53 protein-coding genes and 1 pseudogene (1 of these 54 running past the window's edge) are annotated in these 57,671 nt (G+C 68.9%); 13 read left to right on the forward strand and 41 right to left on the reverse strand.

The features are described from left to right. Positions 1-23: 23 nt before the first annotated feature. Positions 24-829 (reverse strand): IS5 family transposase gene (locus tag I4J89_RS34780; protein WP_196418545.1). Its coding sequence is split into 2 segments (ribosomal slippage): positions 24-499 and positions 499-829, totalling 807 coding nucleotides; the frame shifts between segments, so codons are not numbered across the junction. A 343-nt stretch (positions 830-1,172) separates the two neighbouring features. On the opposite strand from I4J89_RS34780, the gene I4J89_RS34785 reads away from it, so the two are divergent. Beyond that, complete coding sequence (locus tag I4J89_RS34785; RefSeq protein ID WP_196418406.1) at positions 1,173-1,322, forward strand: hypothetical protein; 150 nt, start codon at positions 1,173-1,175, stop codon at positions 1,320-1,322. 242 nt (positions 1,323-1,564) lie between these two features. On the opposite strand, the gene I4J89_RS34790 is transcribed toward I4J89_RS34785, so the two are convergent. From I4J89_RS34790 to I4J89_RS34810, 5 genes are all read right to left on the reverse strand, one after another. Further along, the gene (locus I4J89_RS34790) at positions 1,565-2,425 is read right to left on the reverse strand and encodes an RNA polymerase sigma-70 factor (protein WP_196418407.1); all 861 of its coding nucleotides are present in this window, start codon (positions 2,423-2,425) and stop codon (positions 1,565-1,567) included. Positions 2,426-2,434: 9 nt separating this feature from the next. Continuing rightward, the gene (locus I4J89_RS34795; RefSeq protein WP_196418408.1) at positions 2,435-3,349 is read right to left on the reverse strand and encodes an NAD-dependent epimerase/dehydratase family protein; all 915 of its coding nucleotides are present in this window, start codon (positions 3,347-3,349) and stop codon (positions 2,435-2,437) included. A gap of 326 nt (positions 3,350-3,675) precedes the next feature. Continuing rightward, entirely contained in the window at positions 3,676-4,281 is a 606-nt protein-coding gene (locus I4J89_RS34800; protein ID WP_196418409.1) for a hypothetical protein, read from the reverse strand. Beyond that, complete coding sequence (locus I4J89_RS34805) at positions 4,281-4,799, reverse strand: SigE family RNA polymerase sigma factor (protein ID WP_196418410.1); 519 nt, start codon at positions 4,797-4,799, stop codon at positions 4,281-4,283. Before I4J89_RS34805 ends, I4J89_RS34800 begins: the two co-directional genes overlap by 1 nt. A gap of 110 nt (positions 4,800-4,909) precedes the next feature. Further along, complete coding sequence (locus tag I4J89_RS34810) at positions 4,910-5,131, reverse strand: hypothetical protein (protein ID WP_196418411.1); 222 nt, start codon at positions 5,129-5,131, stop codon at positions 4,910-4,912. A gap of 618 nt (positions 5,132-5,749) precedes the next feature. Here I4J89_RS34810 and I4J89_RS34815 point away from each other — a divergent pair. Beyond that, positions 5,750-6,271, forward strand: coding sequence for a hypothetical protein (locus I4J89_RS34815; RefSeq protein ID WP_196418412.1), 522 nt, complete (start codon positions 5,750-5,752; stop codon positions 6,269-6,271). A 59-nt stretch (positions 6,272-6,330) separates the two neighbouring features. Then, a complete protein-coding gene (locus tag I4J89_RS34820) occupies positions 6,331-7,071 on the forward strand; it encodes a hypothetical protein (protein ID WP_196418413.1) in 741 nt (246 codons plus the stop codon). 44 nt (positions 7,072-7,115) lie between these two features. Here the strand turns inward: I4J89_RS34820 and I4J89_RS34825 are convergent, their stop codons facing one another. Further along, positions 7,116-8,231 carry an aminotransferase class V-fold PLP-dependent enzyme gene (locus I4J89_RS34825; RefSeq protein ID WP_309238593.1) on the reverse strand — a complete coding sequence of 372 codons (1,116 nt, stop codon included), beginning with the start codon at positions 8,229-8,231 and terminating at the stop codon, positions 7,116-7,118. 64 nt (positions 8,232-8,295) lie between these two features. Further along, positions 8,296-8,940: a TetR/AcrR family transcriptional regulator gene (locus I4J89_RS34830; RefSeq protein WP_196418414.1), complete on the reverse strand. Its 645-nt coding sequence runs from the start codon at positions 8,938-8,940 to the stop codon at positions 8,296-8,298. A gap of 100 nt (positions 8,941-9,040) precedes the next feature. On the opposite strand from I4J89_RS34830, the gene I4J89_RS34835 reads away from it, so the two are divergent. The 4 genes from I4J89_RS34835 (at position 9,041) to I4J89_RS34850 (ending at position 13,302) form a co-directional block, all read left to right on the forward strand. Further along, positions 9,041-11,308 (forward strand): MMPL family transporter, encoded by a 2,268-nt coding sequence (locus I4J89_RS34835; protein ID WP_196418415.1) that lies wholly within the window; start codon positions 9,041-9,043, stop codon positions 11,306-11,308. Beyond that, positions 11,305-12,276: a COX15/CtaA family protein gene (locus tag I4J89_RS34840; protein WP_196418416.1), complete on the forward strand. Its 972-nt coding sequence runs from the start codon at positions 11,305-11,307 to the stop codon at positions 12,274-12,276. The genes I4J89_RS34835 and I4J89_RS34840 overlap by 4 nt, the downstream gene beginning before the upstream one ends. Continuing rightward, positions 12,273-12,749 carry a DUF1772 domain-containing protein gene (locus tag I4J89_RS34845; RefSeq protein ID WP_196418417.1) on the forward strand — a complete coding sequence of 159 codons (477 nt, stop codon included), beginning with the start codon at positions 12,273-12,275 and terminating at the stop codon, positions 12,747-12,749. The genes I4J89_RS34840 and I4J89_RS34845 overlap by 4 nt, the downstream gene beginning before the upstream one ends. Before the next feature lie 91 nt (positions 12,750-12,840). Beyond that, positions 12,841-13,302 (forward strand): GNAT family N-acetyltransferase, encoded by a 462-nt coding sequence (locus tag I4J89_RS34850; protein WP_230860118.1) that lies wholly within the window; start codon positions 12,841-12,843, stop codon positions 13,300-13,302. Between the two features lie 112 nt (positions 13,303-13,414). On the opposite strand, the gene I4J89_RS34855 is transcribed toward I4J89_RS34850, so the two are convergent. From I4J89_RS34855 to I4J89_RS34930, 16 genes are all read right to left on the reverse strand, one after another. Continuing rightward, complete coding sequence (locus I4J89_RS34855; protein WP_196418548.1) at positions 13,415-15,520, reverse strand: MMPL family transporter; 2,106 nt, start codon at positions 15,518-15,520, stop codon at positions 13,415-13,417. A gap of 19 nt (positions 15,521-15,539) precedes the next feature. Next, complete coding sequence (gene sigJ, locus I4J89_RS34860; protein ID WP_309238594.1) at positions 15,540-16,427, reverse strand: RNA polymerase sigma factor SigJ; 888 nt, start codon at positions 16,425-16,427, stop codon at positions 15,540-15,542. A gap of 317 nt (positions 16,428-16,744) precedes the next feature. Next, entirely contained in the window at positions 16,745-17,344 is a 600-nt protein-coding gene (locus I4J89_RS34865; protein WP_196418418.1) for a GNAT family N-acetyltransferase, read from the reverse strand. A 182-nt stretch (positions 17,345-17,526) separates the two neighbouring features. Beyond that, on the reverse strand, positions 17,527-17,706 hold the full coding sequence (locus I4J89_RS34870) for a hypothetical protein (protein ID WP_196418419.1): 180 nt from the start codon (positions 17,704-17,706) through the stop codon (positions 17,527-17,529). 148 nt (positions 17,707-17,854) lie between these two features. Continuing rightward, entirely contained in the window at positions 17,855-20,230 is a 2,376-nt protein-coding gene (locus I4J89_RS34875; protein ID WP_196418420.1) for an ABC transporter ATP-binding protein/permease, read from the reverse strand. Further along, positions 20,227-21,171 carry an ABC transporter permease gene (locus tag I4J89_RS34880; protein WP_196418421.1) on the reverse strand — a complete coding sequence of 315 codons (945 nt, stop codon included), beginning with the start codon at positions 21,169-21,171 and terminating at the stop codon, positions 20,227-20,229. The genes I4J89_RS34875 and I4J89_RS34880 overlap by 4 nt, the downstream gene beginning before the upstream one ends. Further along, complete coding sequence (locus I4J89_RS34885; RefSeq protein WP_230860102.1) at positions 21,168-22,730, reverse strand: ABC transporter substrate-binding protein; 1,563 nt, start codon at positions 22,728-22,730, stop codon at positions 21,168-21,170. The genes I4J89_RS34880 and I4J89_RS34885 overlap by 4 nt, the downstream gene beginning before the upstream one ends. 29 nt (positions 22,731-22,759) lie before the next feature. Further along, positions 22,760-23,563 (reverse strand): class I SAM-dependent methyltransferase, encoded by an 804-nt coding sequence (locus I4J89_RS34890; RefSeq protein WP_196418422.1) that lies wholly within the window; start codon positions 23,561-23,563, stop codon positions 22,760-22,762. After that, positions 23,560-24,798, reverse strand: a complete 1,239-nt coding sequence (locus I4J89_RS34895) for an MFS transporter (protein ID WP_196418423.1) — start codon at positions 24,796-24,798, stop codon at positions 23,560-23,562. Before I4J89_RS34895 ends, I4J89_RS34890 begins: the two co-directional genes overlap by 4 nt. Further along, positions 24,795-25,817, reverse strand: coding sequence for a dipeptide epimerase (locus tag I4J89_RS34900; RefSeq protein WP_196418424.1), 1,023 nt, complete (start codon positions 25,815-25,817; stop codon positions 24,795-24,797). Before I4J89_RS34900 ends, I4J89_RS34895 begins: the two co-directional genes overlap by 4 nt. Continuing rightward, positions 25,814-26,878 carry a PLP-dependent cysteine synthase family protein gene (locus I4J89_RS34905; RefSeq protein ID WP_309238595.1) on the reverse strand — a complete coding sequence of 355 codons (1,065 nt, stop codon included), beginning with the start codon at positions 26,876-26,878 and terminating at the stop codon, positions 25,814-25,816. The genes I4J89_RS34900 and I4J89_RS34905 overlap by 4 nt, the downstream gene beginning before the upstream one ends. Beyond that, entirely contained in the window at positions 26,872-27,714 is an 843-nt protein-coding gene (locus I4J89_RS34910; protein WP_196418426.1) for a Rossmann-like domain-containing protein, read from the reverse strand. Before I4J89_RS34910 ends, I4J89_RS34905 begins: the two co-directional genes overlap by 7 nt. Beyond that, positions 27,711-29,198, reverse strand: coding sequence for an ATP-grasp domain-containing protein (locus I4J89_RS34915; protein WP_309238596.1), 1,488 nt, complete (start codon positions 29,196-29,198; stop codon positions 27,711-27,713). The genes I4J89_RS34910 and I4J89_RS34915 overlap by 4 nt, the downstream gene beginning before the upstream one ends. Before the next feature lie 367 nt (positions 29,199-29,565). After that, entirely contained in the window at positions 29,566-29,790 is a 225-nt protein-coding gene (locus I4J89_RS34920; RefSeq protein WP_196418427.1) for a hypothetical protein, read from the reverse strand. Positions 29,791-30,111: 321 nt separating this feature from the next. Beyond that, positions 30,112-30,579, reverse strand: coding sequence for a DUF2269 domain-containing protein (locus I4J89_RS34925; RefSeq protein ID WP_196418428.1), 468 nt, complete (start codon positions 30,577-30,579; stop codon positions 30,112-30,114). Between the two features lie 23 nt (positions 30,580-30,602). Continuing rightward, positions 30,603-30,749 (reverse strand): hypothetical protein, encoded by a 147-nt coding sequence (locus tag I4J89_RS34930; protein WP_196418429.1) that lies wholly within the window; start codon positions 30,747-30,749, stop codon positions 30,603-30,605. A gap of 128 nt (positions 30,750-30,877) precedes the next feature. On the opposite strand from I4J89_RS34930, the gene I4J89_RS34935 reads away from it, so the two are divergent. Beyond that, entirely contained in the window at positions 30,878-31,483 is a 606-nt protein-coding gene (locus tag I4J89_RS34935) for a TetR/AcrR family transcriptional regulator (protein ID WP_196418430.1), read from the forward strand. Positions 31,484-31,589: 106 nt separating this feature from the next. Here the strand turns inward: I4J89_RS34935 and I4J89_RS34940 are convergent, their stop codons facing one another. Genes I4J89_RS34940 through I4J89_RS34965 form a run of 6 tightly spaced genes read right to left on the reverse strand, consistent with a single transcriptional unit; the run spans position 31,590 to position 37,538 of the window. After that, positions 31,590-32,267, reverse strand: a complete 678-nt coding sequence (locus I4J89_RS34940; protein WP_196418431.1) for an ATP-binding cassette domain-containing protein — start codon at positions 32,265-32,267, stop codon at positions 31,590-31,592. Continuing rightward, positions 32,264-33,340, reverse strand: coding sequence for an ABC transporter transmembrane domain-containing protein (locus tag I4J89_RS34945; RefSeq protein WP_196418432.1), 1,077 nt, complete (start codon positions 33,338-33,340; stop codon positions 32,264-32,266). The genes I4J89_RS34940 and I4J89_RS34945 overlap by 4 nt, the downstream gene beginning before the upstream one ends. Then, positions 33,337-35,175, reverse strand: coding sequence for an ABC transporter ATP-binding protein (locus tag I4J89_RS34950; RefSeq protein ID WP_309238597.1), 1,839 nt, complete (start codon positions 35,173-35,175; stop codon positions 33,337-33,339). Before I4J89_RS34950 ends, I4J89_RS34945 begins: the two co-directional genes overlap by 4 nt. A 10-nt stretch (positions 35,176-35,185) precedes the next feature. Beyond that, positions 35,186-36,586 carry a chromate efflux transporter gene (gene chrA / locus I4J89_RS34955; protein WP_196418433.1) on the reverse strand — a complete coding sequence of 467 codons (1,401 nt, stop codon included), beginning with the start codon at positions 36,584-36,586 and terminating at the stop codon, positions 35,186-35,188. Positions 36,587-36,603: 17 nt separating this feature from the next. Beyond that, positions 36,604-37,035, reverse strand: coding sequence for a chromate resistance protein ChrB domain-containing protein (locus I4J89_RS34960; RefSeq protein WP_196418434.1), 432 nt, complete (start codon positions 37,033-37,035; stop codon positions 36,604-36,606). After that, a complete protein-coding gene (locus tag I4J89_RS34965; protein ID WP_309238598.1) occupies positions 37,032-37,538 on the reverse strand; it encodes a Chromate resistance protein ChrB in 507 nt (168 codons plus the stop codon). Before I4J89_RS34965 ends, I4J89_RS34960 begins: the two co-directional genes overlap by 4 nt. A gap of 307 nt (positions 37,539-37,845) precedes the next feature. Between I4J89_RS34965 and I4J89_RS34970 the strand changes: the two genes are divergently transcribed. After that, on the forward strand, positions 37,846-39,972 hold the full coding sequence (locus tag I4J89_RS34970) for a M3 family metallopeptidase (protein ID WP_196418435.1): 2,127 nt from the start codon (positions 37,846-37,848) through the stop codon (positions 39,970-39,972). A gap of 129 nt (positions 39,973-40,101) precedes the next feature. On the opposite strand, the gene I4J89_RS34975 is transcribed toward I4J89_RS34970, so the two are convergent. The 4 genes from I4J89_RS34975 to I4J89_RS34990 all read right to left on the reverse strand — a co-directional run bounded on the left by I4J89_RS34975 (position 40,102) and on the right by I4J89_RS34990 (position 43,540). Further along, positions 40,102-40,506: a hypothetical protein gene (locus tag I4J89_RS34975; RefSeq protein ID WP_196418436.1), complete on the reverse strand. Its 405-nt coding sequence runs from the start codon at positions 40,504-40,506 to the stop codon at positions 40,102-40,104. A 122-nt stretch (positions 40,507-40,628) separates the two neighbouring features. Further along, positions 40,629-41,969 (reverse strand): ricin-type beta-trefoil lectin domain protein, encoded by a 1,341-nt coding sequence (locus I4J89_RS34980; protein WP_196418437.1) that lies wholly within the window; start codon positions 41,967-41,969, stop codon positions 40,629-40,631. 100 nt (positions 41,970-42,069) lie between these two features. After that, positions 42,070-42,255: a hypothetical protein gene (locus I4J89_RS34985; RefSeq protein WP_196418438.1), complete on the reverse strand. Its 186-nt coding sequence runs from the start codon at positions 42,253-42,255 to the stop codon at positions 42,070-42,072. Between the two features lie 484 nt (positions 42,256-42,739). Further along, positions 42,740-43,540, reverse strand: coding sequence for an AfsR/SARP family transcriptional regulator (locus tag I4J89_RS34990; RefSeq protein WP_196418439.1), 801 nt, complete (start codon positions 43,538-43,540; stop codon positions 42,740-42,742). A 203-nt stretch (positions 43,541-43,743) separates the two neighbouring features. Between I4J89_RS34990 and I4J89_RS34995 the strand changes: the two genes are divergently transcribed. After that, entirely contained in the window at positions 43,744-44,283 is a 540-nt protein-coding gene (locus I4J89_RS34995) for a hypothetical protein (protein WP_196418440.1), read from the forward strand. A 213-nt stretch (positions 44,284-44,496) separates the two neighbouring features. Here the strand turns inward: I4J89_RS34995 and I4J89_RS35000 are convergent, their stop codons facing one another. Together I4J89_RS35000 and I4J89_RS35005 are read right to left on the reverse strand one after the other, a co-directional pair. Then, positions 44,497-45,780 (reverse strand): hypothetical protein, encoded by a 1,284-nt coding sequence (locus I4J89_RS35000; protein ID WP_196418441.1) that lies wholly within the window; start codon positions 45,778-45,780, stop codon positions 44,497-44,499. A gap of 70 nt (positions 45,781-45,850) precedes the next feature. Beyond that, positions 45,851-46,825: a helix-turn-helix transcriptional regulator gene (locus I4J89_RS35005; RefSeq protein ID WP_196418442.1), complete on the reverse strand. Its 975-nt coding sequence runs from the start codon at positions 46,823-46,825 to the stop codon at positions 45,851-45,853. Between the two features lie 62 nt (positions 46,826-46,887). On the opposite strand from I4J89_RS35005, the gene I4J89_RS35010 reads away from it, so the two are divergent. Beyond that, positions 46,888-48,036, forward strand: coding sequence for an epoxide hydrolase family protein (locus I4J89_RS35010; protein ID WP_196418443.1), 1,149 nt, complete (start codon positions 46,888-46,890; stop codon positions 48,034-48,036). A 59-nt stretch (positions 48,037-48,095) separates the two neighbouring features. Here the strand turns inward: I4J89_RS35010 and I4J89_RS35015 are convergent, their stop codons facing one another. The 3 genes from I4J89_RS35015 to I4J89_RS35025 are packed head-to-tail and all read right to left on the reverse strand — an operon-like array spanning position 48,096 to position 51,247. After that, positions 48,096-48,695: a TetR/AcrR family transcriptional regulator gene (locus tag I4J89_RS35015; protein WP_196418444.1), complete on the reverse strand. Its 600-nt coding sequence runs from the start codon at positions 48,693-48,695 to the stop codon at positions 48,096-48,098. A gap of 27 nt (positions 48,696-48,722) precedes the next feature. Then, positions 48,723-49,787: a hypothetical protein gene (locus I4J89_RS35020; RefSeq protein ID WP_196418445.1), complete on the reverse strand. Its 1,065-nt coding sequence runs from the start codon at positions 49,785-49,787 to the stop codon at positions 48,723-48,725. Continuing rightward, complete coding sequence (locus I4J89_RS35025; protein WP_196418446.1) at positions 49,784-51,247, reverse strand: NAD(P)/FAD-dependent oxidoreductase; 1,464 nt, start codon at positions 51,245-51,247, stop codon at positions 49,784-49,786. The genes I4J89_RS35020 and I4J89_RS35025 overlap by 4 nt, the downstream gene beginning before the upstream one ends. 277 nt (positions 51,248-51,524) lie before the next feature. On the opposite strand from I4J89_RS35025, the gene I4J89_RS35030 reads away from it, so the two are divergent. Next, positions 51,525-52,007, forward strand: coding sequence for a hypothetical protein (locus I4J89_RS35030; protein WP_196418447.1), 483 nt, complete (start codon positions 51,525-51,527; stop codon positions 52,005-52,007). Between the two features lie 118 nt (positions 52,008-52,125). Beyond that, positions 52,126-52,217, forward strand: a pseudogene (locus tag I4J89_RS52065) (IS5/IS1182 family transposase); the annotation flags it as partial. 215 nt (positions 52,218-52,432) lie between these two features. Here the strand turns inward: I4J89_RS52065 and I4J89_RS35035 are convergent. Together I4J89_RS35035 and I4J89_RS35040 are read right to left on the reverse strand one after the other, a co-directional pair. Further along, the gene (locus I4J89_RS35035; RefSeq protein ID WP_230860103.1) at positions 52,433-56,740 is read right to left on the reverse strand and encodes a LamG-like jellyroll fold domain-containing protein; all 4,308 of its coding nucleotides are present in this window, start codon (positions 56,738-56,740) and stop codon (positions 52,433-52,435) included. Between the two features lie 194 nt (positions 56,741-56,934). Beyond that, positions 56,935-57,671, reverse strand: the 3' portion of a protein-coding gene (locus tag I4J89_RS35040) for a sugar kinase (protein WP_196418448.1). Its footprint extends 361 nt past the window's final position; 737 of the gene's 1,098 nt are visible here — the last part of the coding sequence; the start codon falls outside the window, past its right edge — the gene reads right to left on this strand; it ends in the stop codon at positions 56,935-56,937.

Consider the following 57,671-nt stretch of genomic DNA (forward strand, 5'->3'; position numbering starts at 1 on the left):
CTTAAAGCTCCTAACACGATCTCTTAGCGGGTCCAGTTGATCAGTCGGCGCCAGCAGATTAGGACGCAGGCAAGGCTGACAAAGCCGTCGTGGATGTCGAGGCGGCGTTCCCAGCGCACGGCAAGCCGGCGGAACTGGTGCAGCAGAGCGAAGGTCTGCTCGACGACGTAGCGCAGCTTGCCCAAGCCTTTGACACCGTGCGTCTTGGGCTTGGGGATGATCGGCTCAGTGCCGCGCTCGTGGCAGGCTTGGCGGAACGCCGCGCTGCTGTAAGCCTTGTCGGCCAGCAGGGCGGCAAAGCGGCGCCGGGGCCGGCCCGGGCGTCCGGCGATCGGCGGGTAGCAGTCGAGCAGGTCCAGGGCCCGTTTGATGTCGGGCACGTTCGCGCCGCTGGTCAGCACGTAGACCGGGGTGCCGTTACCGTCGCAAATCAGGTGGTGCTTCGAGCCGGGCTTGCCGCGGTTGACCGGCGACGGGGCTGTCCCGGCACCCCCTTTTTCGCGTCGATGTGACTCGCGTCCATCGCCGCTCTCGACCAGTCGATCCGGTTCGCCGCGTTCAGCTTGGCCAGCAGTATCTGGTGGACTTGGTCGAACACGCCGGCCTCAGTCCAGCGTTGCAGCCGCCGCCAGCACGTCATCCCAGAGCCGAACCCGAGCTCCTGCGGCAGGTCCTCCCACCCGATGCCGGTGTGCAGCACGAACAGGATGCCCTGCAGGCACAGCCGGTCCGACACAGGCCGCGGGCCCGGAGCCTTCGCCGGCCACGCAGGCAGCACCGGCTCGATCAGCTTCCACAACTCGTCGTCGACGACCCACGCCTTGCTCACGACGACCGAAACGAGACTGATCTTCGCCTCGCAACGCTGATCAACATCGATCCAGCAGATCGTGTTAGGAGCTTTTAGTTCCTGCAGCAACTCCTGCTGCCGGGCTAGGATCATCCCCTGGGCGCGGATGGTGCCGAGTTCAGCGAGCCAGGCCTTACGGTCGGTGCAGACGTTCTCGACGCGGCCTCCACCATTCCAGGATCCTCTCGGTCGGACCAGATTCCACGGCCGGCTAGCGAATAGCATCGACGTCGGTCCGTCTGCAGGACGTCCATCCCGAGCGCTATCGACTACGACAAGTCACCTCGCACGGGAAGGACGGTGTCCGGAGTAGCCGAGATCAGTGCAGCCGATCATGGCGGTGGTGCGGGATCCGGCCTTGGAGACAGGTGTCGCCGTGAACCGGACCGGGCGGGTCCGCCAACTTGACGTCTTCGCCGCGTGCGAGCTGCGGGTCAGCACCCGGACGTTCTCCACGATCGCGGGCACGTGAGCCGTCGGCTTACCCATTCGGTGTCGGGCTTACCTTCTGACAGGCGGGAGCGCGGCTGTTTCTGCGGCTCACGGCCGAGAAGTCCGCCGCCATCGTGGCGGCCGGTCGGGTCGGCTGACGCCGACCGGGTACGCCGCGAAGGTGGCGGTCGCTACGGCACGAGTGGGTAGCGACTGGCACAGGTGACCCGGATCTACTCCGTTGAAGATCGTCTTAGGTTCATGATCAACGGTGGTCGCGGGTCAGCGGGTGAGGCCTCGGAGTTTGTCCGGGTTGCCCTGCATGCGTACGCCGGTGATCCGCTCACCGTCGAAGTCGAAGCAGATCGCCCCGGCCGCGTGCCCGTTGACGAGGCCGAGGATGCCCGGTCCGCCGTTGATCTCGGTGATCACGAGCTGTGTGTTCTGTGTCTGCGGCTTGGCGAAGACGCCGAGCAGCCAGCGGGCGACGTTGTCGGCGCCTTCCAGCGGGCGGCGGGCTGCGGTCACCTTGCCGCCACCGTCCGACCAGCAGACCACTTCCGGCGCCAGCAGTTCCATCATCGCGTTCAGGTCGCCGCCGGCGCAGGCCTTGCGGAACCGGTCCACTGCTTCTCGGCGTACCCCTTGGTCGACGTCGAAGCGAGGCCGGCGGGCCGCGACGTGCGCCCGCGCCCGGGCCGCGGCCTGCCGCACCGCGACCTCGGACTTGTCCAGAATCGATGCGATCTCGGCGTGGTTGTAGCCGAAGACGTCGTGCAGCAGGAAGATTGCGCGTTCGGTGGGGGTGAGCGTCTCCAGGACGACGAGCATCGCCATGGAGATCGATTCAGCCAGCTCGACCTCCTGACCCACGTCGGGCGCGGTGAGCACCGGCTCGGGCAGCCATGGCCCCACATACGTCTCGCGGCGGGCGCGGGCCGAGGTGAGCTGGTTGAGCGAGAGGTTGGTGACGGTCTTGACCAGGTACGCCCGAGGGTTGGCAATCTGGTCGCCGTCCACGTCGCGGCACCGCAGCCAGGCCTCCTGCAAGATGTCCTCGGCATCGGTGACGCTCCCCGTCATCCGGTACGCGACGTCGAAGAGCAGCCGCCGATGCTGAGCGAAGACCTGGTTGTCGATCATGGGACCAGATTAGACGTGAGCGGACGCCTGCGCCCGCAGCCCGTCGAGCACCGTCGGGTACGCGGGCCGCCACCCCAGTTCGCGGCGTGCCTTCTCGCTCGAGACCCGCATGTTGACGCCGAGCATCAGGTGCATGTACGACGCGGGTGCCATCATCCAGGTGGGTACGGTGAACGGCTTGGGCGTGCCGAAGATCTCGGCGAGCGCCTGGATCAGCCCTCCGAAGCCCATGTGGTCGTCGACGACGTTGTACGCCTCACCGGGCCGGCCCCGATCGATCGCCGCGACGACGGCGGCGGCCGCGTCCGCCAGATGCGTCCACGGCGAGACGCGACCGTGGTCGTTGAACGCCGGCATCTGCCGCTTCCGCAGCATGTGCACCATCGCTTCGGTGCCACCCGGCCCGTAGAAGAAGCCGAATCGCAGTGAGATCGCCTCCAGCCCCGACTCCCGGGCCAGGCGCTCCTTCTCTCGTATGCCCTCCAGGTGCCGGTTGATCTTCGGATCGGTTACCGGCGCCCCGAACTCGTCGGCTTCGGTCAGCACTCGGTCGCCGAAGTCGCGGTAGCCGTAGCCGACCGCGACGTTCTCGCCGATGAAGCGGCGCACGCCCGCGAGCTTGGCCGCCTCGATCAGGTTCGCGGTCCCGGCCACCCGCAGGTCGTCGGTGCCGAACATGCCCTTGTGCGTCATCGGCGGCTTGCGCAGTGCGGTCGCGGCGTGCACCACGACGTCGGCCTTGATTCCCTCGAACGCCCGCAGCAGCCCGTCCCGGTCGAGCAGGTCGCCGCGGATCTCGTTGCCCTCGCCACGGCCCAAGCCCAGCACGGTGTGCCCGGCGTCGGTCAGCGCCTCGCGGATGTGCCGGCCGAAGACACCACTGGCTCCGGCGACGATCACGGTCTGGTTCTTGATCTCCGTCATGGCCACGAGACAGAGCGGCCTTCCGATCCGTGACACACCCGCGGGTGACGCCGGTCACACGCCCAGCTCGTCATGTGGCGCTGGGCGTGTTTGCCGCTATCGGGACCGCAGGGGAAACGGTGCTGCGAGGGCGGCGACTCACCGCCACCCACACCCTCGCGACCAGCACCGGCATACGTTCGTAACGGCCAGGCTCGACGCCGGGGTCAGCCTGCGTAACGTGCGGGCGCGCGCTGCTGATCACGTGGTCGGCCCACGGCCTCAATACGGCCTGCCGGGGGTGGTCGTGTCTACCGCGCCAGGGGTTGGCCACGGCTCAGAAGTCATCAGTCCATCTGGCAGAACGGCGGGTTGCCGGAGGTGATCCCCAGTTCCTGGCAGATGAACCCGCTGCCCTCGCTGTGGAAGCGCCAGCCCGTGCCGGCCTTGTATCGGAACAGGTAGATGCCGTCACCGAGGTTCGGACCCTCCGGGGCGGCCGTCGCCCAGTCTTTCCAGCACTCCACGCTCGACGGGACGAAACGCCAGTCCTTCGGCAGGTCGGCCAATTTCTCGAGCGTCTTCGCCGAGGGGCAGTCGGGATACCGGGGCCGGTTACTGGTCCGGGAGGACGTAGGCGGCACCGACGACGGCGGTGTCGTACTCGGCGCCGCGGAAGTCGGGGCGACGCTGGGCGCCGAGGTCGGGGCGGTACTGGGCGCCGCCGGCTGGGTCGCCGCCGGCGTCGGCGGGCCCGGCCGGTTGGCGGTGGCCACGGCGACTGCGCCGCCGATGGCGAACACCACCGCCACGCCCGCGGAGCCGACGACGAGCGCGGTACGCCGTTGCAACTTCCGCGATGTGCGCAGCGAACGCTCGTACAGATCAGTGTTTCCGCCATGCTCGGCCAGATCGGACATGGCCTGACGCAGCGGCCCGAATTCGTCGGTCATCAGGCTTCCTCCATCACGGCCGAAAGCAGCTCGGGCGCGAGCGCCCGCATGCGGGCCAGCGCCTTGCTGGTCTGGCTTTTGACCGTGCCGACCGAACAGCGCAGCAGATCCGCGGCCTCGGCCTCGCTGCGGTCCTCGAAGAACCGCAACACCAGCACGGCACGTTGCCGCCGGGTGAGCTGGGCGAGGGCCTCATGCAGGGCAAGCTTGAGATCGGTACGGCGGGCGTGGTCACTGCCGGGCTGTACGACGTCGACCAGTTCACCGGGCATCGACTCCGCCACCCTGCGACCTCGCCACCAGCTCACGTGCTGGTGGTACATGGCCGTACGGGTGTAAGCCTCGAAGTGCCCGGGATCGTTCAACCGGTGCCGGCCACGATGGGTGCGGGCCAGCGCATCCTGCACCAGGTCCTCGGCGAGGTGCCGGTCACCGGTCAGCAGAAACGCCGTCCGCAGCAGCGCCGGTGATCGGGTCCGGACAAAGTCGCAGAAGAGGTCATCTGTTGAATTCGACATGCCTCGCTGGTGCTCCCCCGTGGCCAACAATCGTTGAGGCGGTGGCGCCGGCCGACTTGTGCCGCACACCGTAGCCGGTGCGGGCCAGCACGCCGGCCCCGTCACCACGGTCATGGGTACTGGCAGAACGGCGCCGCCTCCTTGATGCCGAGATCCTCGCAGTGGTAGCCACTGCCCTGGCTGTGATAGCGCCAGCCCGTACCGGCCTTGTACTGGAACAGGTAGACGCCGTCACCGAGGTCCGGGCCCTCCGGGGCAGCCGTCGCCCAGCCCTTCCAGCACTCCACACTCGACGGGACGAAACGCCAGTCCTTCGGCAGGTCGACCAGCATCTCCAGGGTCTTCGCCGAGGGGCACTCGCCTGTACGAGTTGACGTCGAGTTGGCCACGGAGCGCGGAGCGGCTGAGGTAGGGGCCGGACCGGCCGATGACGGAGCCGGAGCGGCGGAGACTGGGCCTGATGGCGCACCGAGCGGAGCGGGAGCCGGCGAGGAACCGCAGGCAGCGAGTCCTAGAAGAATCGCGGTGGCGGGCAGCAGCAGGCGCAGAGGTGCGAACATTTCAGGTCCCCCGGATCGTGATGGTCTTCGCTTACATCGGGGTACATGCCGTTTGCGGCCCGCAGGTTGCCGCTCATCAGAAAATATCTGCGGGAACTTCAATGGCTCGTGCTTGGTCGAAGTGGTCGACGTCGACCGCAACAGCGTCGAGCGCGGCCGCCAACTCGTTGCCGAGAACAGCTGTTCCAACCCCGGAAGACCTGGTCGATGGGGTGGGAGCTCATGGGCTGTGGGGTGACGACGCCATGCGCGCCGAACCGTTCGCTGGATGCCTTGTGGTAGCCGGGGCGCATGTCTGGCCGGCGAATCAGGCCGGTCAGGTCGCTCAGAGTGATGGGGCCAGATCGCAGAATATCCGAATAAAATGGGATAGAACGGTATCGTGCGCCCATGGGTCTCGTTCGGCTGCAGCGTTTCCTGCTTGCCCTGGGCATGGTGATCGCGGTTGGGCCGCCAGCGCCACCGGTCGTCGCCGCCGACGGACCGACCGCCACCCAGACCACCGACAGCGGATTGTGGAGCAGCACCGTCGCCCGCTATCTGGCCGATCCGCTGTGGCGCGACGACGAGGCGTACAACGCCGGACACGTGCTGCAGGTGCCGTTACACGCGGCGTTCGCCCGCCAGCGGGCGGACCGGATGGGGCAGTCGCCGCGCACTTCCGGCGTTTCATGGCCACGGACGACTCCGTCGCCTCGGCTGACAGCCCTCTCAACCGCCTGCAGTATCTGTAACTGGCGAGTCGCTTCGCGGTCCTGGCGCACCGCTCGGGCCGCCCTGGGCTCGTTGCGCCGGGACTGGTACGCCGACTGGCCGACGAGGTGGACCGGCTGTGGTTCCGGGAACCGGCGCGAACGTACGGGGCGGCACCGTTTCCGGGCGGGATCGCCGAGCGGGTTCGGTGGAAACTAGATCAATCCTCGACCAGGCCTCCCTACGCCCGCGCCATCGTCGATCAGGAGCTGTATCTGATGACCATCGCGGCCGACCTGCGCCAGATTGCCCGGGTCAGCGGGAACCGGCCGGCTCGGGCGACGGCGGTGAGCGATGCCTTGGCTTCGGCACGCGAGGTGTTCCGGCAACACGTCACGCCAACCCGCACCGGCGGCTGGTTGTTCCAGCCAGGCATCTGGGCCGGCCATCCGGACTACGCCTATGCGGGCCACCACAACGGTGGGCCGAACCTCGCACCGGCCAGAGTCTCGGATATCGCCGAGGACACCAGCCACAGCCATCGCCTTCCGCTATGGCTGACAAGCCTGTCAGAGGCGTATGGGGTAGGGCACCCGGTCGGCGCCTACTACGACCAGCCGCGCCACCGGCTCGCCACCCAATTCCTCAGCAGGGTGCTCGTCCCGCCCAACCGTGATTTCCCGTCCTTCCGGACGACCAACTTCATGGACGGCCACAATGGGCTCTACCGCTGGGGTTACGTGACTCATGGCCCGGACAACGGCTACCGGCCGTACGAGCTGTCCGGCACGCTGCTGCTTGGTTGGTGGAGCTTTCTTGACCGCCCCGGAGTCTGCGCGTCCTACGACGATCAGGCACGGCGATTCCCGCTGCCGCCCCGGGTCATCCGGACGTACATCGGCCCGGATACCACCCGCGTCCGACACCGGCTGCTTGCGCACGGGGCGTGGTATCGCAACGGGCTGGCGCTGCAGCTCGTCCGCGTCGCCGCCGACCGCTGCCGGGAAGTTCGTCGCTGAGCGGAGCGCTTCGCAGATATCACCATCATGGTTCGGCCGCCGGATCAGGTGGAAAGCGCCCGCAGCGCAGCGGAGACGTCGTCGTGGTTGTTGAAGTAGTGGAAGCCCACGCGCAGCCGGTCGCCGGCCAGGTATGCCTGAACCCTGGATGACCGCAGCCGCCGGCGCAGCGCGTCAGGGTCGCTGACGCGGACCACCGCGATGTGGCTTGGTTGCCCGGCGCCGACCGGGACGGCTCCGGCGTGGCGTGCACCGTCCCGAAAGGTACGCGAGAGGTCGAGGCAGTGTTCTTCGACCGCCGCCTCGAGTAGGCGTGACATGAGTTCCAGGGCGGCACCGGCGCCGATCCACGACAGCCACGCTGGTGACGTGTCACAGCGCGCCGCGTTCGAGGCGAGTTGAGGTGAGCCACCGAAATAGCCGCCGTCGACGGCGGATTTCCAGCTGGGTTGCAGCGGCCGCAACTCGTCGTGGTGCGGTGTCACCAACCAGGCGGCGCCCCTGGGGCAGAGCAACCATTTGTATCCGTGCACGGCCAAGTAATCCGGGCGTACCGAGGCGAGTTCGGGTCGTAGCACGCCCAGTGACTGGGTGGCGTCGACGAACAATCGCGCGCCGACGGCGTGGGTCGCGGCCCGGACCCGGTTCAGGTCAACCCGTTCGCCGTCGATGGACAGCACGTGACTTACGGCAACCAATGTGGTCGTCGCGTCGATGGCGGCCAGAATGCTCTCGGTCCGCCCGGCCGGACCCGTGCGTGCGCGGACAATCCGGCAACCCGTGGCCCGCAGGCCCAGCCATGGGAACAGGTTGCTGCGGAATTCGTCGTCGCCGATCACCACCGTGCCGGTGGCGGGCAGTGAGGCGGCGACGGTGGCGGCGGCCTCGGCGACCGAGCCGAGCAGGGCGACGTCACGAGGCGCAACGCCGAGATAACGGGCGAATGCCAGCCTCGTCGCCGGGGCGGCGCGCTCCCATTCCGATGCGTCCAGCCGACCGTCCCGCCAGTCGGTCAAGGCCGTCATCAGGGCCTGGGTGACCGGCACAGCACCCGGCGGGCTGGCCGGAGTGTCGAGCCACACGCGGTCGGCCAACGCCGGGAACAGCCCGCGGAACTGGACCGGGGTCAGCGCCGGCGCGGCCGGGCGGCGGGCGGTCACGGCTGCGGTCCAGGTAGAGCACAGGCGGTCGCGTAGCCGCGGGCGAGCTTGGTGCGACCGGTGGTCACTTCGACGGCGGTGGGTTGCGTCGGCGGCGGGGCGGTTTGGCCGGCGTCAGCCCGTGCAGGATCTGGGCGACAGCGGCGTCGACGACGGCGGCGGTGCCGGCCGTGGCGGAGTCGGTGCCGGGGTCCTGCTGCTGGATCCGACGTCCCGCCGCGTCCACCACCGCTTGGACGAGTTCGGCGCGTAGCTCCGCGTCCGGTATGCCCGCGCGGGTGAGGGCGTCGGCGAGCGGGGTGACGATGACGCCGTGTCCGTCGAGGATGCGCTGGATGTGAGTGGCGGGTAGTGCCTGTACGGCGAGGGCGCTGACGGCGGCGTGGCGGGGATTGCCCATCATCTCGGCCTGTGTATACACGTATGCGCGGATCTGGGCGGCGAGATCGGGGCCGGCGTCACGGAGGGCCTCGCGGATGCGTTCCGCGGCGCGGGGAAGTTCGTCCTCGACGATCGCCGTCACCAGCTCTTCGCGGGAGCGGAAGTACTCGTACAACCCCGGCCGGGACAGGCCCGTACGGCGGGCCAGCGCGGTCAGGGTCAGGGCTGTCGGTCCCTGCTCGGTGATCAGGTCACGTGCCGCGTCAAGCAGCGCCGCGAGCTGCCGCGAGCGGTGCTCGGCGACGGTGGGGGCACTGATGCGAGGCACGCCGCCAGTCTAGACAGCACCTGTGATCGCGGTTGTGATTCCGACGCCACGTCGGTAACGTTCCCGACTTAGCGTCGGGAAATTACTCACTGGAGGTGTCATGGCCGGCTCTGCCGTCCGCATGAAGCGCATCGCTGTGGGCGTCGTGACGGGGTGGTTGCTCCTGGCGGCCATCGCGCCGATGCTGGCACCGGGTGCGGCCGAGGTGCCCGACGACGAGGGCCCGACCGCGGCGCCGGCAACGGCCGAGTCGGTCCGCGCCGGAGAGTTGCTGGCCCGGGCGTTTCCCGACGCCGCCGGCATCCCGGCGGTCGTGGTACTGCGCAATCCCGGCGGTCTGACCGGCAACGATCTCGCCGAGGTCCGGCGGATCTCGCACCGGTTGACCGGTGCGAGCCGACCGGCCGGTGTCCGGGCAGTGGTGTCGGTCGCGACCACTCCGGATGCGGCGGACCTGCGATCGGCGGACGGCACGACGACGATGATCGTGGCCGGGATCGACCTCGACCCGGCCGACCCGGCCCTCGGCGGCACCGTCGACGCGATCAGGGCGATCGCCGGCAGCGGCACGGGCAGCCTCGAGATCCGGGTAACCGGACCGGCCGGCGTGGCCCGCGACAGCGTCACCGTCTTCCGCCGAGCCGACACCACACTGTTGACCGTCACGATCGGCCTCGTCCTGGCACTGCTGCTCGTCATCTACCGCTCACCTGTGCTCGCCGCCGTACCTCTGGTGGCGGTTGGCGTGGCGATGGCCGTGACCAGCGCAATCGGCGCAGCCCTGGCTCGCGCCGGGCTCGTCGGTGTCAGCGAGATGACCGCCTCGATCGGCACTGTCCTGCTGTTCGGCGTGGGGACCGACTACTGCCTGTTCCTGATCATGAGGTATCGGGAGCAACTCGCCGAGACCTCGCAGCGGTACGACGCGATGACCGCAGCACTCCGCCGGGTCGGGCCGGCGATCGTGTTCAGCGCCGGCACGGTCGTCGTCGGCCTGCTCACCCTGCTGACCGCCAGCCTGCCCTCTTACCGGTCACTCGGGCCGTACCTGGCCGTCTCGGTCGCGGTGATGCTCCTCGTCGCGGTGACGTTCGTCCCGGCGTTGGTGCTGCTCCTGGGCCGGTATGCGTTCTGGCCGCTGAAGACGCACGCCCGTACGGTGGCGGCCTCCTCACTGTGGGGGCGGGTCGCCGCCATCGTCATCCGCCGCCCGGTGCTCACGGTCGCCGCGTGCCTCGCCGTGCTCGCCGCACTCTCCACCGGTCTGGTCGGGTACCGGGAGAACTACGACGCGATCTCGGGGTTCCGTGCCCAGACAGAATCGGCCCGGGGCCAGCAGCTTCTCACCGACGCGTTCCCCGCCGGTCGGCTCGCCCCGACGTATGTTCTCCTCGACGCCCCGGTCGCCTTGCACGGCCACCTTGATGTGGTGGAGCGGGTCAGCGCCGGCGTCGCGGCCATCCCCGGCGTACAACAGGTCACCGGCCCCACCCGTCCCGACGGCACCGCGCCCGACGGCACCGCCGCCGGCCTCACCGCGCTGGCCGGAGGGCCCGGACGCACGTACCTCTCCCCCGACGGGCACACCGCCCGGATGGACGTGGTCTACACCGACGACCCGTACGAGGCGGCCGCGCTGGACCGTACCGAACGGCTTCGCCGTTCCGTTCGCGCCACCCTCACCGCCGCCGGCCTCGGCTCCGCCCAGGTGATGGTCGGCGGGGAAAGCGCCGCCGCGCTGGACCGCCGTGCCGCCGCGACCCGCGACGCGCCCGTCATCGCGATCCTGCTGCTCGGTCTGATCACGATCCTCATCGTGGCACTGCTGCGCTCCCTGCTGGCGCCGCTGTACCTGGTAGCCACGATGGTGGCTTCGTTCTTGGCGGCCCTGGGAGCCACTGTGGTCACCGCTGTCGTCCTTGACGGCCAGGCCGGTATCACCGAAGGCGCCGCCCTTTACATCTTCGTATTCCTGGTCGCTCTCGGCGTCGACTACAACATCCTGCTCGCCACCCGAATCCGCGAGGAGACCGCCAGACACGGCACCATCGACGGGTTGCGTCTCGCCCTCACCCGCACCGGAGGAGTCATCACCTCGGCCGGACTCATCCTCGCCGGCACGTTCGCCGCACTCATGACCCAACCGCTGGACACCCTGTTCCAATTCGGCTTCGCCCTCGCCTTCGGCATCCTGTTGGACACCTTCCTCGTCCGCGGACTACTCGTACCCGCCATCGTTCGACTCGCCGGTCCGGCCGGCTGGTGGCCCAGCAGGCTCACGCCCCCGCCACCACAACCCACGGCGACTGACCCCTTCCCTGCCCGCGACAGCGCCGCACCGGCGTCCTCCACGATCACCCGGCCATGACCGACCCCATGCCTGGCGTACGCACCCGCGGCAGGCCCCACGAGGCCCGGCCGAGCGAAGGCGTTGCCGGAGCGACGCGTACAGCCGCTGTCGGGGCGCTGGTGGCGAACACGCTGATCGTGTTGACCGGCGCCCTCGTACGCCTGACCGGCTCCGGGCTGGGATGCCCGACATGGCCCCGATGCACCAGCGGTTCCTTCGTCGCCACCGCCGAGATGGGAATGCACGGCATCGTCGAATTCGGCAACCGCATGCTCGGCATCGTCGTCGGTCTGGTCACCCTCACCGTCGTGACGGCACTGCTGCGCGACCGCCACCGGCCCCGCCGGAGCCTCCCGCTGGCAGTCGGCGTGCTGGCCGGAGTCGGCCTGCAGGGCCTGATCGGCGGCCTCAGCGTTCGCCGGGAACTCGCCCCCGAGATCGTCGCCGGTCACTTCCTGGTCAGCATGGCCCTGATCGCCGCTCTGACCGTGCTGGTCGACATTCTGCGACGACCGCACGCCGTGTTCCGCGTTCCGGCCGACCGGCGGGTCCGTCTCGCCGTGGTGGCGCTACCCGTCGGCCTCACGATCGTCATGGTCCTGGGCACCCTGGTCACCGGCAGCGGCCCACACGCCGGTGACGACACCGCCCGCCGCCTCGGTCTCGACGCCGCCGCACTGACATCGGCACACGCCGTCGCCGTGCTGGTTCTGATCAGCGTCCAGGTGGCCACACTGGTCGCGCTGCACATCACCGGTGCGGCGCGGCCCGTACGCCGGGCGGCGAGCACGCTCCTGGCCGTGTCGCTCGCCCAGGGGGTGATCGGCTCCGTTCAGAACGCACTCGCCCTGCCGGTGCCGATGGTGGCCACCCACGTCGTCACCGCCGGGCTCATCGTCATGGCCGCCACGCACCTGGTGGCCCAAGCGGTCCGCAGCACGGCGGCCACGTTGGACCGCCGCGACGTACCGGAGGGTTGGACATGACAACTGAAGCTCTCTTCGTGGCGTTGGCGACCCTCGCGGTTCTCGGCCATGCCCACTGGTTCTTCGGCAACCTCTACGAGGCCATCGTGCTCGCGCCAGGGTGGAAATCGATGGCGGGCCAACCAGTACAGCTCGGCGGCGGGTTCCTGGCTCCCGGCAGTCCGGTGCGCTACTACATTCCCACCACCCCGCTCACCGTCCTCGTGACCCTTGCCGCCGGGATCGCCGGATGGAACGCGCCGCAGGTACCGCATCCACCACTCACCCTGGGCGTCGCGCTCTGCCTCATCAGCGCCGCTGTCACCGTCTACATCGTGACCCGGGTCAACCTGCGATTGTTCTTCACCGCTGACACGACACCCGAGCGGAAGGCCATCCTGGCGCGCCGCTGGGTAAGGCTGAACCATGTGCGCCTGGCGACCCTGGGCACCGCCGCCACCCTGCTCGTGTGGACGCTCACTCGGCATTCATGACCGCTTCCCTGAGGTCGCCTGGCCGCCGCGGGCGGACGGCCTTGTCCGCTCGTCAAGCCTCGGCGCTGGACACGATGATCCCGGCGTGGCCATGATCGAGGGCATGGCTTGGGAGTTGCGCCCCGCGCGGGCCGCCGACTATGACGAGATAGTCGCCGTTGTTGACGACTGGTGGGCACGGGCAATCGCCGGCTCGCTGCCGCGGCTCTTCCTCGACCATTTCCACCGCTCCAGCCTGGTCGCACGCGACCGGACCGGTGTCCTCGCCGGCTTTCTGATCGGTGTGCTCTCGCCGTCGCAACCCGGCCGGGCTTACGTCCACTTCGCCGGTGTCGCGCCCGCCGCCCGCGGTGCCGGCCTCGGTCGGCGTCTCTACGAGGAGTTCTTCGCACTCGCGCGAGCGGCTGGATGCAATGGGGTAAAGGCGATCACCTCGCCGATGAACGCCGGGTCGATCGCCTTTCACGACCGCCTGGGGTTCACGGTGACGGGGCCGATCGTGGGTTATGACGGGCCCGGCAGGGACATGATGGTCTTCGACCGGGCCCTGTGACCGCTGCGCGCCGGCCGGGCGCGTCTAGATCTAGAGCCCATGCCGGTCGGCTACGGTGTTCGCCCCCGCGCGTGCGCCCGGGTCCAGCGGAGACGGGCGCACGCAGCGGATGTCACCTGCCCGCGTGAGCGGGTTCGAGGTCGGGCTTCGCCGCCGGGTGGAGAACGTCGTGATGCTTGAACAGTGCGCTGGGCCACCACATCCATCGACCCACGTCCAGGGTCAGCGCGGTGACGAGTACCGAGCGGACGATCAGCGTGTCCAAGAGCACGCCGAACGCGACCGCGAACCCGAGCTCGGCCGCGAACACCAGCGGCAGCGAGGCCATCGCCGCGAAGGTACCGGCGAGCACCAGGCCCGCTGAGGTGATCACACCCCCGGTGGCGGACAGACCGGTCAGCGCGCCGGGCCGGGTGCCGTACAGCAATGCTTCTTCCCGCACCCTGGTGACCAGGAATATGTTGTAGTCGATGCCCAGGGCAACCAGGAACACGAACGCCAGGAGCGGGAAGGAGGCCTCCGCTCCGGCGAAATGGAACACGTGGTTGAACACCAGGCTGCTCACACCGAGGGCTGCTCCGAAGGACAGCACGACCGTCGCGATGAGCAGCAGGGGTGCGACGATCGCCCGGAGCAGCAGCGCGAGGATGAGGAACACCACGACGAGCACGATGGGGATGATCACCGTGGAGTCCCGGGTGGCCGCCTGCTGGGTGTCGAGCATGATCGCTGTGGTGCCGCCGACTTGAGCATCCGCGCTCTCGATCTCGTGGACCGCGGTTCTGGCCCGCTCGACGGTGCGCATCGCGGCAGAGCTGCTGGGAGCGTCCTTGAGCTCACCGAACATGATGGCCTCGGCATCCTTGATCACCGGCGTCGAGACGGCGGCGATTCCCGGGACGCCGGACAGCGCGATCCTCACCTGCTCTGCCGAGGCAGCGCCGGCCACGACGTAGATGGGGTCGCCCGACCCGGCCGGGAAGTGGCTGGACTGGATCTCCTCGGCGACGACGCCCTGCGGCTTGTTGGTGAACTGGTCCTTCGCGGACAGCCCGTCGGCTTGGAGACCGACCACTCCGATCGCCATGACGCCGAGAATGAGTACGGTGCCGATCCACACGGACCGCGGTCGGCCGGCGACGGCGGTGCCGATCCGGGTCCAGACACCCTCCTTGATCGGCCCGGCTGATCCATACGATGGCTTCATCGGCCAGAAGATCCATCGGCCGCAGATGACCAGCAGGGCCGGCATCAAGGTGATCATGGAAAGCAGCCCGACGAGGATGCCGACGGCGCACGCCGGCCCGAGCCCTCGGGTGGAGCTGAGGGTGGCAAGCATCAGCAGCATCAGGCTGACCGCGACGGTTGCGGCGCTGGCGATGATCGCGGGACCGGAGCGGTGCAGGGCCTCGGTCATCGCCTCGTGGCGATCCTCGTGCCGCCGCAGTTCCTCTCGGTACCGCGAGGTGAGCAGCAGTGCGTAGTCGGTGGAGGCGCCGAACACCAGCACGGTCAGGACGAAACTGGTCTGCGTGTTGACGGTGAGCCCGGCGTTCTTCGCCATCAGATAGATCACCGCTTCCGACGTGACCAGGGCGCCACCGGCGGTCAGCAGCGGCAGTAGTGGTAACAACGGGCTGCGATAGGTGAACAGCAGGATGACGACCACCACCAGCGCGGTGATCGTTGTCAGGGCGCCCCCTCCCCCGAAGGCCTTGATCGAGTCGGATGCGTGACCGGCAGGTCCGGTGACGTGGAAACCGAGACCGTGGGCGTTGTGTCGTCCGATTTCGGTCATTTCGTCGACGACCTTGCCGATTCCCGCCCAGCCCTCCTTACCTGCGCGAACCTGGACCACGGTTTGAATAGCCTTGCCGTCCTGGGCCTTCAGCGGTCCCTGCGGCTCCCCCACGACGTCTTCGATGCCTCTGAAGGCTTCGGCGTCAGCCTGGGCCTCAGCCATGTCGGCAAGGGTGACGCCCTCCGGCCGGTCGTAGATCACAATCGCGGGCAGGGTGTCGGTGGGGTGGAACTTCTCAGCCCGGTTGACGACCTCGGTCGATTCCGAGTTGCCGGGCAGCCAGGCCGAACTGTCGTTCTCCTGGACGTCGCCGAGTCTGCCGGCCAAAATCATCGCAGGGATCAGCAGGGCGATCCAGAGGACGACGATGACCCATTTCGTCACCCTGCCACCGGGCAGGGACGCAATTCTTCGCATCTTGAGGATTCCTCGGTGATCAGTCGACGTGAGCGAGTTTGTCGGGATTGGCGACGATGTAGATCCCACCGACCTCGTTGCCGGCCGCAGTAAGGTCGACCACGATGACGGCGTAGAGGGAGTCGCCGGCGAACAGCAGCGCTGACGGATCGCCGTTGACGCTGCGGTAGACGACACTCAGACCCTGGTCAGCGCGCCGGGCGGCGAGCTCGGTGAGCAGCCGCGCGACCTTGTCCCGGCCGTGCAACGGCCGCAGGCCCCCACGGGCCGGAGCCCCGCCTCCGCCGTCACCCCACAGGGTCACCTCCGGCGCCAGGATCTCCAGGAGGGCGTCCAGGTCACCGCCGAGCGCGGCGGCCAAGAACCGTTCGGTCACCTGCTGGTGGACACGCGGATCGGGCTCGTAGCGGGGGCGCCGGGCGTGAACGTGCTCGCGGGCGCGGTGGGCGAGCTGGCGAATCGCCATGGGGCTGCGGCCCAGAATCTCCGCGATCTCGGTGTGGGCGTAACCGAACACCTCGTGCAGGACGAACACACCGCGTTCCAGCGGGGTAAGGGTTTCCAGAACCACCAGCAACGCCATCGACACCGACACGGCACGCACCGCCCCGTCAGCGGCATCATCGGGGATAACGGTGCCGGCAAGAGGGCCGACGAGCGGTTCCGGCAGCCAAGGCCCGACGTACGTTTCACGGCGCCGGCTGATGATCGCTTGATGCGCGAGGGCCTTGTTCATCGCAATCCGCACCAGGTACGCGCGAGGGTTGTCGATCCGCTCCGCACTTGGTGTCCGGTGCCTGGTCGCCCAGGACAGCCATGCTTCTTGCAGTACGTCCTCGGTGTCGGCGACGCTGCCGAGCATGTTGTAGACGATGGAGAACAGCAGCTCTCGGTGGGCAGCGAACACGTGCGTCGCGGCTCCTGCCGCCGAGTCGGATCCTGCCTTCCGGTCCGGTGAATCAGGCGGCACAAAGCTTTCTGTCGTTGCCGTAGGCGTCTCCGGCGGGATGTCGAACATCATGGGCCCTCCTGTCGCGGTCGCCATCCCAGAGCGCGCCAGGCGCCCGGAGTGTGACATCGACTGCGATGGTGTGCTCCGGGTCTCAACGCAGGCCCGCCAAGACCGATCTCACCGGCCGCCGGTCGCCGGGACCTGAGACGACGCATGGCGCCGTCTCACAGCACGGCGCCGTCAGACCCCGCGCGAGGCAGGGACAACCGCTGTCATTCCGGTCTGCTCCGCTGCGCCAGGCGCCATTCGTCGGCAAGCATGGCGAAATCGAGCCTCGTCCTCCACTCACCCTTGAAGATCTCGTTGCGTACGAGCCGGGACTCCTGGCGCATCCCCAGGCGCCGCGCCGTCCGGGCCGAGGCCTCGTTGCGCTCGTCGACCCGGGCCACGATCCGATGCAACCCGAGCACGTCGAAACCGAGACCGAGCGCCGCACGCACGGCCTCGGTGGCGTACCCGTGCCCCTGGAAACCGGGATGCAGCGTGTACCCGATCTCGCCACCACGGTGTTCGCGGCTGCGCCAGAAAAGCACCACATCACCGATGAGTTCGCCCGTCGCGGCGAGTTCGACACCCAGCCTCAGCTCCTGGCCCTCGTCGGTGAGCCAGGTGCCGGCCCAGCGCGAGGCAAGGTGTTGCTCGATGTCGGTGCGGGTCATCGGCTCGAACGGCAGGTAACGGCAGACCTCCGCGTCGGCCCGGTAGGTGAGCAGGACGTCGATGTCCCGGTCGGTCAGCGGGCGCAGAGACAGTCGCCGCGTGCGCAAGGGATAGGCGGGGTGTGACGGTGCCGGCTGTGGTTGATCGACCATATCGATCATCATCTCAGTCCGGGGCGTGCACGGGCCGTGGCCCCGCTACGCACCGGTCTTCTCAGCCTGCCGGGCGGTCTCCCGGTTCCGGCGGCCGCCGCCGCACTCGCCGACGGCCGGGCGACTTCCAAGGTGACGAACGCGACGCTGTAGCGATGCGCTGGCCCGCCGGTCGGGCGTGCTCATCTGTCCGGGTGCCACCAAGCGGCGGGAAACCACCACTCACCGGCGCTGGTCGGCACCCGGTCCGGTTGGTCGCCGGGGCCGATCGCGGCCAGATTGTCGGCAATCTCTTCCCACAGCGCCGCCACGCTGGGCCACAGCGGCTTGCCCCAGCCGCCGTACGCGCCCTGCCGCATCACGCAACCATGTTGCTCACCGGCCCAGCAGTCGACGAACCATGCGGGAGGCCCTGAGCCGGGGTGCCGTCCGCGATTCACGGGAAGGTGATGCGGAGCCGCCTGCTGCCGAGCCCGGGACCGCCCGCCTTCGTGCATGGGTTCCCTTCAGTCACGGGTGTGGTGCTGCGGACGCCGGTTCGGTGTGCAGCAAGGCACGGGTCTGTGAATGACGCGGCCGGTTTAGCAGGTCGGCGGCGGGCCCCTGTTCGACGATGTGTCCGTCGTCGAGCACGACGATGTGATCGGCTGCCCTGGTGACGACGTCACGGTCATGGCTGATGACGATGACCGCGACATCGAGGCCGCGGCGCAGGTCGTCGAGCAGGTCGAGGACGCGGTGCTGGGTGATGCCGTCGAGGCCGGCGGTGATCTCGTCGCAGATCAGCAGGCGTGGGCCGGTGATGAGCGCGCGGGCCAGCGCGGCGCGGTGCAATTCGCCGCCAGAGAGCCGGTCCGGGCGGTGGCTGGCGATGCCTTCGGTGAGTCCGACGCGTTCGATCAGATCGAGGGCAGCGCGTCGGGCGGCGTCGGGGCTCGCGTCCGTCAGGCGTTGCGCGGCCCGAAGGATCTGGTCGAGGACGGGCCGGTACGGGTTGAAGCTGGCTCGGGCGTCCTGGAAGACGTACTGCACGGCGGCGAGTTGATGACGGTGGCGCCGGTCCAGCCGCGGGTGCAGTGGCTGGTCGTCCAGGGTCACTGTGCCGCCGTGGGCGGTGTGCAGGCCGGCGATGCAGCGGGCGAGGGTGGTCTTTCCGCTGCCGGACCGGCCGACGACGGCGAGGCTCTGACCGGCAGGGACGGTGAGATCGAGGTGGTGCAGGACTGTCCGGGTGCGGTCGTTGTCGCGGTGAGCTGCAGAGAGCCCGGCGATTCGCAGCAGCGGTGGGCCGCCGGTGGCGGCGGTGCGGGCAGGAGCCGGGGGCGTGGTTGTCAGGGCTTGGGTGTGCTGGTGCCGGGGTGTAGCGAGCACCTCGGTCGCCGGGCCGTGTTCGATGGTGTTTCCGTCCTGCAGGACCAGGACGTCATCGGCGATGGAGCGTACGAGTTCGAGGTCGTGGCTGAGCAACACGACAGCGATGCCGTCGTGGGCCAGCCGGCCTAGTTCGTCCGCGACGTCGTTGCGGGTGATGGCGTCCTGTCCGGTGGTGGGTTCGTCGGCGATGAGCAGGACGGCCCGGCACAACAGGGCGTGGGCGATGACGAGCCGTTGTTGCTGGCCGCCGGAGAGCTGGTGCGGGAAGCGGCGCAGGAACGCCCGGTCGCTGGGCAGGCTGACGCGGGTCAGCACCTCGGTGACCGCCTGCCGGCGGGCGCGGCGGTCGCTACCGGCACTGTGTCGGCGAGTGAGTTCCTTCAGGACGGCGCCGATGCGGCGTACCGGGTTCAGTGCGGCCGACGGTTGCTGGGGAACGTAGCCGACGGTGCCGGGTGGTGCTGGTGTGCCTTCGCTGACGATGTGGCCGGCTACGGAGATGTCGCCGCTCCAGGTGATCCCGGGCGTTGTTTCGCCGAGCAGGGTTCGTCCGAGGGTGCTCTTGCCGCTGCCGGAGCGGCCGACGATCGCGAGCAGCTGCCCGGCGGCCACCTCGAGATTCACCCCGGTGAGAACGGCACGGTCGCCGGCGGTTGCGGAAACGTTCGCCACCTGGGCGACGGCTCCAGTAGAGGCTGATTGGGGTCTGGCCGGTGCGGGCGGCGCCGTTGACACCGGTTTCCGGGTCAGCATCCGGTCGGTGACCAGGTTGAACCCGACGGCCAAGGCGATGATGAGTACGGCTGGGACGACGACCGACCAGGGTTGCAGGAACAGTCCGGTGCGGTTGCGGTCGACCATGACGGCCCAGTCGGCGGCGTCGGGTGCGACGCCGATGCCCAGGAAGCTGGCGGTGGCGACCAGGTAGACGGCGCCGATGAACCGGACTCCGGCGTCGGCGAGCAAAACGCGGCGGATGCCGTAGCCGACGTAGCCGATCGCGCGGCGACTCCAGGTCTCGCGGTGCAGGCGCATCGCTTCCATGGCGGGCCCGTGGGCCAGCGGGAGGGCGGCGGCTCGGGTGATCCGGGCGATCTCCGGTGCGGCGATCAGGGCGACGACGCCGATCAGGGTGGCCGGGCCGGGTGGCGCGGTGGCGGCCAGCAAGATGAACAGCAGCAGCGACGGTACGGCCAGGACGAGGTCGAGAGGCCGCATGAGGAGTTCGTCGAGCCAGCGGCGGCGGCTGGTCGAGGCGAGCATTCCGACCGGTACGCCGACCAGGTAGGCCAGGAGTGTGGCGGTGACCGCGACGAGCACGATGGACCGGCCGCCGAGCAGCACCTGGTGCACGACGTCGCGGCCGACGAAGTCGGTGCCCAGCAACCCGTCGGTGGTGAACGGCGCTCCACGCACGTTCGGAGAACCGGCGAAGACCGGGCCGAGCACGGCGAGCAACAGCGGCACGGTGAGCAACAAGGCGCCGAGGACGGTGCGGGCGGGCCGGTTCATCGGGCGGCTCCGGTGCGGGGGGCGAGTCGGAAGGCGATCAGGTCGGCGCCGAGATTGACGGTGACCGTGATGACCGCGATCAACACGCACAGCGCTTGGATGGTGGGTACGTCGCGGGTCGCGACGGCGTCGACCAGGGCGGTGCCGAGGCCGGGGATGACGAAGACCGCCTCGACGACGATGACCCCGCCGAGCAGCCAGTCGGTGGTCCGGGCGAGCTGCTGCACGACCGGGGCCAGGGCGTTGGGCAGGGCGTGGCCGAGCCACAGCCGGGGGCCGCCGATGCCGAGCCGGGCGGCGTGACGCACATACTCCGAGTTCAGGGCTTCCAGCATGCCGGCGCGGGTGAGCCGGCTGATGGTGCAGATGGGGCGGGCAAGCAGGACCAGCAACGGCAGCACCAGGACAGCCGGCCGGCTGATCAGGTCGGTGCCGAACGCGGTGGGCGGCAACCAGCCCAATTGGACACCGAACACGGCGATCAGCAGGACCGCCAGGGCGAACTCCGGTACCGCGTACAGGGCGACCGCGACGGTGGACAGCGTCCGGTCGAGCAGCCCGCCTTCCCGGCGGGCCGCCAGCATGCCGACGGTCACGGCCAGCGGCACCAGGAGGCTGAGGGTGAGCACGGCGAGCAGCAGTGTGGCGCCGGCGCTCGCGGCGAGCCGTTCGGTGATCGGCTGCTGCGAGACCAGTGAGACGCCGAGGTCGCCGTGCAGCAGGTCACCCAGCCAGTGCAGGTAGCGCTGCACGGCGGGCTGGTCCAGGTCGAGCTGGGCGCGGATCGCGGCGATGCGGGCCGGGTCGGGCTGGTCGCCGGCGATCACCACGGCCGCGTCACCGGGCAGGACCTCGGTGAGCACGAAGACGATGGTGGCGATGCCGGCGACCTGCCCGAGCCCGAGCAGCAGCCGCTGGGCGGCGTAGCGCGGCAGGCTCAACCCAGCCAGACCTTGTCGAAGCGGGCCCAGTCGAGGGTGTTGGCGGGGGCATCGGCGGAGATGCCGCCGACCTGCGGCCGGGCGGCGACGAGGAAGTCGGCGAATCCCCAGATCAAGAACCCGCCTTCGGCGTGCAGCTGGCGCTGCATGTCGCCGTACGCCTGCTTGCGGGCTTGATCGTCGTTGCTGGAGATGGCCTTGTTGTAGAGGGCGTCGAAGTCGGGGCGCGCCCATCGGGTGGCGTTGGTGGTGGAGCCGGTCAGCAGCCGCTGGGAGATGTGGGTCTCGATCGGCATCGCGCCGGACCGGTAGGACGCCAGTACCCCGGAGGTGAGGATGTCCTTCCAGTAGGTGTCCTTGTTGCCGAGCCTGGTCTCGATGACCAGACCGGCCTGGCCGGCCTGTTCGGTGAAGACGCTGGCGGCTTCGACGAACCCGCTGGCGACCGGCGCGGTGTCGAGGGTGATCCGCAGACCTCTGGCGCCGGCCTTGTCGATGAGGGACTTGGCGCGGTCGAGGTCGCGGGTGCGCTGGGCGATGTCGCCGGCGTAGTGCTGATAGCCCTTGCCGAACAGGTCGTTGCCCACTTGACCGCTGCCGGCCAGGACGGTGTCGACGAGTTGCTGCCGGTCGGTGAGCAGGAACATGGCCTCGCGCAGGTCCCGATTGTCGAACGGCGGCCGGTCGACCTTCATGGCGAACGACTGCATGGTGCTGTTCGGCATCCGGGTGACTGTGATCCGGTTGTCGCGCTCATAGGTGCGGGCGGTGGTCGGGGTGATGTCGTGGGCGTAGTCGACCTGCCCGGCGAGCAGTGCGTTGACCCGGGCGGACTCCTCGTTGCTGATCAGATATTCCAGCTCGTCGAGGTAGGCGGCGCCGTCCCAATAGCCGTCGTAGCGTTTGAGCAGCAGCGACCGGCCCGGTTGCCACGAGCCGAAGGTGAACGGCCCTGATCCGATCGGCTTCTCGAAGGCGGTCGCGCCTTCCGGGACGATGTAGGCGCCGAACGCGGCGAGCACGTTGGGGAAGTCAGCGAACGGCCGTTTGAGCGCGAGTTCGACGGTACGGTCGTCGACGGCCCGGCTGTTTCGCAGGTCGATCATGTCGAGACTGGCCTTGGCGCGGAACGCCTTCGCCGGATCGGTGATCCGCGTGTAGCTGTAGAGCACGTCGGCGGCCCGGACTGGTTTGCCGTCGTGGAAGGTGGCCTGCCGTAGCCGGATCGTCCAGCGGGTGAGGTCGGCGTTGGGTTCCCAGCTTTCAGCGAGGCGGGGCTGGATGGACACGTCGGGGCCATAGTCCGCGAGTTTGTCGAACAACGCCTTGGCGCGGGACGCCTCGTTGAACAGGTTCGCCAGATGCGGATCGAGGGTCTCGTTGACACCGCCGCCGGCGAACGCGGCCCGCAGTCGACCACCACGGCGGGGTTGGCCCGCGGTCGTGGTCGCCGGCTTCGATTCGGCGCCGCATCCGGTCAGCAGGACGGCGGAGAAGGCTGCGGCGCCGCCGAGCAGCCCGCGGCGACTCAGCGGGGTAGTGATGGAGTCGAGCATCATGTGGTCCTTCCGGAAGGATGCAGAGGGGATCAGGCCGCGTCGTTGCGGCGGCGGGCGACCACGTGCAGGCGGTCGCCGGACAGAGCAGTCGACAGGTCGGTGTCCGGGTTCCATGGCGGGTCCGTGCGTGGTCCGGGGGCGTCGAACAGGGCGAGCACGTCGAACCCCGCTGTCTCCAGTAAGTGCCGCAGCTCGGCAGGAAACAGCAGTCGCCAGGCAGAGATCTGTACCAGCGGCTCAGGACCGTCAGGCCAGGTCCAGACTCGTTCGCGGCGCAGCAGTTGCGCGGCGTGGTCGATCCACAGCCGGGTCCGTGACTTGTAGGCAATCCCGCGCCAGGTGACGGACCGGGTACGGGTGCCGTCGAGCAGTTCGGTGTTGCCGAGAAAGAACGCGCCGTTGCGCATCTCCGCCAGGAGTAGCCCGCCGGGCCGCACCTGCCGGTGGCAACGGTGCAGGAATCCGGTGATCTCGGCGGAGGTGTGGCAGTAGAGCATCGCACTGTCCAGGCACGTCACCACGTCGAAACGGTCGGGCAGGTCGAAGGTGCGCATGTCGGCGTGCAGGAACCGCACCCCCGGGTGCCGATGCCGGGCGTAGGCGAGCATCGGCTGCGAGGTGTCCAGCCCGGTGACGGTGTATCCGTGGGAGTGGAGGTATCCGGCGTCGCGGCCGGTGCCGCAGCCCACGTCCAGCAGCCGTATCGGTCGCGTGGCCCGGTCGGCGAAGCGGCGTACGAGGTCGTCGACGAACCGGGCCGCGACATGGTCCGGGTCGGGGAACTGCTGCTCGTACAGGTGCGGGTTGTCAGTGAGCAGGTTGCGCTCGTTCATGATCCATCCGTGGCGAAAGCAGAGGGGGTGAGCTTGCGGGCCCTGCGCAGCAGCCACACGGCGGCGGCACTGCCGATGCCGACAGCGGCGGTGAGCAGCCATGCCGTGGCGGGCACGCCGCCGTCGGCAGTGGTGTCAACCGTCGCGCCGATGACCGTGGTGCAGGCGGCCGCCGCGAGGCCGGACACCAGATAGAACAGACCGAAGTAGGTGCCGGTGAGACCGCTGGGCGCGAACGCCGGAATGAGTTCCAGCACGAACGGCTGGGCGATCATCACCCCTGCGGCCAGCAGGACCGCAGCGCCGAGCACCGGCACTAGGCGCGGCACCGGCCCCGCATCGCGGACGTCGAGCAGCGGCAGCAGGAACCCGGCCCCCATCACGGCGAACCCGACCAGGATGCACCGGCCCCGGTCCCAGCGGGCCTGCAACCACCGTGTCACCGGAACCTGCAGGGGCAGTGTGGCGAGCGTCGACACCACGAACAGGGCGGCAACCGCAACGGGCAGCCCGGTCACGTGCTCAGCCTGCACGGGCAGCACCAGGTACAGCTGGGTCTGCAGGGCGAACATGCCGGCCGACGCCATGCTGAAGGCGAGGAATCGGCGGTCTGTGAGGCAGGTGCGCCAGTCGCCGAGCACCGTGGCCCCGCTGGACACGACCCGCTGAACGGGAAGCCATATCGCCTGCGCCACAGTCAGTACCGCGAACACCGCGGCGGCGGCCATCGCGCTGGTACGGAAGTCGACGAGCAACAGCGCGCTGCCCAGCAGCGGGCCCAGCAGGGCACCCGCGTTGGCGAACACGTTGAACAGGGCGAACGCTTCCGCACGCCGGTCTTCGGCGGCCTGTGCGACATAGCTGCGTACGGCCGGGTTGAACAGCGCGCCGGCCAGCCCGGTCAACACCGACGCGGTCAACAGCAGCGGCAGGGCGGTGCCGAAGGCGAACAGGGCGAACCCGACGCTGCGCAGCGCGCAGCCGGCAATGATGACGCCACGAGCGCCGAGCCGGTCCGAGGCCGACCCGCCGAGCAGGAACAGGCCCTGCTGACTGAGGTTGCGTACGCCCAGCACGACACCGATCAGCGCCACCGACAGCCCGACATCGTCGGCGAGATACCCAGCGAGGTACGGCAGGAGCAGGTAGAAGCCGAGGTTCACACCGAACTGGTTGATCACCAGCAGTCGGATCGGCAGCGGGAAGCTGCGCAGCGCAGCCCACGTGGAGGTCATCGGGCCGGCCGTACGCCCAGGCCCGGCTCGCCGCTCAGGCGAAGGATCCCGTCGTGGCCGCCGACGCCGGTCCACGGATCGTCACGTAGCAGCAGGTGGCCGTCGAGATCGACCCATCGTGCCCGGCCGGCGAGGTGCACGGCCGGGGCGATGCCGAGCGAACTGGCGACCAGACAGCCCAGCATGACGTCCATGTCATGCTCGTGTGCCGTGTCGATGATCCGCGTTGCGGCACCGATGCCACCGCATTTGGCCAGCTTGATGTTGACACCCGCGGCGGCGCCGGCCAGGGCGTGCACGTGGGCGACGGTGGCGGCGTCCTCGTCGGCGATGACGGGGATCTCGGTGCGGGCGCTGATCCAGGCCAGCCGTTGCGGGGTGCCGGGGGCGATAGGCTGCTCGACCGCGTCCACGCCGTGCCGGCTCAGCTGTTCTAGTAGCCGGACAGTCTGCTCCGGCGTCCAGGCACCGTTGGGATCCAACAGCAGCCGGGCCTGCGGCGCAGCCTGCCGCACGGCGGCCACCCGGGCCAGGTCGGCATCATCACCGGCCTTCACCTTGATCACCTGGAAGCCGCGGCGAGCCAACGCCCGGGCTGTGTCCGCGGCGTGCGCCGGCGCCGTCAAGCCGATCGTGTACGCGGTCGGCGTCGCAGACGGGGCAGGCAGGCCGAGCAGTTGATGGGCCGGAGCCCGGTCGCGGCGGCCGATCAGATCGTGGGCGGCGGCGTCCACAGCGGCGAGCACCCCCGCCGGTAGTTGGCCGGCCAGTTCGGGTAGATCGGTGAGCAGTGCCTCCGGCGTGTCGTAGCCGGACAGCCGCGGCTGCAGCCCGGTCAGCAACTGTTCGATGGCGTCCAGGTCCAAGCCGTAGTAGACGCTGGTGACGACCTCCCCGTACCCGGTGACGCCGTCGTGGGACAGGTCCACCTGCACGGCGTCACGGGCGTGCATCGTGGAGCGGGAGATCCGCAGCGGTTCTCGCAGCGTCAGCCGGTAGCTGTGCCAGGTGAGTTTCACGCCGCCACCGCCACCGGGTCGAGCACTGTGCGGCAGCGGCTCCACCGGGTCACCTCGACCGCGTACGGGTGCGGAATCTCGATCGGATGCGCCGGCGCCGGCGCCAGCAGGCCATGCGCGGCGCAATACGCGTCGTCGAAGATCGAGTCCAGGTAGCGGTGCGGCCCGTCCGGGAAGACCGTCACCACCCGGACGCCGGATTCCATCCGGCTGATCCACGCGGCTACCCGGGCCACCGCACCGGTGCTCCATCCGCCGGTGACGAACGCGGTGCGGGCCAGGCGGCGGCAGCTGTCGACCGCCTCCACCGGGCCGATCCAATGCACCTCGTCGAAGGCCCGGTAGTCGACGTTGCGGGGATAGATGCTGCTGCCCAGCCCGCGCATCAACCGCGGCCGCGCTGGCTGGCCGAAGATCGTCGAGCCGACGGTGTCGACGCCGACCAGCCGCAGCCCGGGCCAGTGCCGGCGCAACTCGCGTGCCAGCCCGGCGCTGTGCCCGCCGGTGCCGACGCTGCACACCAGCACATCCGCGACATCCAACTGAGTCACCAGCTCGTCGGCGAGCGCGCGATAGCCGGTGACGTTGTCAGGATTGTGGTACTGGTCCGGCCAGAAGGCGCCCGGAAGCCGATCGAGAAGCTGGTGCAGCCGGTCCAGGCGTGCCTGTTGCCAGCCGCCCACCGGATGCGGTTGGTCGACAACCTCGACCGTGGTTCCGTAGGCGGTGAGCAGCGTACGCATCGATCGGTCGATGTCGCGGTCGACGACGAGCACGACCGGATGGCCGAGCGCCTGGCCGGCGAAGGCCAGCCCGACGCCGAGGGTGCCACTGGTCGACTCCACCACCGTGGCACCCGGCCGTAGCTCACCGCGCTGTCGCGCCGCCTGCAGCATCGCGACGGCGGCCCGCGCCTTCATCCCGCCCGGACTCAGGTACTCCAGTTTGGCGTGAAAGCCGTTGTGGGAGAACGGCATCGGCGCGTCCACGAATGCCACCGGCGTCTGCCCCAGCAGCCGCAGCAGGTGAGGGGCGCCGCCGGCAGGTGCGGTGGTCAGCACCGCACACCAGCCGGGGCACGGTAGCGGTAGACGGTACTCGGACCGCCGTCGAGCCAGAAGAACGGATACGGCTCCGCCGACACCGCGCTCAACCCGGCGCCGAGAAAACATGGCAGCAGCGCGCTGCCGGTCTGCGCGAAAGCCACCATCGGCTTACCGGTACGGCGCGCATGCTCCAGCAACGCGTCGAAGGTCCCGTTGCCCACCGTCATGCCCGACACCAGCAACGCGTCACAGTCGTCGAGCAGGCCGGCGGCGTCCGGCCGGCACGGCTCGTCCCACTCCGTACTGCCGCCCGCACGGTCGCACGGCAGATACGCCACACCCCGCTGCCTGAGCTGATGCAGCAGGGAATTCACGACGCCGACGACCAGCACCCGCTGCCCCGCTGTCACCGGCAGCAGGTCGATCACGGCCGACGCCCGCGCCACCGACTTCTCCAGCGAACTACCAGCAGCGATCGTCACCACGTCGGAGGCGGTGGAGGCATGCGGGCGCATCTCGGCGAGGTACGCGTCCGCCGCGGCGATCCGTACCGCCGGATCGGGATGCCCGAGCAGATCCGCGACGCTGCGTCCCACGCAGGCGAACACCGACTCGTCGTCGAGCTGATCCGGCTCCACGGCGCACGAGCCGACCGCCGCGCCCACCCGCAGACTCAGCACCTGATTGCGGTAACCACGACCCCGTCCGGCATGCCGAACCCCTTGCCGCGTCGTGAATCCCACACTGACCTGTACCGTCTCCGGGTCCACCCCATGGCGGCCGCCGCGAATGGCAGTGAGCAGCTCGTCCACCGATGTGTAGCCGGCACACACCCCGGGCGAGATGATCATGCGGGCACCTCGACCCGCTCATCGGCGAACCGGACCTCGAGCCCGGCGACGAGTTCCTCTGCTCGCGGGCGTGCGCCCGGCCCATTGGTGTCGACCACCATGACGTGCCCGAGGTAGCTGTTGTTGCTGCTGGCATCCGCGGCTCGGTGCCCAGCCGGTTTCACCGCCCAATCCACCACGTCCGCTGCTTCAGCTACCGCCGCGGTGCCGTCGATGCGCTCGACAGTGCCCGCCTTCGGCGGCAGCAGGAAGGAGATAGCGGCGCTGCGAACCCCCGTGTCGGTCGCCGCGATGTCCGGCAGCTCACCGAGAGCCAGCTGCGTGTAAACCATAGGCAGATCCACACCGGTAACCCGGCGCACCAGCTCGGTGATCTGATTGCCGGCCGGCCGCGGGTTGATCTCGATCACTCGGGGCCCGGACTCGGTCAACCGCAGTTCGGTGTGCGCCACCCCCAGGTCGAACTCCACCGCGGCCAAGGCCGCCACCGCCATGTCCGCCGCCGCGGATGTCGCCGCCGGAGTGATCGTCGCCGGGAACATGTGACCGCTCTCGACGAACCACGGCTCACCCGCAAGGCTCTTGTCCGTCACCCCGACCACGGTGGTACGCCCATCGACAGTGACGGTCTCCACACTGACTTCGGGCCCGACCAGGACCTCTTCCAGCAGCACCAACGGCGACCGAGGCTGCTGACGGGCATTGACCGGGAACCCGGCCAGCGCGTCGAACGCCTCCCGCAACTGCACCTCGTCGTCCACACGCCGGACGAACATGCCCGCACACAGGTCGACCGGCTTGACCACCAGCGGAAACCCCAAGGTTCGGGCTGCGTCACGCAGCGGCGGCCAGCCTTCGACGACGGCGAACGCCGGCCCGGCAAGTCCTGCAGCGTGCATGCGCCTGCGAGCCAGATCCTTGCGATACGCGTGCTCGACCGCCTCGGGTTGTGCGCCGGGCAGACCCAGGTGCGCGGCGAGCCGCGCGACGGTGCCCAGGTAGTAGTCACACGAGGTGATCACTCCGTCGAAACGCATCACCTCGTGCAACCGCGCTATCTGCGGCAGCAACGAGGCCTCGTCATTCGTGTCGGCGGTGATGATGTTGTCCGCCGCCAGCAGCGGATGAACGCCCTCGGCGGAACTGGCCCGCAGGTAGTGATGCAGGTTCCGCGTCAGGAAGGTGAACCGGTGCCCCGACTCCCGTATCGCCCTGGGCAGCAACCTGCTCATCGCCCCGACCCAGCTCTCCACCAATAGAACATGGCCCACCATGCACTCCCGACTGACGAGGACTCCGTACATGCAAACGATAACGGTTTCCATTTGCAAGAGATAGAGGGGGCTGCAGCGGATGACCGGGCACGGTGCGCAGCCGGCGCCGGCCACCGCAAGGACCACGAGCCCGGCCGCGACGGCCCGCTCCACCTCGGCCGCAACCTCCAGCCCTGTATGTGCGAGCAGCAGCGGGCGACCGACGCGCACCGTACGCCTGTCGACGGCGCCGGTGACGCCTAGTCAAATAGTCGAACTTCCAGGTTCGTAGTATTTGTCGCGACACTCGCCAAATTCTGAGCGGCAGAGGCATTGCCCAGCACGCCGAGCTCGCCGCATAAAACAGGCCGAATAAACCTGGCCCGGATCACCGACGAGGTAGATCTCGGACACAGCGCGACCTCGGCATTGTGACCTTCTCAGCCGTTGACGGATGATTGTGAAATAGGCGACGTCCCGCGAATGCGCGATGGGTGACCATTGCATAGCTGGACCGAGTTTCTCCCGTTGCGCCTGCAGAACTATGTCGCTTGTCCGGCGGCCGTTTATTGCTGTCCGCGAAAGGTTCTGAACTCACCTATGGAGCGGTTCCATGATTCCTCAGCGAAGACTGCGCGAAGGTGACGTCGGCATCGTTGAACGTGCCGACCGCCGAGGCCGCCACCGACGGGGCGGCCCCGCCGTGGTTCATGCCGGAGTCGGACGACGAATGGTCGCTGACGCCGCAGGCCGACAGCACGAGTGTGGCGGTGACGGCGGCGCCGGCCAGCAAGCCACGGCGCAGAACGGATTCGGGCAGCACGGAAGAACGCATCATTGCAGGTCTCTACCTTTCGACATTTTCAGGTACGCGCGGACGCCTCGGCGTGGCCATGGGAGTGGCCGTCGAGGTGGCGTTCCTATATGCGCAGCACCGTTGCCGAAGCGAGAGTCAGGCCTGCCATTCGATCGGGTGGCGCTCGTGGCGAGAGCACCCGCAAGACGCACGGCGAGAGCACCGGGCGGCGGCTGCGGATGGCCGTGAACAGCCACATCAGCAGCATGATCGCCGCGAGGCGGTAGCGCCCGGCCCGCGCTCGCCCGACGAGGACCGCCCCGAACCCGGGCGACAGTGCCGCATCGATCACCCGGCTCTACTGCCGACCGGGGTCAGTCCGCGCGGTTTGTACACCGACAGCACTACCGCGACGAGGAGCAGAACGACCGCCCCGGCCGCATGAATCAACGGCGACGCATTCGCGGGCATCGGCAGTCCGTCGTTCAGGGCGGCACGGCCGGCGTCGGCGAGCACCTCAAGTGTCCGCATGTACAGCAGCAGCACCGCGACAGCGAACAGGTTGAGCAGCAGTTTGATCAGGACCCAGTAGTGCCGCACCAGTCCCCACACCGTGATGAGGGATTGCGTCACGCCGGTGACCAAGCTCGCGAGGCCGAAGGGGACGAGCAAGGTCCAGCCCAGCGGTTCCAGGATCAGATATACCGCCGCCACCGAGCGTGGATCATCAGTGGTGATCGCCAGACCAGCAAGTGCCACTGAGGCGGCCACGACACCCAGCCACCCCACGGACGTGGCGATGTGCAGCACGAGCACGGCCCGACGCGCGGGACGGCCCCTCACGACCCGCCGCCACCCGCCATGGCCGCAACTGCCCGACCCTGGTCCATGTGCCGGCCGGGACCGTGCCCGGCCAGCACAGCTACCGCGATCATGGCCGCTACCAACAGGCCGACGATCAGAAAGACCTTCACCCACCGCGGCATGCCTTCACCAGGCCGCGGCCCGCTTCCTACCTGCCCCACGGCACTATCCCCTTCGATGAACTTTGCGATACAGATTGTATTGAGCATATGCATAGTGACGTCGACGCGGCAATGCGTACGATGAAGGGGTGCCGAAGTTGTGGGACTCGACTGTCGAGGAACATCGCAGGACCGTGCACACCGCGATCCTGGACACCACCGCTGCGCTCGTCGGCGAGCACGGCCTGGCCGTGAACATGTCGCAGATCGCCCAGCACGTCGGCATCGGCCGGGCGACGCTGTACAAGTACTTCCCCGACGTGGAAGCCATCCTGGTCGCCTGGCATGAACGCCAGGTCACCGAGCATCTCGATCAACTCGCGCAGGCCGCCGCCGCGACCGAGGATGCCGGCGAACGGCTGCAGGCCGTGCTGTCCACCTACCTTGCCTTGTCCAGCACCGGCCGCGACCATGGCGGTCATGCTGGCGGCCAGCCGCCCGGCCACGGCACGGAACTCACCATGGCGCTGCACCACTCGCAGCACATGACACCGGCCCGTCAGCGACTACACGACCTCGTCACCCACGTCATCACGCAAGCCGCCGACGCGGGAATCGCTCGCGCCGACGTACCTCCCGCCGAGCTCGCCACCTACTGCCTGCACGCACTGGCGGCCGCAGCCGCACTACCGTCGCCGGCCGCACGCCAGCGCCTGCTCGAGGTGACACAGGCTGGGTTGCTGCCTCAGCGATGACCGCAGCCGTTGGGAACTCACCAGCCGGTCATCCAGCTCAGGCCCACTGAGAACGACAGTCGTGCAAATACGCGGTAGGCGGCACGGACGTGGCCCCGAACTCGAGTCAACGTTCGGCAGCCGTCCACGCGTCCAGGCCGGCCAGCGTCGCGAATCGGCCGCCGTCGGCGAGCAACCGCTCGGGTGTGCCTTGCTCGATGACGATGCCCCGGTCGAGCACGACGATCCGGTCGGCCTGCCGGGCGGTGGACAGCCGGTGCGCGACGGTCAGGATGCCGGTGTCGCGTTCGACAGCGAGACGGTGCAGGGCGGCCCGTAACGTAGCGTCGCTGGACCCGTCAATGGAGGCCGTGGCCTCGTCGAGCAGCAACACGACCGGGTCGCCGACCACGGCTCGGGTCAATGCCAGCAGCTGCCGTTGCCCGGCGGACAGTTCGAGCGTTCCGGACAGTTCGGTGTCGTACCCCTGCGGCAGTGCCTCGATGAAGGCGTCCGCGCCGGTAATCGCCGCCGCGCGGCGGACCTCCTCGATGCTGATGCGCGGATCGCCCAAGGTCACGTTGTCGGTGATGGTTCCGGTGAACAGCTGCACCGTCTGCGGGACGACGCCGACCAGGCGGCGCCGATCGTCGTCGCCGACGGCGCGCGAGTCGTAGCCGGCCAGCCGGATGCTGCCCGACCAGGGCCGGTAGAGACCGGCGAGCAGGCTCAGCAGGCTGCTCTTGCCGCCACCGGTACGGCCGACGATCGCCACGTGCTCGCCCGCGCCAACGGTGAGGCTCACCCCTTGCAACACCGGTTGGCCCGGGTGGTAGCCGAAGCAGACGTCACGAACCTCGATCCGCGGTCCCGCGCCGGTGCCGCGCACGAGCTGCTGCGGCTGCGGACGGCGGGTGTGTCGAGCACCGCGAAGACCCGTTCGGCGCCGGCGAGGGCGGCCTGCACCTTCTGCCATTCGTCGCCGAGGGCGATCAGCGGGGTGAAGAAGCGAGCGAACAGCAGCACGAAGGCGGTCAGCGTGCCGACCGTGATGCCGGTCGTCTCGGTCGTGCCCCGGGCGCCGATCCAGAGCAGCGCGGCGGTGATGACGGCGGCGAGCATGCTCACGCCCGGCGCGTAGAAGGCGTTGAACGCGGTGGACCGGTTCACGGTGCCCAGCCAGCCGAGCAGCGCCTGCCGGAAACGCTCGGTGAAATAGCTGTGCGCCCCGAACGCGCGGATCGTCTCGGCGTTGCCGAGGGTCTCCTGCAGGTGGATGTTGAGGGTGCCGACGGCGGACCGGGCGTCCCGTTCGGCGGCGCGGACCCGGCGCCGCAGGTAGCTGGTCAGGGGTATCAGCAGCGGCACGATCAGTACGGCGAGCAGCGTGAGTGCAGGGCTGAGCACCAGCATGGCGGCCACGGCGGTGAGCAGCCGTACGGTCTCCCCGAGCAGCCGCGTGCCGGTGGTGGAGAACAGGTCGTCGATGGCTTCGACGTCGGCGGTGCAGCGGCTGATCGAGTCCCCGGTGGGCACCTGGTCGTGGTAGCTCGCGGGCAACGCCAGCAGGTGCGCGAAGAGCCGGTGACGCAGCCCGGCGAGGGTGTGCTGCGCGATGGTGACCGCGGCGTAGCCGTAGGCGGCGGTCAGCAGGTGGGCGGCAGCGACTGCCGCCAGATAGAGCGCCGCGGCCGCGGCCAGGCCGTCGGTGCGGCCGACGGTGATCCGCTCGTCGATGACGTAGCGGGCGATCAGCGGCGGGACGACATCGAGCAGCGCGGCGCCGAGCACCGCGACGGCGATCAACAGCAGGCGGCCGGTCCACGGCCGGGCGAGCTCTCGAAGCCACCGGCCGAGCCCCACGTTCGCGCCGGTCATCGCGATGCCGCCGGCTCGTCGCGATGCGGCTGGGCATGAAAGATCCGCGCGTACAGGCCGTCGGCGGCGATCAGCTCGTCGTGCCGGCCGTGCTCCACGACCCGTCCGCCGTCGAGCACGACCACCTGGTCGGCATGCGGGAACGCGGCGAGCCGGGTGGAGCACAGCACGATCGTCGCTCGATGCTGGGCTGGGGCGTTCGGGCCGACCGCCTCGCGCAGGGCGGCCACGATCCGGGCCTCGGTGTCCACGTCCACCGCGCTGAACGGGTCGTCGAGGACCAGCAGACGCGGCGATACCGCCAGGGCGCGGGCCAGCGCGATGCGCTGTCGCTGCCCACCGGAGATGCGTACGCCCAGCGCGCCCACTTGCGTGGACAGCGCGTCCGGCATGTCCGCGACGTCGACGCTGAGATCCGAGACGGCGACGGCCGTGTCCACCCCCAACGCCGATGCGCTCCCCCGCAGCAGGATGTTCTCCGCCACCGTCGCGGAGAACGCCGGATAGTCCTGGGGCACGTACCCGACGCCGGCTCGCTGCGCGGCAGTCCACGTGTGCGGGTCCTGCCCGTCGACGCGGACCCGGCCCCGGCCCGGTGCATGTAGGCCGACGATGAGCCGGGCCAGCGCCGATTTGCCGGAGCCGACCGGACCCGTGATGCCGACGACGCTGCCGGGTTCGATGTCGAGAGTGATGTCCGCCAGCGCGACGCCGGCACTACCGGGGTAGGAGAAACGCACTCGCTCGAGGCACACGCTCGCCGGCCCGGCGGCGATCCGCTCAACCGGCGGTTCCACCGCGGGGGCGTCAATGTGGTTGCGTCGCCACCGCGACGCCGGCCCGGCCGGTGCGGCCGCGGCGGCCAGCAGCGGGTCGATCCGCGAGAACGCCGCGGCCGCCGCCTGCACCCGGTTGACCATGAGCGGGATGCGATGCGCCCGGCCGGTGAAACGCACGAACAGCTGCAGGAACGCCACGAAACCGCCGACCGTCAGCGACCCGGCGGCGACGCGCTCCCCACCGATCCACACCATCGGCACGATGCCCGCGGTGACCAGCGTGCCGTATACAGGAGCCAGTCCGGTGTCCAACCGGGCGGCCGCCAGCTCGGCGCCGGCCCGCGCCCGGGCCAGCTCCGCGACGCGCTCACTGTAGGCGGCGCGCCGACCGTACACGGTCAGCAGCCGCGCCGCGGTCAAGCCCTCCTGGACCAGCTGCGTGACCGCGGTGTCGGCCTGCCGGGCGCGCAGCGTGCGGCGCGCGACGCGCGCACCGATCAACTTCGCCAGAACCAGGGCGATCGGTACGGGTGCCAGCGCCCACAAACTCAGTGTCGGATCGTAGAGCAGCATCGCCGTCACAAAGGCGAGCGAGAACAGCACGGTGTCCCAGGTCTCCACGATGATCTCGCCTACGCCGGTGCCGATCACGTCGACGTCCCCGATCACCCGCGTCATCACATCGCCCACCGACGTGCGATGCAGCCGCTCGGCCGGCCAGCCCAGCACACCGCGTACGGCGTCCGCTCGCAGCGTCGCCTGGATGCGGGCCTTGGCCACCCCGAGCCAGTACCGCTTGCCGATCCGCGGCACCTCGGTCGCCAGCGTGCCGGCGACCAGCAGCAGCACTGCCCGCGTGACCTCGGCGAACGGGGTCGCGCCGCGGGCGTACGCCAGCACCGTGTCGACGGCCCGGCCCAGTAGCACCGCCGGCAGCACCACCGCGATGTTCATGACGATGCCGGCCGCCGAACCGATCACCAGCAGACCCGCCACCTGCCGTAGGTACGGCAGCAGCGGCACCAGCAATCGCGGCCGGCCTCCCGTGGTCGTCACGGCGGCGGGCTCAGATGCCGGGCAGACCGGCCAGCCCGGCGACCAGGCCGAGGGCCGCCGAGATGCCGAGCACCCGCAGCACCGACCACTTCACCTTGAAGATCAGCACACCGGCGATGATCGCAATGGCCACCGGCACCCAGCGCACCGTGTCCCACTCGGGCACCTGCAGGTTGAGCGGTCCGGTGGTGATCGTCGTGGTCTCGGCGAACAGGGTGTTCACCGCGAAGTAGAGGCCGAGGTTCGCGATGACCCCGACGACGGCGGCCGTGATGCCGGTCAGCGCGGCCGACAGGGCGTTGTTGCCGCGCAACCGCTCCACATAGGGTGCGCCGAGCAGGATGAACAGGAAGCAGGGCACGAACGTCACCCAGGTGGTGAGCAGCGACGCCACCACACCGGCGACCCACGGGTCGAGCGAACCCGGATTGTGGAACGCGCCGAGGAACGCCACGAACTGCACCACCATGATCAGCGGGCCCGGCGTGGTCTCAGCCAGGGCCAGGCCGCGGACCATGTCGCCCGCCGACAGCCAGCCGTAGTACTCGACCGCCCGCTGCGCGACGAACGCCAGCACCGCGTACGCGCCGCCGAAGGTGACCACCGCGGTGCCCGAGAAGAACAGGCCCTGCTGGGTGAAGATGCTGCCGACCCCGGTCATGGCCGCGACCACCGCCACCGGTACGAACCACACCAACAACCCCACCACCAGGATCTTCATGGCACGCCGGGTCGACGGCCGGTCATGGTGCAGAGCGTCGTCGGAAATCAGCGGCTCCGGCCCGTCGGGCTTGCCGCCGTGGCCGCCACCGCTCGTGACCAGTTGCGGCCGCCACCGGTGCAGCGCCCAGCCGGCCAGCGCGGCCAGGGCGATCACGATCGGGAACGGCACTCCGAACACGGCGAGCGCCACGAACGCCACCACGGCGAAGCCGACCAGCAGCGGACTGTTCAGGGCACGGCTGCCGACCCGCCACACCGCCTGCGCGACGATCGCGACCACCGCCGGCGCCAGACCGGCGAACACGGCGGTGACCACCGTGGTGTCGCCGAAGCCGACGTAGATCGCCGACAGGGCGAGCAGCGCCACCATGCCCGGCAGCACGAACAGGGTGCCGGCAACAAGGCCGCCGCGCAGGCCGTTGAGCAGCCAGCCGACGTAGATGGCCAGCTGCTGGGCTTCCGGGCCGGGCAGCAGCATGCAGTAGTTGAGAGCGTGCAGGAAGCGCTTCTGGCCGATCCAGCGGTGCTCGTCGACCAGGTGCCGCTGCATGACCGCGATCTGTCCGGCCGGGCCGCCGAAGGTCTGCAGCGAGATCGTGAACCAGGCACGAACCGCGTCCCGGAACGGAACCACATCGTGCTGGCCGGCCTCGGGTGCCACGCTCTGCTGAGGGTCAATGCTGGTCATCTGGGTACTCCCACGGATCAAGCGGGCGGGCGGTTGAGCAGCAGCGCACGCCGCTGGTACTCGTAGAGGCCGTCGAACATCGGGCCGGTCAACTGCAGGGTCTGCTCGTCGTCGCAGACCATCGACAGACCGCGCAGGATCACGTCGAGGCCGGGCGCCTCCGGAGCGTCGAACCGCTCATCGTCGATGTCTGCTTCGTGGACGATCTCGGCGATCTTCCACAGCACCGGGTCGTGCAGCTCGTAGCGGCGCAGGATGGTTTCGAACGTGCAGTCCCCGCCGTGGTGTCCCAGGTCGACACCCCGCATGTCGAACGGCGTCGCGTCAGCCGGCACCGCGGCCGGGTCGGAGACGAACACGAACACCGCGTCCTGGTCGATGTGCCGGCGGATCAGCCAGGCGCACGCGGCCCGGTCGATGTGCACTCCGGCGCGGGTGGCCCACTTCATGACTGCTCCTGCTCGGCGATCTCGGTAACGTCCACGTCGGCCAGCGCCTGCACCGTGGCACGGGCAGCTTCCCGCTCGCGCGGCGGGAAGAAGTCACGCCGAGCGATCCTGTGCAGCTCGCTGCGCAGCCGCCGCACCGCCCGGGCACGCTCGGATCCGGATCCCGACCGAGCCGCGACGGCTTCATCGACCACGGCCTGATACTCAGCCGCCCGCGCCGTCTGCATGGCCTCGGCTATCTGCTGCTCCTGGCCGAGCGTCGACGGCGTAGCGAGCCAGACCATCGCCGAGCCCTGCGCCTCGAGGATCTCGTCGGCGATCCAGTCGAGCTGCTCCCGAGTCCGGGCGTCGGCCGGCAACGCGACCAGGCCGTCGCCGAGCCGGGCCACACCGAGGCGTTCCAGCTTGCGCCACACCGCGATCCGCGGCCGCGACGGCTCCCGCGGCATCCGGTACGCCAGCAACACCCAGCGCCCCGGCCCGCCCGCTTCGACAGTCACCACGATCGACCACCCTCCGACGCGGACATGTAACCACGGTTACATGACTGGCGTCCAGTTGTCGACATTCCCTACTAGTCTAGTGGGTGAAACCATGGTTACATACGGCTCGATCGAAGCAAAGGGGTCGAGCACCTCATCGACCGGGTGAACCTGATCTTCGAGCCGAATCGCGATCGGCCGACATCCTCGCCTTCCTCAGGCGCCCTCTGATGGGTTACACGAAACAGCTCATTCTCGGACGGCAGATGTGGCATAACGGCTTAGAGCGGCATGAGGCCGTGTCCGAACCTATGCCGGAGGACCTCCCATGCATCGCCGTGTCTTCCTTCAGGCCGCCGCCACCGCGGCCGTACTCGGCTCGCTCGACTTCCCCGGCTTCGCGCTCGCGGCCGGAAGCGGCCCGGAGGATGAGCTCATTGAGGCGTGGACCGGAGAGCATGGCGGTTACCCAGCCTTCGACAAGGCGAACCCAACTTCGATCAAGGCAGCCCTCGACAAGGGTATGGAGCTTAATAAGGCTGAGATCGCCGAAATCGTCGGCAACGCCGAGACGCCGACTTTCGCCAACACCATCGCCGCGCTGGAAGACAGTGGCCGCGCCCTCGACCGCGCCGGACGTTTCTTCTACATTTTCACCTCGACGATGAACGACAAGGCGATGCAGGATCTGCAAACCGAGATGTCGCCCATCCTCTCGGCCTTCGGCGACGACATCGTTCAGAACGCCCGGCTCTTCGCCCGCATCAAAGCGGTCTATGACGACCGGGCCACCGCCAGCCTGTCGCCGGAGCAGAACCGCCTCGTCGAGAACTACTACCAGAACTTCACCCGTCAAGGCGCGGCGCTCAACGACGCCGACCAGGCCAGGCTGAAGGACCTCAATCAGAAGCTCGCCTCGCTCTACACCAAGTTCAGCCAGAACGTGCTTGCCGACGAGGAGAGCTACACGCTCTCCATCGAGACCGAGGCAGATCTCGATGGCCTTCCTGAGTCGCTGCGCGAGGCCGCCGCGGCGGCCGCAGCGGCGCGTGGGATGAAGGGTGCGTGGGTCTTCACCAACACTCGCTCCTCGATGGAGCCGTTCCTGACCTACTCCACCAAGCGCGCCCTGCGGGAGAAGGCCTGGCGCATGTGGATCATGCGCGGCGACAACGGCACCGCCACCGACAACAAGGCCGTGATCAGCGAGATTCTCCAGCTGCGCGCCGAGCGGGCGCTGCTGCTCGGCTTCAAGTCGCACGCCGACTGGGCCGTCGAGAACAATATGGCGAAGACACCGCACGCCGCCATCGACCTGATGATGAAGCTGTGGGACCCGGCTGTGCGGCGCGCCAAGGAAGAGATCGCCGACATGCAAATGATCGCCGACAAGGAGGACGCCGGCATCAAGATCGAGGCCTGGGACCACCGGTTCTATTCGGAGAAGGTGCGTAAGTCGACGTACGATCTCGACCAGAACGAGGTGAAGCCCTACCTCCAGCTCGACAAGGTCCGCGACGGTATGTTCTGGGTCGCCGGCAAGCTCTATGGCCTGCGATTCGCCGAGCTGGAAGGTCTGCCCGTCTACCACGAGGACGTGTCGGTCTATGAGGTGACGCGCGACGGCAAACGGGTGGGCCTCTGGTACTTCGACCCGTACGCCCGCGCCGGCAAGAACTCCGGCGCGTGGATGAACGAGTACCGCACCCAGGAGCGCTTCAAGGGCGACGTCACCCCGATCGTCTCCAACAATGCGAACTTCGTGAAGTCGGGCGCCGGCCCCGTCCTCATCTCGTGGGACGATGCGACCACCATGTTCCACGAGTTCGGCCACGCCCTGCACGGCCTCAACTCGAACGTCACCTATCCGAGCGTCGCCGGCACGTCGGTCAAGCGCGACTTCGTCGAGTTTCCCAGCCAGATCAACGAGCACTGGTTCCCGACGCCGGAGCTGCTCAACCAGTTCGCCCTGCACGTCGATACCGGTAAGCCCATCCCCGCCGATCTGCTCGCCAAAATCCAGAAATCGCTGAAATTCAACCAGGGCTTCAAAACGGTCGAGTATCTCGCCTCGGCGATCTACGACATGAAGATCCACCTGGCCGCGACGCCGGGCGGCACGATCGATCCCGACGCCTTCGAGAAGAGCTGCATGGCCGAGATCGGCCTGCCGAGGGAGATCGTCATGCGCCACCGCCCGACCCAGTTCGGGCACACCTTCTCGAGTGATGGATATTCGGCCGGTTACTACGTCTATCTCTGGGCCGATGCGCTGACGGCCGATGCATGGGAGCTGTTCGAGGAGAGAGGTGTCTGGGATCCTGCCACCGCCAAGGCGTTCCTCGACGACATCCTTTCGGTCGGCAATGCCGTAGCGCCGGACGAGGCCTTCCGCGAATTCCGCGGCCGTGACGTCGACACCGAGGCCTTGATGCGCTTGCGCGGCTTCGCCTGACGGTTCCCCGTTCAGGCAGCGATGCGTGCAGGCCGTTGACCGAACTCGCCCAAGCGATCTGACCCGTACCCCGGCCGGCGCTACACCGATTCCGCGACCAACATCGACGTCCGCGCGTTGCTGTCGCGATCAGATCTCCTGGGCAAGTACCGTGACGTAGATGTTTGGCTTGTCACTGGCCCCCGTGTTGCGCAGGATGACGTCGTAAAGCAACGGCGCGACGACTGGCACACTCATCACGAATCCCGTGCCGCCGTAACTAGCCGGAGTTTCGAAGGAGAACTCCCGCTCTGAGACGGAGTCCTCGAACCACACGGTGCTGTCCGCGAGAAGCGTCACGCCCTGCAATGGCGTACCAAAAAGTATTCTCGTGTGCATCTTTTCGATACCACGGTTGCCGGCCGAGATATGAAAATGCAGGCGGTCGTAGGCCGCGACGTCGAGTCCTGGCAGTAGCCGCCGTTCCTGACCGGCGGTCATGGGTTTCCCATCAAGCAAGACCTGTTGGAGCGCCACAACGACCTCCTCGTCCATCGTGGTGTCAACCGCATAGGTGCAAGATCTACCTATAGGTCGCCACTTTGACCTATAGGCAACCGCACCGTTCGGGACACCACCAGCCCTCTGTAGTAGATCTGTCGCTGTTGTGGGCCGCGTCAGATGCGGCGCCACTTCTGGTTGGCGCCACCCACACAGGTCCACAGGTGCAGGGGTGCGGCGTTGTTCGGGTTCCAGGCCGCGATGTCCACGCACTTGTTGGACATCGGGTTCACCAGGTCGCCGGCCGTGTTGAGGACGAACTGCTGAGCCGCGTTGCCGTTGCAGGTGGCCAGTTGGATGGGTGTGCCGTCGGCGGTGCCGGCCCCGGCGACATCCATGCAGGTGTTGTTCTGCGCGCGCAATGTGCCACCGGTGAACTCGAACCTCTGGTTGACCGTGTCGGCGCAGTCCCAGACCTGCAGTCGCTGGCCCGGGTTGAAGTTGCCGTTGGACACGTCGATGCACTTGTTGTTCCAATTGCTGGCGATCCGAGTGCCGGTGGGCTGCGGGTTGCCCGTCGAACCGGGCGTGCAGTTGTTGTCGCCGGTGACGTTGTCGGTGTGCGTGGTGCCGCTCGCCCGGTAAGCGTTCGCCTGCGCGGTCGCCTGAGCCGGCGTGAGCACCTGCTTCTTGGCGTGGAACACGTAGTCGATGTGCTCGTGCCAGACACTGGTGCCGCCGGAGTGGCCGGTCAGGTCGATGAACCACTGGTTGAAGTCGATCGACATGTTCTGCCGGGGGTAGTACTTGCCGCCGTGTGTGCCGACGAGCCGGCCGTCGATGTAGTACTTGATCTCGCCGTTCGCCACCGTGGCCATGACGTCGCGCCACCCGGCGATGCTGGCGTTCTGCTTGCTGTACTGGCGGTCCTGCACCCACGGGTCGGGCTGGTAGGTGTACCAGGTCGTCTGGAAGTTCGTCGGGCCGCTCTCGCCCCACCCGCCGTTGGGCAGGTACTCGGAGAAGTCGAGCTCGCTGTAGATCGGGTCGAACGCGTACCGCAGCGGGCTGATCGTGTAGAAGGTCTGGTTCACGATGTCGCCGTCCGGGCCGGAGGCGGGGGTGTCGGAGAACTTGATCCGGGCCAGGTAGGTGCCCTCGAAGAACCGCCGATCGGACAGCGAGAACTCGGCGTGGCTGGTGCCGCCCGCGGTGCCGTTGGTGGAGGCCTGCAGACGGGCCACCTTCTGACCGTCCACGGTGGGGAACGAGACGTTGCCGGCGGACCAGCTCGCTCCCGGCACACCAGGACCGCCCGGATTGGTGCGCACGTGCCAGCCGCGCTGGCCGAGCGCCGGGTCGGAGCTGGAGCCGTAGTTGAAGTCGTCGAAGACGACGCCGCAGGCCACCGCGGCGCTCGCCGAGTGGGCGGTGGTGAATCCGACGGCTGTCACTGCTGCGGTCACGGCCACAGCCGCGGCCGTCACCAGGATGCGGCGGACGGGAGATCTGGTCACGAGATAGCTCCTTGACGGGGGATGAGCTGAGCCGCACGGGCGCCGCAGCGATCACACACCACCACGCCGTCGACCTTCGTCAATGAAAAGGCAAAAACTTTTACGATGTCAACGAATGAGCGCTAAGAAGAATTTTCATCTGGTGCCGTGGTTCCACGTGCGTCCGCCCGTCCATCAGCTCCGCGAGGCAGGCGCTGATGTCCTCGCGGGAGCAGTTCACTCCACTGTCCAGCGCGAGCAGGTCGCTGAACGCTTCGGCGATGGCGTCGAGTTGCTCGGCGGTCATCCTCTGCGGGGGGGCGCCTCGGTCAGACCGAGCCGCGTCTGAGCAGCTTTCTTGATCGCGGTGGTCTCGCTGATCCACTCGGCGATCAGCGCAGGATCGCCGCCGGGGTCGAGCGTGGCGCGGTAGCGAGTGATTCTGGCGTCAGCGTGTCTTGACCGAGAAACCTGTACGCCGGGTTCGATCAACGGCTCGCCGTCAACGAGGAGCAGCGCCGCAGATCGGCATGGGGCCGGCGGTCGCGGTGGCGTCCACCGCGGCGGCCGCAACCAGCGTCACAGGCCGCGGCAAGGGCCAGCTCCCGCATCGAGCCCGGAGTCGGCCTGGCGGCTTGGCGCCATCGGCGGCGCATCCAGGCACTGGGAGAACTGGTGAGCGAGCAGACACGGCGGGGCGCCATCGTCTGCTTCCGGTGGCGAATGCTCGGGTCGAGAGCCCGAGCCGGGACCGCCGTGCGTCGCCCGGCGTGGGCCGCCGGACCGGACGGTCAACCCGGCGCGGCCGGATCCGTCCCCGCCGTCCGGGCGGCGTGGACGGCGTCGTCGCGCAGCAGGTCCCGGTACGCGGCGACGAGATGCTGGCCGGGCCCCACGCCCAGTTCCTCCGCCAGTGACCGGCGGGTCGACTCGTACACCGCGAACGCCCGGTCCCGCTGACCGGCGGCATGGCAGGCGCGTAGCAGCCGGGCCTGGGCCGACTCGTCGAGTGGGTGGCGTACGGCGTCGCCGGCCAGCACCGCCAGCGCCTCCGCCGACCGGTTCGAGGCGATCATCAGGTCGCCGTACCGGGCGAGGGCCTGCCGGTGTTGTACCACCAACACCGTCACCTGCGGGTGGTCGACCAGGGCCGGGACGTCGACCAGCGGCGGACCGTGCCAGAGCGCCAGCGCCGCACCGTACGCCGCCACGGCCCCGCGCACGTCGCCGGCGCGCTCGCGGCTCCGCGCGGTTCCCGCCAGCTCGCGGAACCGGAGCACGTCGACGGCGCCGCCGTCGACGTGCAGCGCGTAGCCGTCGCCGACCGCCGGCAGGACCGCGCTGCGCGAGCGCGCCGGCCGGTGTGGCTCCACAGCCCGTCGCAGATGCTTGACGTACGTCTGCAGCACGTTCGTGGCGGTCCGGGGCGCGGCGTGCGGCCAGAGCGCGTCGACGAGGTCCTGCCGGGTCACCGGGTGCCCGGCGGCGAGGGCCAGCAGCCCGAACAGCGTTCGCCGACCGGGTGGACCGAGGTCGATCTCCGTGCCGTCGTGCCACACCCGGATCCGGCCGAGGAGTTGCACGGCGAGCATCCCCAGCACCTCCCCCCAGCGTCGTTACCGCACGGAACCCGTCGCTGTGGGTTCGCAGCGCCCACCCGTGGCGGATCGGTCAGATGTCCGACACCGGCCGGCGCGCCGTCGTCGGCGCCGCGTCCAGTGACTGTCCACTCCGGATCCATCGATGACCGTGAGCCTGGTCGGGCAACCATCCCGTCCGAGGCTTGGAGGAACACATGTCCGCACGAATCCGTCCGCTTGCCCTTCCGGTGGCGTTGCTGGCCATGCTGCTGATCGGCCTGCTCAGCGGCGCGGCTCCGGCCGCCGCCGCGCCGGCGCCGTCCACGCCGCTGACCCCTAAGGCCGCCGCGTCCGGATCTCACGTCACGAAGTTCTCGACCACGCTCACCAAGAAGGACCGCACCGGGGCGGCGAGCCGTGCTCTCGCCGTGATCACCTGTGGTGGCACGATCAGCACGCCGGTGGTGCAGGACGTTCCGGGCAACCCGCCGGTGACGACCGTGAACGCCTTCTGCGACGCGCCGGTGGACAGCATCGACGTCGTCGCCATCATGGCCCGCAACGGCGTGTCCGAGGCCGTCGGCACCGACCGGCAGCTCAACGCCACCAGCGCCACGGCCAGTGCCAGCGTGCTCTGCCTGGCGACGAAGAACAACTACCAGGGCTTCGGTTCGGCCGCCTTCGTCAAGGCCGGCTACATCGGCTCGCCGCTGTTCCTCTCCGGCTCCTCGCCGGTGGTCAACGGGTCGTGCTGACCGTCCGGTGACGTGGCGGGCGGCGACCGGTGTCGGTCGCCGCCCGTCGGACGTGGCGGCGAGCCTGGTTATTTCAGGTCGTAGACCGGCGACGGCCGCGCCCTGCGCGCCCAGGTGGTCCGGCAGGCGACCGGTAAGACCGTCGCCGAGCTGGGCGGCGCCGACTCTGCCCCATCGATCCGATCTACGTCGGCTGAGCGGCGATTCTCTCGGTCAGCGCAGGTCAATGACGGCGTCGTCGCTGATGTAGTCGACGTCGGGGTCGGCGCGTAACGCTTCCACCTGCTCGTCCGTCAGCGTGCAGCCGAAGCAACCGTTCAGCAGCACGACGTCCGTCGCGCCGGCCCGTGCCGCCACCTCTCGAGGTATCGCGACGTCCAGAACGCTCACGATGTACTGACCCTCGATGCGATTAGGGTAGCGATGGTGCGGCGCGGGCTCGGCCCGTGGGCCGGGCGTGCGCGCGGCCCTGGCCAGTTCCTCCAGCCGTGCGTACTTGGCTGCCACGTGGTCGGGCGGCCGGCCCAGCTCCGCGATCCGCAGATTGTCGGTCAGGCCGCCGCGGCCCCGGCCTGCCCTCAGGACCAGCAACGCCTGGTCCGCTCTCCAGGGCCCGTAGGCCGCCGGGTAGGTAGCGCGTAGCCGCTCCTGGTCGGCCGGGACGGGCCGGATCTCGACCCAACCGGCGGCAACCTCGGTGAGCCTTGGCCGTGGGTGGCGGCCGTCCCGCACGCGGTGATACCAGATGGCGTCCTTGCGCAGCTGGACCTCGTACGCGGGCTCGGCCGTCTCGGTCTGTTCGCCGCGTCGCCGGAGGTGCAGGACGAACCGGAGGTGGGCGGTCGGATCGACTTCCGGGTCCTCGTCATACCACAACCGCGGCGGTGGGTCGGCCTGCTCGATGCCCGGGTCGACAGGCTCGGTGAACTGGCTGGGGGCGTAGCGGTCGTAGGGCGTGTACTCGACCCGGGGCGGGGCCCACCCGGCGGCGTCGACCAGGGCCCGCACCCTGGCCAGCTTCGCCGTGATGTGCTCGGGCGGCCGGGCCAGACGTGCGGCGATGTCCTCGACGGACATTCCGTCCTCCGCCCACTGGTACATCTCGCGTGCCTCGTGCGCGCACCACTCCTCGTAGGCCCACGGATACCTGGCTCGTAGCTGGTGCCAGTCGGCGGGAACCGGCCGGATGTCGACCCGGCCCGATTCGACGCCGGCCAGCGGAACGTCGCCGCCCGGGAAGCCGCCCGGTGGTTGCCCGATGGGGGTGACGCCCGATGTCACCCGGATCGACTGGATGAACACCGTGCGGGCGCCGACGATGGCCCATCTGGTCGGCTCGTGGATCTGCCCGCCCGGCGTCTCGAGGTGCGCCAGGTAGGGGACGAACACCGTCGGGTCCGACTCCGGATCATTGTCGACGAACCGCCACGGGTCTCGGGCGTCCAGCCACGGCCGCAACACCGGCATCGCGTCCCTCCGGCCCACCGGATCGGTCAACCCGGAAGGTTCGACCGGGTGTTCTGATCGTGCCGCAGCAGCCAGGGCCCGTCCATCCCAGGTGCCGCCTTCATGTTGTTGCCGGTGGGGTCGCGGCCCGTTCTGCCCGCCCGGCTATCTCCCGCAGGTGCGCCACCAGTTCCGGCGGCTCGTGTACCTCGAACTCGCAGCCGAGTGAGAGCAGTCGCCAGGCAGTCCACTCCAGGGTGTCGGTGTGGCTGCTGAGCCGGCAACTGCGTGCGTCGATCGGCTGCAGGTCGCCCGGGGAGTCGCCGACCCGCCCGGCCAGCTGCTCGACCGGCGCGTGCAGGGTGGCCACCGTCCGGTAGACCGGAGTCCGTTCAAGTAGCTTGCCGGTCACGTACGCGGCCGCGTCCGCCGCCGGCAGCTCTCGCCGTGCGCTACTCATCCCGATCCTCTGCTGCTCACTGATGCGGTCGACCCGGAAGATCCGCCAGTCGTCGCGGTCGGTGTCGTAGCCGACCAGATACCAGCGCCGCCCGGCGGACACCAGCCGGTGCGGTTCCACCCGCCGCTCGCTCTCCACGCCTTCGTGCTTGCGGTACGTGAACCGCAGCTGCTCCCGGTTGGCGATGGCCGCGGCGAGCGCGGTCAGCCGCTCTGGGTCGACGGTGGGCCGCTCCCAGGTCAGCAGTGGCTCGGTAGCGGCGCCGAGTGCCCCGACCTGGCGCCGCAGCCGTGCGGGGAGGACCTGCTCCAGCTTGGTCAGCGCGCGTACCGATGCCTCGTCGATGCCGGCCACGGCGTGCCGGGCCGCCGTGCGCAGGCCCACCGTGATCGCCACGGCCTCCTCGTCGTCCAGCAGCAACGGCGGCAGGGCCTTGCCGGCGACCAGCCGGTAGCCGCCGACGGCACCCATCGTGGCCTGGACCGGGTAGCCCAGCTCGCGCAGCCGTTCTACGTCGCGGCGGACCGTACGCAGGCTGATGCCCAGCCGGGCGGCCAGTTCGCTGCCGGGCCATTCGCGCGGGGTTTGCAACAAGGACAGCAGGGTCAGCAGGCGGCCGGGGGTGTCAGAGGACATGGACCAAAGATGCCAGTCATGTGTGACAGATGCTGACCTACATGGCCGTTAGCGTGCTTCGCATGACGCCATTTCGGATCGACATCCCGCAAGCTGACCTCGACGACCTGCGGGAGCGGCTCGCCCGGACCAGGTGGACGCGGCAACTGCCCGGTGACGGCTGGAGCCGCGGCGTGCCGCTGGACTACCTGCGAGAGCTGGCCGACTACTGGGCGAACGGGTACGACTGGCGCGCTCACGAGGCCCGGTTGAACGAGTTTCCCCAGTTCCACACCGAGATCGACGGCTTGGACGTGCACTTCCTGCACGTCCGATCGCCGGAGCCAGACGCACTGCCGCTGATTCTGACGCACGGGTGGCCGAACTCGTTCGTGGAGTTCACCGAGGTGATCGGGCCGCTGACCGAGCCCGCCAAGCACGGCGCCGCCTCGGCGCAGGCATTCCACGTGGTGGTCCCCTCGGTACCGGGATTCGGCTTCTCCCAGGCGCCGCCGGAGACCGGCTTCACGATCAACCGGGTGGCCCGGATGTGGGCCGAGCTGATGCGCGGCCTCGGCTACGACCGGTACGGCACTCAGGGCGGGGACCTGGGTGCGTACATCGCTCCGGAGGTGGCCGCGGCGGATCCGGAGCACGTCGTCGGCGTACACATCGACGGCGGCTTCGGCTTCCCGACCGAGGCCGACGTGCCGGGTATGACCGCGGCGGAACGCGCCGAGTGGGAGCAGATGCAGCAGTGGATGAGCGGCGGCGTGGACCATCACGCGTTGCTGCGCGCCGCGCCACAACCTTTCGCGTACGCCTGGAACGACTCCCCGGCCGGGCTGCTGGCCTGGATGATCCAGAAGTTCAAGGAGTTCGCCTTCACGGTCTCGACTCCTGAGCAGGCGATCGACCGGGACCTGATCCTCACCAACGCGAGCCTCTACTGGTTCACCGACACGGCAGGCACCTCGTCCTGGCCGATGTACGAGCGCATGACCGTGGCCGGCGATGGCAGTTTCGTCTGGCCGAAGGGGCAGAAGCGGGTGCCGTCCGGCGTGTACGGGGGCGGCTCGCCCCTGATGCGGCGACTGGCCGAGCGGGACAACACCATCGTGCACTGGCCGGAAGGCAACCCCGGTAACCATTTCGTGGCGATGGAGGTGCCGCAGACCCACGCGGCCGACATCCGCGCCTTCTTCGGCAAACTCGCCGATTCACGTCGCTGACCGGGCGGCCCCGCCGCCTACACGGCAGGCATGCCGGCCGCAGTGCACGGTGCGACTGGTCACCCGCGGAGGGCTGGTCCGATCCAGCGCCGGACGAGGGCACGCATCTGGTCGTCGGTGAGCGGAGGTGTTGAGGGGTACCGCAGGAACGAGATGAACAGTCGCATCAGGATCTCGGCGAGGCTCCTCAGGTCGGCGTCAGTGGTGACGCCGACCGCCGGCCAGTTGACGGGCAGGTTGCCGAGGATCCGCGCGCCGAGGGCGAACGAAAGTGGTGAGGTGACTCCGGCGGTGAAGGAGTCGGTCTCGCCGGCCCGCAGAAGCAGGCTCATGTAGGGCTCCTGGGGGATTGTCCGGACGGCCCACACGACGGACTCCACGGCTGCTTCTTCCGGGGTTTCGAACGAGGCGAGGTGGAGTTCCATCCGCTCGGCGAACTCCTCGGCGCCGGCTTCCGCGACGGCGGTGAGGATGTCGGCCAGGCCCGGGAAGTAGCGGTAGACGGTCTGCCGGGTCACGCCGGCTTCGGTCGCGATGTCGGAGAGGCTGGTCTTGGCCAGCCCGAGCCGATCGATGCACGCCGTCGCCGCCTCGACGATCCGGCGGCGAGCCTCGTTCTCGGTGCCGGGCGGGTTGCCCTGCCATCCGTGGTACCCCATGCGCCCATCTTGCCCGAACGCGGCAGGTCAGACGGTGGCCGGGGCGGTGCACCGGCGGAGCGCGACGAGCAGCAGACCGGCACCGGCGAAACATAAGAGCGCGTAGGCGCCGCTGCCGATCGGCGTACCGTCGCCGGTGACGCCGTTGTCCGCGGCGAGGTAGGCCGGCACCGCGCTGAGCCAGATCACCGCCATCCCACCGAGGTAGACAGCGGGGTAGTACCGCGCGAAAGTCGACACGTCCGGGGCGCGGTCGGTGGATCGCAGGTAGGACACCACGATCCAGGCGCCCACGAGCCAGAGCAGGCACAGCTCGACGCCGAGGATCCAGGCCTGCGCGGTGCTGTTCCCTTGGAAGATGCTCGAGGGGATGCCGGCGATGGCCATGGTCGGCGGCGTCAGTATCCCGGCCACCAGGATGCTCGGCACAAGCGGCCACCTGCCGGTCAGGCGCACGACGAGATAGGTCATGGCGCCCATCGAGACCGAGGCGAACAACAACATGCTGTTCATCGGCACCGACGCGAGGGCGGGGTGGTTGACGATCTCGTTGTCCATGTTCCAGGCCCACCACTTCAGCTGTGGACCGATGTGGTCGAACACCTCGTAGAAGACCTGACAGGTGAAGGCGACGGCCACCGATCCGATCAGCGCGCCGCGGCGAGCGAAGATCCCGAGGGACCGGACGAGTTCGTAGGCGAGCTGGCTGAACGCCGGATAGAACGCCACGATGTAGAGAGGCAACCGATCCCACATGAACTGCACCGTGAACCGGTTGTGGGCGAAGATGAACCCGTAGATCTGGTCAAGACCGAACCATTCCGGGAAATACAGCGGCGGCTCGGTCACGAGGAGGTAGACCAGCGAGGCGAACCACAGCGCCAGGTTGGTCGGATCGCCGGCGCGGTGCCGCCGGATGGCGTGCAGCAGCGCGAAGACCGCGCCGCCGATGACGATCAGTTCGAGCAGCGGCATGGTCCAGTGGGCCAGCTCCCACGGCAAGCGGACCGAGATCACCGGGGATACGTCGTGGCAGTCGAAGCCGAGCTCGCGGGTGATGGCCTGTGCGCCAGGCCCGCACTCGACGCTCACCGCACCGCTGCTGTCGCGGTGGCCGAGGAGTAGTCCGTGGCCGGCGGCTCGGCGTCCGGGTCGAACCCGAAGGGAACGCGGCGCCGGCCCAGCGCGGAACGGATGCCGTGGCGCACGAGTCGCGCGAGTACACCCGGGTTGCCCAGCATGTCGCCGAGTGACTCGTCAAGGTTGAACACCTTGGCGAAGTGCAGGTCGATCACCGGGTCCTCGCGGGCGGCACCGACGATGAAGCTGAACGCGGGATCGGACACGGTGGCGAGGACGCGGCGGCGCCATTCGGCCGGTTTCTCGGTGCCCACCGCGCACGCGTACCCCTGGTCCCGTGCCATCGCCAGGCGCCACGGCACGCCGAGCAGCTTGCGTTGTGCCGTGAGGAACCGCGAGAAGAATGTCGCGTCGAGTCGTTCGGCGCGAGCGAGGTGTTCGCGCAGCAGCAACGCGGAGAGCGACGCGGAGCTGATGCCCTGGGCATAGAACGGGTTGAACGCACAAATCGAGTCACCGACGAACACCAGCCCCTGGGGCGCTCTCCCCCACCGGTCGTAGCGGCGCCAGACGTTGCCGGTCGCCCGCGTCAGATGGACCTCCGAGGTAGGGGTACACCGATCCATCGCGGCCGCGAACAGCGGCGCCCGCACCCTGCAAGCAGCCTCGACGAACGTGTCGTCGGTACGCGGCATGGGGTGCCCCCACGACCCCATGCATGCGATGACGCGGTTGTCCTCGATCGGGAAGAAGTTCACCAGGAACTCGTGCTCGACCGGGTGCTCACCCTTGTCCCGGGTCGGCATGATGACGAGGTGCTGCCACCACCAACTCGGCGGTCGCTGTGCGGGTAGCTCGTACCAGCGCGAGGTGTACGTGACCTTGGCGTCAAGGGTCTGGGTTTCGAGCGTGGGCCAGCCGGCCGACATCAGCCAGCTGCTGACCGAGGAGCCACGCCCCATCGCGTCCACCACGAAGTCGGCGTCGAGGTGTTCCTCACCGGTGGACGTGGTGAGGCCGACCCCGGTGACTGTGCTGTCCCGCGTACTCAGCCCGTTCGCACTGACGCCCTCGCGGATGCTCACGTTGGCCAGTCTTCGGACCTTGTCGCGCAACACCCGCTCGATAAGGATGCGCGAGCTGTAGATCATCGTCATCGCGCTGCGCTTCCGCGCCGACCAGCCGTCCCCGTCCAGGTAGGCGGCGTCCATCGACGGCATCAGGTGCAGTCCGCCCCCGGCGACGAGGTCGTTCTCGAACCCGGGAAACAGCTGCCCGATCGCACGCCGCCCCGAGTTCAGCAGGAAATGCGGATGCTTGCTCTGCGGCACACCACGGCGATGCTCGGCGTCCGCAGGGAGCTCGTCACGCTCCAACACCAACACCTGACTGAAGTACGGGGCGAGCGCACCGGCCGCGCAGAGGCCAGCAACGCTCCCACCCATCACGACGGCGGTCCTGCCGAGCCTCATGGCTCACCCCAACCCTCGCCTCATTCATACAGGTTTGCTGCAAACGTATGGATGAAGTGCCGCAGGTGTCAAGGCAGGTTCCGGCCCTGGGCCGCCGCATCTCTTCCCTGCCAGGCGAAAGGATTCGGGTGAGCCCACATTTTCGCTCGATCGCGGGAAATGAAGACTGTCGTCGCGGATCTCCCTGATACGGCCGTTCGAGGTCGGCATAGTGAGACAGCACCGGAAATGCATATCTCCGGCACACTCTCCTATTCCGTAAACGTGAAGGATCTCTGTGAAGAACTCCCTGAGGCTGGCCGCTCTGGCTGGCGCGGTGACCGCGGGACTCGGCTTCGTTGCGGCGCCCGCGGGCGCGGCGCCGGCAACGGGCGCCTTCGTCGCCGCTAAGGCTGGCAACCACAAAGAGCACGGTGAGGAAAAGGGAAAGAAAGAAGGAAAGGGACCCGACAACATCAGCTACAACAAACACAAAAACACCAGCCACGACACTCATAACAACACCAGCCACGACACCCATAACAACACCGGCAGCAGCAAGAACCACCACACCAGCCACGACAAGAGCTACACCGCCAGTCGCGACAAGAGCTACACCACCCATCGCGACAAGAGCTACCACATCAGCCACGACAAGAGCTACAACATCAATTACAACACCACGAACGAAAATGGTCCGCGCGTGCTCCCCGACATCCGACTCGACGACCTGCCCCTCTTCGGCTCTTTCCTATCCGGAGTCCGGTCCGAGGAGGACTGAGGCACTGTAAGCACGCAGGAATAATCATTTCAAAACATCCGGATCCGTCCGGACGCGACCAACGTCAACCTGTGGACAAAATGACGGAATCGTGCGCGGCGCCAATATTGACCAGGGACAGGCACGCTCCCGCTGGACGGACATACCACTCGACCTGGCTCACCTGCGTAGCGGCGACACCTACCCCGGCTGGCCGCCGGGTTCGGCATCGATGCCGACCGAAACTGTCGCGCCGGCGGAGGCCCGTCAACCGATCCCACGCACGGACCCGAGCCCGCGGCGAGCGCGCCATCTCGGCCCTCGCCAGCGGACGTGGGCCCCGGAGGGGGATTCCCGGGGCCCACGTTGTCGTGCCGCCCATGTTGCCGACTCGGGCTGTGATCCAGCTGGCCGCCGGCGTGGACGCACCTACCGGAACAGCGCGCTCACCGGCGACCCGCATGCAATTGCGCTACCTGCTCGGCGCTGAGCTCGGAGCCGTACAGCCGGAAGTCGTCGATCAACCCGTCGAACCTCGGGTCTCCCCAACTCGTCCCGCCGACGAAGTTGGCCGTGGTGTTGCCGCCCACGCCCACGTCGCCGATGTTGATGGGGAAATCGGTACGGATGGCCTGCTGGACGCCATTGAAGTAGATCTTCCCGGTCGAGCCGTTCATCGTGAACACCACATGCGTCCACTCGTTCAGCGGCAGGTCTCTGCCCGCACCGAGAGTGAGCCGCTCCTGTGCTGCCACTCCCGGTGCCTTGAAGGTGGCCCCGAACCCGGTGGTTCCGCCGTTCGTGGCCGACTGGAGCAGGAAGAACGTGTCCGTGCTGCTGCCGATCTGCACCAGCGGCACCCAGTTCGGAAGCGCGTCCGGGCGGGCCCAGAAGGACACGGTGAACTGTTCGTCCAGTCCGGCTTCGATGTTGTCAGGCAGCCGGACCTGGTTACCCGAGTCCGCCGGACCGCCCGGCAGCGACACCGCGCTGCCTGATCGGCCTGCGGCCCAGCCCGTCGTACCCAGCAGGGAGGCCGCGCCGATCGTCGACTTGGCTCCGCTGTTGCCGGCGGAGGTGCCGGTGTTCTCGTCGAAGGTGTAGCGGACGGCGACGCCTTCGTTGTACATCGCGGCCACGTCGGCCGCGCTGAGCGCGGACGTGAATACGCGTACGTCATCCATCAGGCCGTCGAACGCGGCGTCCCCGTACCCGTTGCGGCCCAGCCAGTTGTTGGCTGTCGGACCGATGGCGCTCATGTCGATCGTCAGGTCGGTACGGGTCGCGATCGCCTCACCGTTGAGGTAGAGCGTGCCGACCGATCCCTGGCGGGTGAAGGCCACATGGTTCCACTGGTTGGCGGCCACGTCCCGGACCGGAGTGGCGTAGACCCTCTCCTCGGGGCCGGTCTTCGCCTTGAAGGTGGCGGCGAGCCCGGTGCTGCCTCCCGCCTGGGTCTGCATCTGGATCTGGAAGTAGCTCCCGGCCGAGCCGAGTCCGTCACCGATGTGGAACAGGCCGGTCCAGTTGCTCTTGGTGTCGGGGCGTACCCAGAACCCGGTGGTGAAGTTCGCCGCGTTCTGCAGCAGGTTGTCCGGCAGGTCCACCGCGTTCGCGGTGCTGCCGCCGGGCAGGTTGACCGCCTTGCCGATGACACCGTTGGCCGACCAGCCCGTGGTCCCGGTCAGGATGGCGGCTCCCGGCCCGCCGGCCGGTCCGGTGTTGGCGGCCGAGGTGCCCGTACCCTCCTCGAACTCCCAACGAGCGGCGACGCCGGGGTTGCCGGGGTCCACCGGTCCGTCATCGCCGACGACCACCAGGTCGTCGACCATCAGGCCGGCGCCGGTCCCGGAGCCCTTCAGGGTGAGCGTCGCTGAGCTCGACGCGGCCGTGAAGGTGCCGACGTACTTGCCGTAGGCGGCCGTCGAGGGCAGGGCGGTCGTGGCGGTGAGGGTGGCGTTCAGGTTGCCGACCGTCAGTGCGGCGGTCGCTGAGCCGGCCCCGGAGGCGGACCGGCTGTCTCGTGCGTAGCGCAGCGAGACCCGGTACGTGCTGCCGGTGGTGAGATTGCCGACCGTGCGCCGGATATTGCCCGCGTTGCCCAGACCGAGCTGGTAGCCGGTGAGGCCGAGACCGCCCTGACCAGCGACGGTGCCACGGACGAGCTGGACCTGGCTGTCGACCGTCCACGGGGACATCCGGCTGTTGCCCGGGGCGACGTCGACGGTTGCCGGCGGCGTGTTGGTACGCCACTCGGCCGGCACGCGCGGGTACTCGAACTGGTCGACGATCCGCGGGTTCAGCTGGGTCAGCTTCACCGTGGGGTCGACCTTCAGGATCTTCGCGACCGACGGGGTGCCGGAAGCGTCCCAGACGAACAGCATGTACGAACCGGGCGGCGCGTACGTGCCGTTGGCCGGCGCGGTGATGTTGACCGTGCCGCCGGACTGGCTGAATGCCAGGTCCTGGAAGTTCTGGTCGTTGTTGAATCCGTGCGTCACCGAGCCGTTGCGGACCAGCGTGACGCGGGAGACGGTGCCGGACGCGGTGATCGAGAAGTTGCCGTTGTAGCCGATCTTCGCGGGCGCCGTGTTGATCACCGGTCGCGGGGCGGGCTGGTCGCCGTTGAACAGGTACGACGGGGAGTAGTACTCAACGTCCGTGTAGTTGCGCGGACCGGGAGCACCGCCGCCGCCCATCATCACGCGACCGTCCGGTAGCAGCAGGGCCGCCGAGTGGTAGAGCCGAGCGTGCGCGTGCGGCACGGCGACCTCGCTCCAGACGCCGGTGTCCGGGTCCCAGATCTCGGCGTTCGTGACGTATCCGCCGCCACCGTTGTTCTCGCGGCCGCCACCGGTCACGAGCACGTCGCCGTCGGGCAGCACCGTCGAGGTGGCCCAGTGGCGCTGGTACTTCATCGGGTTGGTCGCACGCACGACCGGGCTGGCCGTACCACCGGTGATGTCGACCGTGAAGCCGGCGCGAGCGCCGTCCGGGCCTCCCCCGTTGCCCCACCAGCCGCCGCCGACCTGAAGGATCTTGCCGGGGCGATACATGGTGGCCGTGGACGTGGCACCGACCGGGTTGCCGTTGGCGCCCTGGTTGGCGATGGCGGTGGGCAGCGTGCCACGCAGCACCAGCTGTCCGGTGCCGTTGTTGCCGGCGGGGTTGAGCTCGAACATCTGGGTGCCGCTGATGTTGAACAGGGTCCCGCTGCCCGGCGCGACGAAGGCCCGGGGGTACCACCAGCGGTTCTCGTCCTGGCCGGCGTGGTCGGACCCGCCGTCGCCGTACGCCGCCGGGCTGCGGGCGCCGTCGAGCGTCTTCCAGCCGGAGCCCGACTCCGGGGTGTAGATCTCCGGGGTGAGCACGCCGGGTCCGCCCGGTCCGCCACGCAGGCTGCCGCCCTGCACGACGATGTCGCCGTTGGGCATGGTGGTGCCGGTCGGGTACCACCGGGGGTAGTTCATGGGCGCCTCGTTCTGCAGCCCGTTGTTGGTGGTGTAGCTGGTGACGCCGATGGCGGCGTCGTTCGGGGCGTTGCCGCCGAGGTTGTCGTCACCGCCGACCGTCATCGTGGAGTGATCGTGCGGGTTCTGCACCTGCATGGAGCAGAACAGGTCGGTGTACGTGACGTTCGGCAGGATGCCGGCGCGCAGGTTCGCCAGGGTGCGTGCCTGGGCGGGATCCCAGACGTCGACCTCCATCTGGCCGCCCTGGGTGATCGAGTCGTTGCCGGTCCAGTCGTACGGCGTGGTGTCGTTGCCCCAGCCGCCGACGCTGCCGAAGGACTGCACCTTGCCGTCGGAGGTCAGCGCCATGTTGATCGGCATCAGCGGCCACGGCGTGACGCTGCTCCAGGCACCGCCGCGGTCCTTCGTGGGCGGTGAGCAGTCGGCGGCGAGCAGGCCGGCGGCGTACGCGAGGCCGTTCTTCATCTGGGCGCGCATGTAGGACTCGGCGTAGGCGGTGCCTTCGTGTCCCATCGAGGTGTACCAGGACCGGCCGGAGTCGATCTTCTGGCACCAGGTGACCGGGTGCAGGGTGCCCTGGCGGCCGCCGCCGTAGGAGGCTTCGTCGGCCGTGATCAGGGTCCGGACGTTGGGCGCCGGGTTGACGACCCAGTCGTACCATTCGTCGCTGCGCGAGATCGTGGTGGGCACGCCCTGGGTGAGCGGGTGGCTGGTGTCGCGGACGACCACGGTGCCCGGCCGGACGCCGGGGTTCTCCGGGTGTCCCTCGGAGACCGCGCCGACCAGGCGGGCGTAGAACGGGTTGACGTCGTGCTCGCTCTCACCGACCGACCAGCCGGTGTAGTGCAGGCCCATGAAGCCGCCACCGCCACGGATGTAGGCCTCGAGCGCGGAGCGCTGCGCCGCGTTGAACAGCACACCGCCGGTCTGCGCGAAGACGACGGTGTCGCGGGCGGCGAGGTTCGCCGTGGTGAAGACCGCGGGGTCGTCGGTCTCCTGGATCTCGACCGGCTGGCTGTACTGCGTGCCGAGCTGGTTGGCCAGGTCGCGGACGGCCTGCCGCGCCTGCACGTTCGAGGCGTGGAAGTTGGGCTTGTAGAACAGCAGCACGTTGAGCCGCCCGTCATCGACGGCGGCCGCTCGGGCGCCGGCTTCGGCCGCGGCGGGGGACGCCGACCCGGCAACCAGCGACAGCGCGACGAACGCTGCGACGACGGGGACGAGCAGCCCTCCGAACAATCGATCAATACCGGCGAATAAGGGGAAGCGGGGCACTTTCATAAGAGCTCCCTGAGGTTCGGCTGACATGGCGGCGAGGACGGTCGCCGCCATGGTGGGCCTGAACGTATGACGCCCATGAATGCATAGTCAAGAACCGTGTCTATATACAAGAACTCAAGTTACTTCAGTTCTCATATGAGAACTGAGTCCAAACAAGGGTGGGCCCCAGTGGGACCCACCCTTGTTTGATCGACCTATCGGCGCACGCGAGCGCTACCACCACCGGCGAGCGCCCGGACTTCCTCCCGGGTCGCCATCGAGGTATCGCCCGGCGTGGTCATCGCGAGCGCGCCATGAGCGGCACCGAGCTCCAGACAGGCCTGCAGCTCCTCGCCCTCGAGCAGGCCGTAGATCAACCCGGAGGCGAACCCGTCACCGCCACCGACCCGGTCGAAGATGCCGAGGTGGTCACGCGCAACCGAGGACAGCACACCCGTCTGCGGCGACCAGGCGATCGCCTGCCAGTCGTTGTCGCTGGCGCTGTGGACCGTCCGCAGCGTCGTCGCCACGATCGACAGCCACGGCATCTTGCCGGCCACCGTGCTGACCATCTGCGCGAAGCTGTCGATCGGCAACGCCCGCAGATGCTCGTCGACGTGCTCGACGTCGAACCCGAGCGCGGCGGTGAAGTCCTCCTCGTTGCCGATCATCACGTCCACGTGCCGGGCCAGCCTGGTGTTGACCTCACGCGCCACCTCGGTGCCGCCGATACCGGCCCACAGGCTGGGCCGATAGTTGAGGTCGAAGGAGACGACGGTGCCGTGGCTCTGCGCGGCGGCCATCGCCTCCTCGGCCACGGCGGCCGCGTTCTCGGACAGGGCGGCGAAGATGCCGCCGGTGTGCAGCCAGCGGACACCCCGCCGGCCGAACAGGTCGTCCCAGTCGATCGTGCCCGGTCGCACGTTGGCGATCGCCGTGTTGGCGCGATCGG

Source organism: Actinoplanes aureus (assembly GCF_015704865.1).
Taxonomy (GTDB): Bacteria; Actinomycetota; Actinomycetes; order Mycobacteriales; family Micromonosporaceae; genus Actinoplanes; species Actinoplanes aureus.

Coding starts and splice junctions, on each gene's coding strand:
- I4J89_RS34790 (WP_196418407.1), bottom strand. CDS start 2,425: ATGATCGACAACCAGGTCTTCGCTCAGCATCGGCGGCTGCTCTTCGAC.
- I4J89_RS34795 (WP_196418408.1), bottom strand. CDS start 3,349: ATGACGGAGATCAAGAACCAGACCGTGATCGTCGCCGGAGCCAGTGGT.
- I4J89_RS34800 (WP_196418409.1), bottom strand. CDS start 4,281: ATGACCGACGAATTCGGGCCGCTGCGTCAGGCCATGTCCGATCTGGCC.
- I4J89_RS34805 (WP_196418410.1), bottom strand. CDS start 4,799: ATGTCGAATTCAACAGATGACCTCTTCTGCGACTTTGTCCGGACCCGA.
- I4J89_RS34810 (WP_196418411.1), bottom strand. CDS start 5,131: ATGCTGGTCGACCTGCCGAAGGACTGGCGTTTCGTCCCGTCGAGTGTG.
- I4J89_RS34815 (WP_196418412.1), top strand. CDS start 5,750: ATGGGTCTCGTTCGGCTGCAGCGTTTCCTGCTTGCCCTGGGCATGGTG.
- I4J89_RS34820 (WP_196418413.1), top strand. CDS start 6,331: ATGACCATCGCGGCCGACCTGCGCCAGATTGCCCGGGTCAGCGGGAAC.
- I4J89_RS34835 (WP_196418415.1), top strand. CDS start 9,041: ATGGCCGGCTCTGCCGTCCGCATGAAGCGCATCGCTGTGGGCGTCGTG.
- I4J89_RS34840 (WP_196418416.1), top strand. CDS start 11,305: ATGACCGACCCCATGCCTGGCGTACGCACCCGCGGCAGGCCCCACGAG.
- I4J89_RS34845 (WP_196418417.1), top strand. CDS start 12,273: ATGACAACTGAAGCTCTCTTCGTGGCGTTGGCGACCCTCGCGGTTCTC.
- I4J89_RS34850 (WP_230860118.1), top strand. CDS start 12,841: ATGATCGAGGGCATGGCTTGGGAGTTGCGCCCCGCGCGGGCCGCCGAC.
- I4J89_RS34855 (WP_196418548.1), bottom strand. CDS start 15,520: ATGCGAAGAATTGCGTCCCTGCCCGGTGGCAGGGTGACGAAATGGGTC.
- I4J89_RS34865 (WP_196418418.1), bottom strand. CDS start 17,344: ATGGTCGATCAACCACAGCCGGCACCGTCACACCCCGCCTATCCCTTG.
- I4J89_RS34875 (WP_196418420.1), bottom strand. CDS start 20,230: ATGAACCGGCCCGCCCGCACCGTCCTCGGCGCCTTGTTGCTCACCGTG.
- I4J89_RS34885 (WP_230860102.1), bottom strand. CDS start 22,730: ATGATGCTCGACTCCATCACTACCCCGCTGAGTCGCCGCGGGCTGCTC.
- I4J89_RS34890 (WP_196418422.1), bottom strand. CDS start 23,563: ATGAACGAGCGCAACCTGCTCACTGACAACCCGCACCTGTACGAGCAG.
- I4J89_RS34895 (WP_196418423.1), bottom strand. CDS start 24,798: ATGACCTCCACGTGGGCTGCGCTGCGCAGCTTCCCGCTGCCGATCCGA.
- I4J89_RS34910 (WP_196418426.1), bottom strand. CDS start 27,714: ATGATCATCTCGCCCGGGGTGTGTGCCGGCTACACATCGGTGGACGAG.
- I4J89_RS34930 (WP_196418429.1), bottom strand. CDS start 30,749: ATGCCGCGGTGGGTGAAGGTCTTTCTGATCGTCGGCCTGTTGGTAGCG.
- I4J89_RS34945 (WP_196418432.1), bottom strand. CDS start 33,340: ATGACCGGCGCGAACGTGGGGCTCGGCCGGTGGCTTCGAGAGCTCGCC.
- chrA (WP_196418433.1), bottom strand. CDS start 36,586: ATGACCAGCATTGACCCTCAGCAGAGCGTGGCACCCGAGGCCGGCCAG.
- I4J89_RS34960 (WP_196418434.1), bottom strand. CDS start 37,035: ATGAAGTGGGCCACCCGCGCCGGAGTGCACATCGACCGGGCCGCGTGC.
- I4J89_RS34970 (WP_196418435.1), top strand. CDS start 37,846: ATGCATCGCCGTGTCTTCCTTCAGGCCGCCGCCACCGCGGCCGTACTC.
- I4J89_RS34975 (WP_196418436.1), bottom strand. CDS start 40,506: ATGGACGAGGAGGTCGTTGTGGCGCTCCAACAGGTCTTGCTTGATGGG.
- I4J89_RS34985 (WP_196418438.1), bottom strand. CDS start 42,255: ATGACCGCCGAGCAACTCGACGCCATCGCCGAAGCGTTCAGCGACCTG.
- I4J89_RS34990 (WP_196418439.1), bottom strand. CDS start 43,540: ATGCTCGCCGTGCAACTCCTCGGCCGGATCCGGGTGTGGCACGACGGC.
- I4J89_RS34995 (WP_196418440.1), top strand. CDS start 43,744: ATGTCCGCACGAATCCGTCCGCTTGCCCTTCCGGTGGCGTTGCTGGCC.
- I4J89_RS35005 (WP_196418442.1), bottom strand. CDS start 46,825: ATGTCCTCTGACACCCCCGGCCGCCTGCTGACCCTGCTGTCCTTGTTG.
- I4J89_RS35010 (WP_196418443.1), top strand. CDS start 46,888: ATGACGCCATTTCGGATCGACATCCCGCAAGCTGACCTCGACGACCTG.
- I4J89_RS35015 (WP_196418444.1), bottom strand. CDS start 48,695: ATGGGGTACCACGGATGGCAGGGCAACCCGCCCGGCACCGAGAACGAG.
- I4J89_RS35025 (WP_196418446.1), bottom strand. CDS start 51,247: ATGAGGCTCGGCAGGACCGCCGTCGTGATGGGTGGGAGCGTTGCTGGC.
- I4J89_RS35035 (WP_230860103.1), bottom strand. CDS start 56,740: ATGAAAGTGCCCCGCTTCCCCTTATTCGCCGGTATTGATCGATTGTTC.